This is a genomic window from Methylobacterium sp. 37f (genome assembly GCF_023093475.1).
In the GTDB taxonomy this organism is placed as follows: Bacteria; Pseudomonadota; Alphaproteobacteria; order Rhizobiales; family Beijerinckiaceae; genus Methylobacterium.
Genome location: NZ_JAGHKN010000028.1, coordinates 1 through 57,174 on the forward strand (window position 1 = coordinate 1; position 57,174 = coordinate 57,174).

At 70.4% G+C, this 57,174-nt stretch carries 47 protein-coding genes, 1 tRNA gene and 2 pseudogenes (1 of these 50 only partly in view); 28 read left to right on the plus strand and 22 right to left on the minus strand.

The genetic code is table 11. The features are described 5' to 3' along the window. The 13 genes and pseudogenes from J7U37_RS17375 to bcsN all read left to right on the plus strand — a co-directional run. Positions 1 to 160, plus strand: a pseudogene (locus J7U37_RS17375) (dTDP-glucose 4,6-dehydratase); the annotation flags it as partial. Positions 161 to 199: 39 nt separating this feature from the next. After that, positions 200 to 1,108 (plus strand): dTDP-4-dehydrorhamnose reductase, encoded by a 909-nt coding sequence (gene rfbD, locus J7U37_RS17380; RefSeq protein ID WP_247636536.1) that lies wholly within the window; start codon positions 200 to 202, stop codon positions 1,106 to 1,108. Next, on the plus strand, positions 1,105 to 1,995 hold the full coding sequence (gene rfbA / locus J7U37_RS17385; protein ID WP_247636502.1) for a glucose-1-phosphate thymidylyltransferase RfbA: 891 nt from the start codon (positions 1,105 to 1,107) through the stop codon (positions 1,993 to 1,995). Before rfbD ends, rfbA begins: the two co-directional genes overlap by 4 nt. A gap of 118 nt (positions 1,996 to 2,113) precedes the next feature. Beyond that, entirely contained in the window at positions 2,114 to 2,431 is a 318-nt protein-coding gene (locus J7U37_RS17390; protein ID WP_056190599.1) for a hypothetical protein, read from the plus strand. Positions 2,432 to 2,614: 183 nt separating this feature from the next. Further along, a tRNA-Gln gene (locus J7U37_RS17395) sits at positions 2,615 to 2,688 on the plus strand. Between the two features lie 113 nt (positions 2,689 to 2,801). Continuing rightward, complete coding sequence (locus J7U37_RS25305; RefSeq protein ID WP_348773002.1) at positions 2,802 to 2,999, plus strand: DUF6538 domain-containing protein; 198 nt, start codon at positions 2,802 to 2,804, stop codon at positions 2,997 to 2,999. Between the two features lie 781 nt (positions 3,000 to 3,780). Beyond that, positions 3,781 to 5,244, plus strand: a complete 1,464-nt coding sequence (locus J7U37_RS17400; protein ID WP_247636503.1) for a hypothetical protein — start codon at positions 3,781 to 3,783, stop codon at positions 5,242 to 5,244. Positions 5,245 to 5,611: 367 nt separating this feature from the next. Further along, positions 5,612 to 6,421 carry a cellulose biosynthesis protein BcsS gene (bcsS, locus tag J7U37_RS17405; RefSeq protein WP_244476838.1) on the plus strand — a complete coding sequence of 270 codons (810 nt, stop codon included), beginning with the start codon at positions 5,612 to 5,614 and terminating at the stop codon, positions 6,419 to 6,421. 95 nt (positions 6,422 to 6,516) lie between these two features. Next, positions 6,517 to 8,910, plus strand: coding sequence for a UDP-forming cellulose synthase catalytic subunit (gene bcsA / locus J7U37_RS17410; protein WP_056190607.1), 2,394 nt, complete (start codon positions 6,517 to 6,519; stop codon positions 8,908 to 8,910). A gap of 64 nt (positions 8,911 to 8,974) precedes the next feature. Then, the gene (locus J7U37_RS17415; protein ID WP_247636504.1) at positions 8,975 to 11,497 is read left to right on the plus strand and encodes a cellulose biosynthesis cyclic di-GMP-binding regulatory protein BcsB; all 2,523 of its coding nucleotides are present in this window, start codon (positions 8,975 to 8,977) and stop codon (positions 11,495 to 11,497) included. Positions 11,498 to 11,787: 290 nt separating this feature from the next. Next, positions 11,788 to 12,789 (plus strand): annotated as a pseudogene (locus J7U37_RS17420) (glycosyl hydrolase family 8); the annotation flags it as partial. After that, a complete protein-coding gene (locus tag J7U37_RS17425; RefSeq protein ID WP_247636505.1) occupies positions 12,774 to 14,729 on the plus strand; it encodes a hypothetical protein in 1,956 nt (651 codons plus the stop codon). The pseudogene J7U37_RS17420 and the gene J7U37_RS17425, both read left to right, overlap by 16 nt. After that, complete coding sequence (gene bcsN, locus J7U37_RS17430) at positions 14,726 to 15,703, plus strand: cellulose biosynthesis protein BcsN (RefSeq protein ID WP_247636506.1); 978 nt, start codon at positions 14,726 to 14,728, stop codon at positions 15,701 to 15,703. Before J7U37_RS17425 ends, bcsN begins: the two co-directional genes overlap by 4 nt. A 358-nt stretch (positions 15,704 to 16,061) precedes the next feature. Here the strand turns inward: bcsN and J7U37_RS17435 are convergent, their stop codons facing one another. From J7U37_RS17435 to ptsP, 4 genes are all read right to left on the minus strand, one after another. Beyond that, a complete protein-coding gene (locus tag J7U37_RS17435) occupies positions 16,062 to 17,504 on the minus strand; it encodes a carbohydrate porin (RefSeq protein WP_247636507.1) in 1,443 nt (480 codons plus the stop codon). 137 nt (positions 17,505 to 17,641) lie between these two features. After that, a complete protein-coding gene (locus tag J7U37_RS17440) occupies positions 17,642 to 19,369 on the minus strand; it encodes a PTS fructose transporter subunit EIIBC (RefSeq protein ID WP_247636508.1) in 1,728 nt (575 codons plus the stop codon). Between the two features lie 68 nt (positions 19,370 to 19,437). Beyond that, positions 19,438 to 20,397 carry a 1-phosphofructokinase gene (pfkB, locus tag J7U37_RS17445; RefSeq protein WP_247636509.1) on the minus strand — a complete coding sequence of 320 codons (960 nt, stop codon included), beginning with the start codon at positions 20,395 to 20,397 and terminating at the stop codon, positions 19,438 to 19,440. Continuing rightward, positions 20,394 to 22,946, minus strand: coding sequence for a phosphoenolpyruvate--protein phosphotransferase (ptsP, locus tag J7U37_RS17450; RefSeq protein ID WP_247636510.1), 2,553 nt, complete (start codon positions 22,944 to 22,946; stop codon positions 20,394 to 20,396). The genes pfkB and ptsP overlap by 4 nt, the downstream gene beginning before the upstream one ends. Positions 22,947 to 23,114: 168 nt before the next feature. Here ptsP and J7U37_RS17455 point away from each other — a divergent pair, with 168 nt between their 5' ends. After that, positions 23,115 to 24,098 carry a LacI family DNA-binding transcriptional regulator gene (locus J7U37_RS17455; protein WP_247636511.1) on the plus strand — a complete coding sequence of 328 codons (984 nt, stop codon included), beginning with the start codon at positions 23,115 to 23,117 and terminating at the stop codon, positions 24,096 to 24,098. 324 nt (positions 24,099 to 24,422) lie between these two features. After that, positions 24,423 to 26,753: an EAL domain-containing protein gene (locus tag J7U37_RS17460; RefSeq protein ID WP_247636512.1), complete on the plus strand. Its 2,331-nt coding sequence runs from the start codon at positions 24,423 to 24,425 to the stop codon at positions 26,751 to 26,753. A gap of 7 nt (positions 26,754 to 26,760) precedes the next feature. On the opposite strand, the gene J7U37_RS17465 is transcribed toward J7U37_RS17460, so the two are convergent. The 4 genes from J7U37_RS17465 to J7U37_RS17480 all read right to left on the minus strand — a co-directional run bounded on the left by J7U37_RS17465 (position 26,761) and on the right by J7U37_RS17480 (position 31,465). Next, entirely contained in the window at positions 26,761 to 28,416 is a 1,656-nt protein-coding gene (locus tag J7U37_RS17465) for a thioesterase family protein (protein WP_247636513.1), read from the minus strand. Positions 28,417 to 28,849: 433 nt separating this feature from the next. Then, positions 28,850 to 29,644, minus strand: coding sequence for an ABC transporter ATP-binding protein (locus J7U37_RS17470; protein ID WP_247636514.1), 795 nt, complete (start codon positions 29,642 to 29,644; stop codon positions 28,850 to 28,852). Positions 29,645 to 29,660: 16 nt separating this feature from the next. Continuing rightward, complete coding sequence (locus J7U37_RS17475) at positions 29,661 to 30,464, minus strand: ABC transporter permease (protein ID WP_056190629.1); 804 nt, start codon at positions 30,462 to 30,464, stop codon at positions 29,661 to 29,663. An 8-nt stretch (positions 30,465 to 30,472) separates the two neighbouring features. After that, on the minus strand, positions 30,473 to 31,465 hold the full coding sequence (locus tag J7U37_RS17480) for an ABC transporter substrate-binding protein (RefSeq protein WP_082503726.1): 993 nt from the start codon (positions 31,463 to 31,465) through the stop codon (positions 30,473 to 30,475). Between the two features lie 115 nt (positions 31,466 to 31,580). Here J7U37_RS17480 and J7U37_RS17485 point away from each other — a divergent pair, with 115 nt between their 5' ends. From J7U37_RS17485 to J7U37_RS17500, 4 genes are all read left to right on the plus strand, one after another. Next, entirely contained in the window at positions 31,581 to 32,519 is a 939-nt protein-coding gene (locus J7U37_RS17485) for a 3-hydroxyacyl-CoA dehydrogenase NAD-binding domain-containing protein (RefSeq protein WP_247636515.1), read from the plus strand. Positions 32,520 to 32,662: 143 nt separating this feature from the next. Then, positions 32,663 to 33,598: a dihydrodipicolinate synthase family protein gene (locus tag J7U37_RS17490; protein WP_056190633.1), complete on the plus strand. Its 936-nt coding sequence runs from the start codon at positions 32,663 to 32,665 to the stop codon at positions 33,596 to 33,598. Positions 33,599 to 33,620: 22 nt separating this feature from the next. Next, positions 33,621 to 35,339: an IlvD/Edd family dehydratase gene (locus J7U37_RS17495; RefSeq protein WP_247636516.1), complete on the plus strand. Its 1,719-nt coding sequence runs from the start codon at positions 33,621 to 33,623 to the stop codon at positions 35,337 to 35,339. A gap of 89 nt (positions 35,340 to 35,428) precedes the next feature. Further along, entirely contained in the window at positions 35,429 to 36,220 is a 792-nt protein-coding gene (locus J7U37_RS17500) for a fumarylacetoacetate hydrolase family protein (protein ID WP_247636517.1), read from the plus strand. 39 nt (positions 36,221 to 36,259) lie between these two features. Here J7U37_RS17500 and J7U37_RS17505 read toward each other — a convergent pair whose 3' ends face one another. After that, positions 36,260 to 37,498, minus strand: coding sequence for a CaiB/BaiF CoA-transferase family protein (locus J7U37_RS17505; RefSeq protein WP_247636518.1), 1,239 nt, complete (start codon positions 37,496 to 37,498; stop codon positions 36,260 to 36,262). A 154-nt stretch (positions 37,499 to 37,652) separates the two neighbouring features. On the opposite strand from J7U37_RS17505, the gene J7U37_RS17510 reads away from it, so the two are divergent. Beyond that, positions 37,653 to 38,882: an acyl-CoA dehydrogenase gene (locus tag J7U37_RS17510; protein WP_056190642.1), complete on the plus strand. Its 1,230-nt coding sequence runs from the start codon at positions 37,653 to 37,655 to the stop codon at positions 38,880 to 38,882. 121 nt (positions 38,883 to 39,003) lie between these two features. Beyond that, on the plus strand, positions 39,004 to 39,657 hold the full coding sequence (locus J7U37_RS17515; protein ID WP_247636519.1) for a TetR/AcrR family transcriptional regulator: 654 nt from the start codon (positions 39,004 to 39,006) through the stop codon (positions 39,655 to 39,657). Positions 39,658 to 39,685: 28 nt separating this feature from the next. Here the strand turns inward: J7U37_RS17515 and J7U37_RS17520 are convergent, their stop codons facing one another. The 3 genes from J7U37_RS17520 to J7U37_RS17525 form a co-directional block, all read right to left on the minus strand. After that, on the minus strand, positions 39,686 to 39,898 hold the full coding sequence (locus J7U37_RS17520) for a hypothetical protein (RefSeq protein ID WP_056481036.1): 213 nt from the start codon (positions 39,896 to 39,898) through the stop codon (positions 39,686 to 39,688). Next, complete coding sequence (locus J7U37_RS25145; protein WP_282103945.1) at positions 39,898 to 40,029, minus strand: hypothetical protein; 132 nt, start codon at positions 40,027 to 40,029, stop codon at positions 39,898 to 39,900. The genes J7U37_RS17520 and J7U37_RS25145 overlap by 1 nt, the downstream gene beginning before the upstream one ends. Before the next feature lie 123 nt (positions 40,030 to 40,152). Continuing rightward, a complete protein-coding gene (locus tag J7U37_RS17525; RefSeq protein ID WP_056481038.1) occupies positions 40,153 to 40,527 on the minus strand; it encodes a hypothetical protein in 375 nt (124 codons plus the stop codon). A 144-nt stretch (positions 40,528 to 40,671) separates the two neighbouring features. Between J7U37_RS17525 and J7U37_RS17530 the strand changes: the two genes are divergently transcribed. Then, a complete protein-coding gene (locus J7U37_RS17530) occupies positions 40,672 to 41,751 on the plus strand; it encodes a UV damage endonuclease UvsE (protein ID WP_247636520.1) in 1,080 nt (359 codons plus the stop codon). A 19-nt stretch (positions 41,752 to 41,770) separates the two neighbouring features. Here the strand turns inward: J7U37_RS17530 and J7U37_RS17535 are convergent, their stop codons facing one another. Both J7U37_RS17535 and J7U37_RS17540 read right to left on the minus strand, forming a co-directional pair. After that, entirely contained in the window at positions 41,771 to 42,487 is a 717-nt protein-coding gene (locus tag J7U37_RS17535; protein ID WP_056190650.1) for an aldolase, read from the minus strand. Positions 42,488 to 42,514: 27 nt separating this feature from the next. Beyond that, entirely contained in the window at positions 42,515 to 43,525 is a 1,011-nt protein-coding gene (locus tag J7U37_RS17540; protein WP_200935825.1) for a LacI family DNA-binding transcriptional regulator, read from the minus strand. Between the two features lie 231 nt (positions 43,526 to 43,756). Here J7U37_RS17540 and J7U37_RS17545 point away from each other — a divergent pair, with 231 nt between their 5' ends. The 5 genes from J7U37_RS17545 (at position 43,757) to denD (ending at position 49,211) form a co-directional block, all read left to right on the plus strand. Then, positions 43,757 to 45,067 (plus strand): MFS transporter, encoded by a 1,311-nt coding sequence (locus tag J7U37_RS17545; RefSeq protein WP_056190729.1) that lies wholly within the window; start codon positions 43,757 to 43,759, stop codon positions 45,065 to 45,067. 133 nt (positions 45,068 to 45,200) lie between these two features. Then, positions 45,201 to 46,118 (plus strand): L-threonate dehydrogenase, encoded by a 918-nt coding sequence (ltnD, locus tag J7U37_RS17550; protein ID WP_056481044.1) that lies wholly within the window; start codon positions 45,201 to 45,203, stop codon positions 46,116 to 46,118. A 14-nt stretch (positions 46,119 to 46,132) separates the two neighbouring features. Beyond that, complete coding sequence (gene otnI / locus J7U37_RS17555) at positions 46,133 to 46,945, plus strand: 2-oxo-tetronate isomerase (RefSeq protein WP_056190656.1); 813 nt, start codon at positions 46,133 to 46,135, stop codon at positions 46,943 to 46,945. Continuing rightward, complete coding sequence (gene otnK / locus J7U37_RS17560) at positions 46,942 to 48,234, plus strand: 3-oxo-tetronate kinase (protein ID WP_247636521.1); 1,293 nt, start codon at positions 46,942 to 46,944, stop codon at positions 48,232 to 48,234. The genes otnI and otnK overlap by 4 nt, the downstream gene beginning before the upstream one ends. A 17-nt stretch (positions 48,235 to 48,251) precedes the next feature. Beyond that, positions 48,252 to 49,211: a D-erythronate dehydrogenase gene (denD, locus tag J7U37_RS17565; RefSeq protein ID WP_056190660.1), complete on the plus strand. Its 960-nt coding sequence runs from the start codon at positions 48,252 to 48,254 to the stop codon at positions 49,209 to 49,211. 39 nt (positions 49,212 to 49,250) lie between these two features. On the opposite strand, the gene J7U37_RS17570 is transcribed toward denD, so the two are convergent. From J7U37_RS17570 to mdcA, 8 genes are read right to left on the minus strand one after another with little or no spacing between them, the layout of a single operon-like run. After that, positions 49,251 to 50,255: an aldo/keto reductase gene (locus J7U37_RS17570; RefSeq protein ID WP_247636522.1), complete on the minus strand. Its 1,005-nt coding sequence runs from the start codon at positions 50,253 to 50,255 to the stop codon at positions 49,251 to 49,253. Between the two features lie 25 nt (positions 50,256 to 50,280). Further along, on the minus strand, positions 50,281 to 51,240 hold the full coding sequence (locus J7U37_RS17575; RefSeq protein WP_247636523.1) for an acyltransferase domain-containing protein: 960 nt from the start codon (positions 51,238 to 51,240) through the stop codon (positions 50,281 to 50,283). A gap of 13 nt (positions 51,241 to 51,253) precedes the next feature. Beyond that, positions 51,254 to 52,138: a triphosphoribosyl-dephospho-CoA synthase MdcB gene (mdcB, locus tag J7U37_RS17580; RefSeq protein WP_247636524.1), complete on the minus strand. Its 885-nt coding sequence runs from the start codon at positions 52,136 to 52,138 to the stop codon at positions 51,254 to 51,256. Between the two features lie 3 nt (positions 52,139 to 52,141). Beyond that, positions 52,142 to 52,849: a malonate decarboxylase holo-[acyl-carrier-protein] synthase gene (gene mdcG, locus J7U37_RS17585; protein WP_247636525.1), complete on the minus strand. Its 708-nt coding sequence runs from the start codon at positions 52,847 to 52,849 to the stop codon at positions 52,142 to 52,144. Further along, positions 52,842 to 53,567: a biotin-independent malonate decarboxylase subunit gamma gene (mdcE, locus tag J7U37_RS17590; RefSeq protein WP_247636537.1), complete on the minus strand. Its 726-nt coding sequence runs from the start codon at positions 53,565 to 53,567 to the stop codon at positions 52,842 to 52,844. Before mdcE ends, mdcG begins: the two co-directional genes overlap by 8 nt. A gap of 1 nt (position 53,568) precedes the next feature. Beyond that, a complete protein-coding gene (locus J7U37_RS17595) occupies positions 53,569 to 54,501 on the minus strand; it encodes a biotin-independent malonate decarboxylase subunit beta (protein ID WP_247636526.1) in 933 nt (310 codons plus the stop codon). Continuing rightward, the gene (gene mdcC, locus J7U37_RS17600; RefSeq protein WP_056481057.1) at positions 54,501 to 54,812 is read right to left on the minus strand and encodes a malonate decarboxylase acyl carrier protein; all 312 of its coding nucleotides are present in this window, start codon (positions 54,810 to 54,812) and stop codon (positions 54,501 to 54,503) included. Before mdcC ends, J7U37_RS17595 begins: the two co-directional genes overlap by 1 nt. A 13-nt stretch (positions 54,813 to 54,825) precedes the next feature. Next, on the minus strand, positions 54,826 to 56,472 hold the full coding sequence (gene mdcA, locus J7U37_RS17605) for a malonate decarboxylase subunit alpha (RefSeq protein ID WP_056190673.1): 1,647 nt from the start codon (positions 56,470 to 56,472) through the stop codon (positions 54,826 to 54,828). Positions 56,473 to 56,638: 166 nt separating this feature from the next. Between mdcA and J7U37_RS17610 the strand changes: the two genes are divergently transcribed. Beyond that, a protein-coding gene (locus J7U37_RS17610; protein WP_247636527.1) for a GntR family transcriptional regulator crosses the window boundary here: on the plus strand, positions 56,639 to 57,174 show its 5' portion. Its footprint extends 145 nt past the window's final position; only the first 536 of its 681 coding nucleotides appear in the window; its start codon is at positions 56,639 to 56,641; the stop codon falls past the right edge of the window.

The window sequence follows — 57,174 nt, forward strand, 5'->3', positions numbered from 1 at the left end:
GGTGGGGTGGCACCCGACCAAGGACTTCGAGCAGGCGCTGGAGGAGACCGTGCGCTGGTATCTGGCCAACGAGTCCTGGTGGCGCCCGATCCGCGCGGGGCGCTACACCGGCGAGCGCCTCGGCCTCGGCGCGAGCGCATCGCCCGCCGGGCACGGGTGAGCCCGGCAGATGCCTGACCCGGTGAACATGCCTGAATCCATGAACATCCTGATCCTCGGCGGCGGCGGCCAGGTCGGCACCGAACTGCAGGCGCCCGGCCTCTGGGACCCGAGCGTGCGCCTGTACGCCCCGAGCCGCACCGAACTCGACGTCACCGACGCGGCTGCGATCGAGGCCGCCCTGGCGCAGCGCCCCTACGCGGCGGTGGTCAACACGGCCGCCTACACCGCCGTCGACCGGGCCGAGAGCGAGATCGCCGCGGCCTGGGCCCTGAACGCGGTGGCGCCGGCGCTCCTGGCCGCCGCCACCGCCCAGGCCGGCATCCCGCTCGTCCACGTCTCCACCGACTACGTCTTCGACGGCTCCGGCACCGGCGCCTATCCCTCGGACGCGACCGTGAACCCGCAGAGCGTCTACGGAGCCAGCAAGGCGGCCGGCGAGATCGCCGTGCGGGCGGCCAATCCGCACCACGCCATCATCCGCACCGCCTGGGTGGTGAGCCCGCACCGGGGCAACTTCGTCAAGACGATGCTGCGCCTCGCCGCCGAGCGCGAGCGCCTGAGCGTAGTCGACGACCAGCACGGCTGCCCGACCAGCGCGGGCGACCTCGCCGCGGGGCTCGCGGTGGTCGCCCAGGCGCTGGCCACCGATCCGGCCACACCCACGGGCACGCATCACTACGTCAATGCCGGGGCCACGACCTGGTGTGACTTTGCCCGCGCCATCATCGCCGGCAACGCCCGGCGCGGCGGGCGCTCCGTGCCGGTGGATGCGATCCCGACCTCCGCCTTCCCGACCCCGGCGCGGCGCCCGGCCAACTCGGTGCTCTCGACGGCGAGCCTGACGGCCGCCTACGGCCTGACGCCGCGACCCTGGGCCGAGGCCGTCGACGCCATCCTCGACCGACTGGTCGGCCCTGAACGGACACACACGGAGACGCGGGCATGAAGGGGATCGTTCTGGCCGGCGGCACGGGCACGCGCCTGCACCCGGCCACCCTGTCGATCAACAAGCAGCTGCTGCCGGTCTACGACAAGCCGATGATCTACTATCCGGTCTCCGTGCTGATGCTGGCCGGCATCCGCGAGATCCTGATCATCTCCTCGCCCGAGCATCTCGACAACTACAAGCGCCTGTTCGGCACCGGCGAGCAGTTCGGCCTGTCCTTCAGCTACGCGGTCCAGCCCCGGCCGGAAGGACTGGCCCAGGCCTTCCTCATCGGGCGCGCGTTCGTCGGCGACGACAGCGTCGCCCTGGTGCTGGGCGACAACCTGTTCTTCGGCTCGGGCATGACCGAGTTGCTGCGCAGCGCCCGCGCCCGGACGACCGGCGCCACGGTGTTCGCCTACCATGTCGACAATCCGGCGGCCTACGGCGTCGTCACCCTCGACCCGGAGGGGCGTCCCCTGCGGCTCGTGGAGAAGCCGACGGAGCCCGAGAGCCCCTGGGCGGTGACGGGGCTGTACTTCTACGACAACCAGGTGCTCGACATCGCCGCCGCCGTGAAGCCCTCGGCGCGCGGCGAACTCGAGATCACCAGCATCAACGAGGCCTATCTCGAGCGGGGCCAGCTCCACGTGGAGCGGATGAGCCGCGGCTATGCCTGGCTCGATACCGGCACGCATGACAGCCTGCTGGAAGCGGCCGAGTTCGTGCGCACCCTGCAGCACCGCCAGGGCCTCCAGGTGGCCTGCCTGGAGGAGATCGCCTACCTGCAGGGCTTCATCGGCAAGGACCAGCTCATCGCCCGCGGCAACCTGTTCTCCAAGACCGCCTACGGCCAGAACCTGCTCAAGCTCGCCAAGGAAGATCAGGCCACCCTCCTGGCACGGTGAGCAGCGCTTTTGCCGACCCGGTGAACGGACGGGATCCGCAGCGGAGAGGCGGATGTCCTGCGCCGCGGCGGACAGGGGGGTCTCCCCGAATCCGAGGGGGTCGGGTATAGGGACGGGCATGGACAACATCATCCGCCCCACCTTCGGCGCCCCGCGCCGCACGGAACAGACCGATCCGCGCCGCGTCCAGGTGCTGACGCAGCGGGTCTACGGCGAGGCTCACGGCTGCCGGGTCTGCCTCGTGCATGACGAGGCCGCCCCGGAGGGTGACGTCTACAAGGTGGTGGTCGGCTTCCTGACCGACGACGAGGTCAGCACGGTGGCGATCCTCCCGGCCACGCCGGAAGGCGAGACCGATTGCGAGATCGTCGCGCTGGCCATCCTGCGCACCCTCGGCATGATCGAGGCCCGCACCGAGCCACCCGGCATCGCCTGAGACCCGGGCCGGTGCCCCATGTCAGCGGAACGGACCCTATCACGGACCGTCAGAAGCGGGGTTGCATCGGTCCGGAAAGCCATGCTATCGCCCCTGCACCGGAACGGACCGGGTCGAAACCGCCGGGTATCGCATCGGCGCAGACGCAAAAACCGGATCCATCCTCGTGCCACGCGGGGATTTTGGGGGATAGTTTAACGGTAGAACAGTGGACTCTGACTCCTCTAGTCCAGGTTCGAATCCTGGTCCCCCAGCCACTGTCAGAACTCAGTCACTCTCGGCATTCGATACTTCGCTGAGCCGCCCTGCGGTCTGAGCCCTTTGCGACACTGGCTGTCCGCACGGACGGCGGGAGCGCGGTCTGGGCTCGATCGCCAACGTCGTCCAGCGCGGACGCACTTCCCATTTCAGACGCCGGGTTCCAGCCGACCTGCGGCGGCGCCTCGGCCGCCATGAACTCGTGTGCAGTTCGGCACGAACGACCTCCGCACTGCCAAGCTTGGGGCCTGGCGGCTATACGTGGCCGCGGAAGAGCTGTTCTCGACTCTACGCGCCCTGCCGATGCTGACCGACGACCAACTCGCCCACCTCGTCCGCGACTTCTACGACACCATGCTGTCGGACGAGAACGCCGGCCGGCTTACCCGCGGACCGCTGCCTGAGTGCGGACGCGAAGCCCGCGTTAGGCAATACGCGACGATGGCCGCTCAAGGGTCGCGAGGCGCTGCCCGGCAACCGTCTCGACGAGGCGGCCTTCGCGGAGATGATGTTGAAGTGTCAGGGAATCGCAGTCTGGGATCTGACGCCCACAGAAGCCGCCAAAGCTTGCCCCTGACCCAGCAAACCGGTCCGCGCTGAGCGCAAGCTTTTCGGGTATCCTGAACCCTGAAGGAGGGTGGATGCCATGCTTCGCAAACGCTTCACGAATGAACAGGTCGCCTTCGCCCCGCATCAATTGAAGCTCCTCCCGATCATCGACGCCGGCGCGGGCAACGACGCCGCTCCAGTCGAACGCGCTTGGGCGACCTCGTCGACGCGCTCGCCGCGCGCAACCGGTTGGAGAGCGAGGTCCTGGCCGTGCTCTCCAACCGGCGCGTGCCGCTGCTGGCGGCCGCGGACGGGGGCGGGCTCGCCTGCGCCGCTGCCCCGAAGACGATGGAGCGTTGGACGAGCATGCCGAGGATGGCTGCACAGACCCCACACCGGAGGACTGAATTTCCCCCCGAGGGATACAAGTCTAAACCGGCGCACCCAACAGTAAGGTTTCGTTTACCATTTCCGATAATGACTCGTTAACCCATCTTCGACCCGCCGGTCGAATGCGGCACCTCCGCTCGTTTGGCAGGCCTATGCGTACCGGACTGTTTTCCTCCCTCCGCAGCCTGCTGGCCTTCCTGCTCCTCCTAGCCACGGTGTTCGGCGGGCTCGCCGTCCTGAGCACGAGCGATCGGGTGACCGGCAACACCCGGCGCATTGAGGCCGAGTGGCGCGTCCAGGCGGACTTCGTTGCCGAACGCCTGGAAGGGGGCCTTCTAGCGGTCGAACGGGAACTGCTCTTCGCTGCACAGAGTCTGGCGATCCAGGCGCCCGGCGGTGATCCGGACGCGCCGGCGCGCCTGCTCGCGGCCTGGCAGCGGCTCCATCCCGAACTGGCCGACGCGCTCTTCGCCGACCGGGCTGGTGTGGTTCTGGCCGCCTCGCGTCGGAGCATCCAGGGGGCAGACGTCTCCAGCAGTCCTTGGTTCGCCAAGGCGCTCTCGGACTTGGTCGTCGGGGAGGCCGCGCAGGGAAGCCGGGCCGGAATCGGAGTCACCCGCAACCTCATCGTGGCGGCCCCCGTGGGCGAAGCCGGCGCTCCCCTCGGCATCGTCGCCGTCCAGCTCCCGCCCGAATGGACCGATGGAATCGTTGCCGGCGCCCGGCGCATGCTTCCGAACGGGGGGCGGGGCCTGTCGATCCGCGTCATGAACGGATCGGGGCGCAGCCTCCACGACTCCGGTCCAGACGCGCAGGGCCCCGAAGTTCGGGCGACCGTCGGCGACGTCGAGCGGGGCGGCGTGGGATGGCTCGTGACCCTGCGCCCTCCCGAGACCGCGGCCCCGGCGCTTCCCCTTCTGGTCCTGCTCGGCGCCGGCCTGTTCGCGGCCGTGGTCGGCTGGCTCCTCGGCGGATGGGCGACATGCAGCCTCGACCTCGCCGAGGCGCTCTGCCATCAGGAGGGCCAGAATCGGACGGTCGCGTTCCCCCTGACCCGCGACTTGAACCGCCTCACCGGATCGATTCGCGCGGCCATCGAGCGGAGCATGGTGCGCGAGCGCCTGCTCCAAGAGAAACGCGCGGCCCTCGCGCGCAGCCGTGATCGGATCCGGGCCATCCGGTCCCTGTCGGGCTCGACCTGCTGGGAAATCGATCTCGCGACCGGGAAAGTCGTCTGGACGGACCGCGAGGATGAGCAGGGCGGGACCACGCCGGAGCGGGTCTGCAACCTTGAAGATGTACTCGCGCATGTCGAGCCCGAGGATCGCGCGATCATGAGCGACGCCCTCGGCACGGTTCAGGCCAAGCACGGGGCCGTCCGCGAAGTGATCGTACGGACCCGGTCGGGCGCGGAACGGATCTCCGGCCGCCGGCTCGCCTTCCGCCTCTCGGCGGTGGGGGGAGCCGGCACGGGCCGCATCTACGCCCTGAGCCGCGAGTACTTCGAGCCACTCCTGATCGCCCCGAGCGTCGAGTGCAGCGCGGTAAGCGTCGAGCGCCGCAGCCCGGGCCTGGCGCGGCCACGCCACGAAAGCGCGATTCGCCGCCTTGGCTGACCCTGCGGGATAGGGGACGCAAGGCCGGGGACGGCACCGAGCGGCTGGCGCGGCACGCGGCGCGCACGCGACCTCACGTCGAGCTTTGAGCCCGAAACTCTGCAGAAAGCTTCTAGATTTCGTCCGAACGTCATCGGCGTCGCGAAAACACCGTCCCGCGCTCCGAAATCAGTCCTCATGAAATGGGACGTGAAACGCTAAGCTTCGATATTGAATCGCTAGCAACGTCGCTTTTCCATTCAATGCTCTCGAGTGTTACGAGCACGGACTTCACGCACGGCGATGCTGCCGAAAACAGTCTTCGCACGCGCCGGCGGCGCAAGCCGAGGAATCTCGATTAACCAGCAATTAACTATACAAGCGCTTAATGATGCAGCGCGAAAAGAGGCGCAAATTTGCCACCTCTCGGGGTTCAGCACAAGTGTTCCACCGTCTCAGAAACGTGTCGTTCCTGCTCAGTGCACTGGCCGTGGCGCCGACCTCTCCCCGCGCGGCCGACTGGTATACGGGTGCCGCTCAGCCAGAAGTCGCGGGTGACGAATGGATCGTGGCCGTCGATGCCAGTGCGACCGTTACAACCAACAGCTCCGCTTTTGGAACGATCACGGCGACGATCGCGCCCGTCGGCAACCTCCTCAACGACGGTCTCCGCGTACGCCTGCAGGGCGTAGCCGGCACCTATTCCTATCCGGGCGCGGCAGTCCGTCAAACCGTCAATGGCGTTCAGCAGGAAGGCACGGTCCTGCTCGGCTACGAGTGGATCTGGCAGCAGGCGGCGCTGGCCGGCTACATCGGCATGAACGTGCGCAGCAACGAGCTCTCCATCCTGGACCCCGGCAATCCCGTGGTCGGCACGGGCCTGGGCGTGAAAGTGGCGGCGGACCTTTATGTGAACCCCACCGAGAACACACTGTTCTCGGCCAATGCCTCCTACTCGACGCTGTTCAACGCCTATTACGCGCGCTTCCGCACCGGCGTTGCGGTGGTGCCGGGCGTCTTCGTCGGCCCCGAGGCCACACTCCTGGGCGACGAATTCTTCAACGGCTGGCGAGCCGGCGGCCACATCACCGGGTTCGCCATCGGTCCGATGAAGTTTTCGCTCGGGGCTGGCTACGCATTCGACCGTATTCGCAAGGGTGGATACTACACCAGCGTCGATGGTCGCATCGCATTCTGAGATCACGCTGGAGGTATGCCGCGCGGGCGGCATCCCATCATCCCATCCTTCCTTCGCCTAACCCATCCTTCCTTCGCCTAACCCGGAGTGGCCCCATGCCACCCTTTCTCGTCCGAACCATCTGGCTCGCCAGCGCCGCGGTGACCCTGCTGTTGCTGTCGCAACCTCTGGGAACGGACGTTCAGCTTGAGATGAGCCTCGGCGCCATTGCGGTCATGATCCTCCTGTGGCTGTTCGCCAAGGGGCGCACCGGGCGTCTGACCTTCCTTGCCATCGGCAGCCTCGTGGTGCTGCGCTACATCTATTGGCGCCTGTCGAGCACGCTGCCGCCTGTCAGCGATCTTCCGGGTTTCACGGCCGGCGTGATCCTGATCGCAGCGGAGCTCTACTGCTTCTACATCCTGGCGGTCAGCCTCGTGATCAACGCCGATCCCCTGCGGCGTCCCCCGCCCCCGCAGGACGCGGAAGACGACCTGCCGACCGTCGACATCTTCGTCCCGACCTACAACGAGGACCGGCACATCCTCGCGACGACACTCGCGGCCGCAAAATCCCTCGACTACCCGGCGCACAAGTTCACCGTCTGGCTCCTCGACGACGGCGGGACGGACCAGAAATGCGCGGATAGCGATCCCCGCAAGGCCGAGGAGGCGCGTGCGCGCCGCAAGGTCCTGCAGGCCCTCTGCGCGGATCTCGGGGTGTCCTACCTGACTCGACGGCGCAACCTCCACGCCAAGGCCGGAAACCTCAACAACGGCCTCCAGAACTCGATCAGCGAGATCGTCGTGGTCCTGGATGCGGACCACGTGCCCTTCCGCTCGTTCCTGCGCGACACGATCGGCCATTTCGGCGTGGATCCGAAGCTGTTCCTCGTGCAGACGCCGCACGCCTTCCTGAATCCCGACCCGATCGAGCGGAACTTGAAGACCTTCGAGCGGATGCCCTCCGAGAACGAGATGTTCTACGCGGTGGGGCAGTGCGGGCTCGACAAGTGGAACGGCTCGTTCTTCTGCGGCTCGGCCGCGCTGCTCCGGCGCAGCGCGCTGGACGAGGCGGGCGGTTTCTCCGGCATCACCATCACGGAGGATTGCGAGACCGCCTTCGAGCTGCATTCGCGGGGCTGGACCAGCCTCTACGTCGACAAGCCCCTGATCGCCGGCCTCCAGCCGGAGACCCTCTCGGCCTTCATCGGGCAGCGTTCGCGCTGGTGCCAGGGCATGCTGCAGATCATGCTTCTCAAGAACCCGCTCTTCAAGAGTGGGCTGAGGCCGATCCAGAGGCTCTGCTACCTGTCGAGCATGACGTTCTGGTTCTTCCCGCTCCCGCGCCTGATCTTCATGGCGGCTCCACTGCTGTACATCTTCTTCGACATGAAGATCGTCGTCGCCAACGTCGACGAGGCCATCGCCTACACAGCCACCTATATCGTCGTAAACCTGATGATGCAGAACTACCTCTACGGACGGGTACGCTGGCCCTTCGTCTCCGAACTGTACGAGTACGTGCAGGGCCTGTTCCTCATCAAGGCGACCGCCGCCGTCATCCTGTCGCCGCGCAAGCCGACCTTCAACGTAACGGCCAAGAACGTCAGCCTGGACCACGACCAGCTCTCCCCCCTGGCGCTGCCCTACTTCATCGTCTTCGCGGTCCTCTTCCTCGCTCAAGCCTTCGCTACCTACCGCTACAGCTTCGAGCCCGGCGTCACGAACCTGATGCTCGTGGTCGGCCTCTGGAACCTGTTCAATCTCATCACGGCCGGCGCCGCTCTGGGCGTCGCTACCGAGCGGCGTCAGACGGAGACGGCCCCCTCGCTGCCGGTCGACCGGCCTGCGGTGCTGAACCTCAACGGCACGACCATCGACGTCACCGTGGAGCGCATCTCCAGCGCCCGATGCCGGATCCGGATAGATGCGGTGGTTCCGATGCGCCGTAGCGACGACGGTTCGGTCGGCACCCTCGCGGCGACCCACCAGGGACACATGCCGCTCCTGAGTCATGCCCGGACGATCCCGGTGCGGGTGGCAGGAATCACCGCCGCCGGCGAGGAATCGATCTGCGACCTTGTCTTCGAGACCCTGACGCCCGGCAGCTACTTCGCCCTCGCGGACATCATGTACGGCGATGCCGACGCGATGGTCCGCTTCCAGCAACGCCGCCGCACCCACAAGGACATCCTGTCGGGGACCGGGCAGTTCATCGGCTGGGGTCTGTACGGACCGATCCGGGCCCTGGCCTGCCTGATGACGGGAACGGCACAGCGCCCTGTCGAGGAGGAGGCCCCGAAGGCCGCCGCCGCAGGCCCGCGCCGCCGCGCCGCCGATTCGGACACGCAGACGGCCCCCAGGCCGGCGGCCGCCGCGCCACCGGCCGACGGATCGCCGAGCTGGCTCCAGCTGATGGTCGAGACCGAGACCGGGCAGGACGAGGCGGAGCGCGGACGTCGGACCTCAGACCGGATGGTCGCTGCCCCGACGGGGCTGCGCAGCTAAGATGGCGCGACCGCAAGCCCACCCACGGACAGTCCATTCCTCGGACACGAGCGCGAACCCGGCCATGCCCGTCACATCCCAGCGTCGCCCCAGATCGCACGCGGCCTCAGCGCTGACGCTGGCCGGCCTGCTCCTCGCAGTGTCCCACCCGGCCCTGGCGCAGAGCTTCATCGGTCGCGGCGCACCGCGGGTCCTCGCCGTTCCCGATGCCGAGCGCGCCGGCCGGCCGTCCGCCGCCGTCCGGGCGGAGGCGGAGCCCGCGTCTCCTCCCGCTGCGCCGCCGCTGCCGCAGCGCCCGTTCCCGGCCCTGTCCAGCAGCCTGCGACTCAGCGGCGAGGAGAGCGGTCTGCAATGGCCGGTCTACCTCACGGAGGCGCAGTCTCGGGAGCACCTGCGCCTGCGCATCGGCTACCTCGCCGCGATCTCGGTGGTGCCCGACGCCTCGTTCCTCACCGCGAAGGTCAACGGCGTGGCCGTGGGCCGCAGCGAGATCAAGGCACCGGGCGCGATCCGGATCATCGAATTCGACATCCCCGGCGACCTCCTGAAGCCGGGCTACAACGCCCTGGAAGTCGCCGGTGTCCAGCGGCATCGGGTCGACTGCTCCCTCGATGCGACCTACGAGCTCTGGACCCAGATCGACCCGGCCTGGACGGGTCTCGTCTCGGTCTCCGGCGCCGCGATGGCCAACTCCCTGCGCGATCTGCCCGCCATCGCGCCGGATGCGCGCGGCATCGTCCCGATCCGGATCGTCCTGCGCAACCGGCCGGGCTTCGCCACCTTCGAGCGTCTGATCGGCCTCGTCCAGCGCTTGGCGCTCGCCGGCAGGTTCAGTCAGGTGTCGGTCGAGTTCGCCGGCGAAACTCAGGGATCGGCCGGCCTCGAGATCCACGTGGCGGATGACGGTGGCCCGGGCGGTCTCAGCCGCCAGCCCCTGACCTTCGAGCCGCCGCAGGGTGACCGGGCCGCTCGCATCACCCTCGCGGGCGACACGCCCGCCGAGATCGAGGCGGCCAGCAGCATCGTCAGTGGCCTCGCCACACGCGAACCGATGGGTAGCCCGCAGGGCCTCAAGGCCCTCGCCCTGGCGCGCGGCGTGCCGGCCCAGGGCCGGGAGACGTTGCCGTTCTCCGCGTTCGGCATCGAGAACCGGGAATTCAGTGGCCGCCTGTTCCGGACCGGCTTCGATCTGACCCTGCCGACGGATTTCGTGCCGGCGGATTACGACAAGGTCGCTCTCACCCTCGCGGGTGGCTATGCGGCGGGGCTGGAGCTCGGCGCCCAGATCATCGTGGACGTCAACGGGCGCAACGTGGCCAGCGTGCCCCTGGCGAATGCGGGCGGCGAACTCTTCCGGGACGAGACGATCGCCCTGCCGCTCAGCCGCTGGCGGCCTGGACGGAACAAGGTCGAGGTGAAGGCCCTGCTGCCGGCCCCCTCGGACCGCGCCTGCGAGGGAGGCAGCACGAAGAGCCGCTTCCTGCTCCTCAACCGGTCGACCCTGGCGGTTCCCCAACTCGCCCGGGCGATCCGCCTGCCGGACCTCGCCGCGACGCTCGGTGGCGGCCTGCCGAAGGTCGCGCCCGGCCAGCGCCCGCGCCTCGTCGTGCCGGCGCCCGACCGGGAATCCATGGCCGCCGCCGCGACCCTCGCGGTCCAGATGGCGCTCTCGGCCGAGAAGCCCATCGACTTCGAACTGACCAACGATCGCGCCCTCGAAGGGCGGACGCCGACCGTGGTCGTCGGGCCGGCCCGCGCCCTCGATCCCGCCATCCTGCGCACCACCGGCCTCGATCCGGACCAGATCCGCCAGATCTGGCAGGGACGGGCGGCCACGACACACCTGAGCGAGCCCGGCCGTCGCTTCGCCGTGATGGACGGCGCGAGTCTCGATCGCCTGCGCAACGACCGCCCCCCGGCCTGCGCGCTTCCGGCCGCGGGTCCCCGTCCGGCCGGCGCGGTCGGCCGGTCGCGTCCCGATTCCACCACGGACCGGCGCGAGCGCGATGTCATCGCCGAATGGAACGGCGCCACCGCTTCGCAGGACCGCCTCTCCGACCAGGTCGCCACGATGTCGGCGAGACTCGGCGCCGCGGCGCGCGAGAGCTGGGCCGCCACCAAGGCCTGGGCCGAGGACCAGGTTCGCGAGCCCGAGATCGAGATCGGATCGCAGGCCTCCCTGATCGTCAGCCAGGGCCTGCCCGGACGCGATCCGAATGGACTCCTGACCGTGTTCACGGCCCCGAGCGCGGCCACCCTCCAGGCCTCGGCCATCTGCCTCACGACGCCCTCGATCTGGAACCGGATCGAGGGTCGCGTCGCCACCCTCGACGCCAATGACGGCGCGCTCACCAATCACGCGGCCAAGCAGGCCCGATTCGTGGAGAGCGGGCCGGCCTCCCTGGAGAACCTGCGCCTCGTGGTTGCGGGCTGGTTCTCCACCAATCCGAGCATGTTCACGCTCATCATGTTCGCCGCCGCGATCAGCCTCGGCCTGAGCACCTCGGCGATGCTACGCGGCCTGGGCCGGGCCAATCCGGGCACCGCCGCACCGGCCCGATCCGACGATGAGGGAGTTCCGCGATGAAGCGGTATCGGGCGCAAGCGTATGCGGCTTCGCTCTGTCTGCCGCTGCTGGCCATGGTGCCGGCGGCCGCGCAGGGCCCTGCCATCCCTTTCGGGACGAAGACGGGCGAAGCCGGACCGGGTGACGCCAAACCCATCGAAACGAGGCCCTACGAAGCGCGGCCCGGTGAGATCCAGACCACCGATGCCAAGCCCGTCGGGCAAGGCAGTCCCCAGCAAAGCGGTCCCCAGCAAGGCGGGGCTCGGCAAAAGGGGCCTCAACAAAGCGGGGCTTGGCCGGCCGAGGTGCTTCCGATGCTGAACAGCCTCGGGAACACGCCGGGCTGGCGCAGCTACAAGGCCCGCTTCGTCACGGACCAGGGCCGGGTCGTCGACACGGGCAACGGCCGCATCAGTCACAGCGAAGGGCAGGGCTACGGCATGCTGCTCGCGGTGGCGGCGGGCGACCGCGACGCCTTCCAGCGGATCTGGAACTGGACCCGCGCGAACCTGATGGTCCGCGACGACGCCCTGCTGGCCTGGCGCTGGGAGCCGGACAAGCGGCCCGCTGTCGCCGACATGAACGACGCCACGGACGGCGACATCCTCGTGGCCTGGGCCCTCGCCGAGGCCGCCGAAGGCTGGTCGGACGAGGGCTATCGCCTCGCCAGCCGGCGCATCGCCGTGGACATCGCCCGGCGAACGGTCCTGTTCCGTAACGAGGGCTTGCCCCTGCTGCTGCCCGCCATGAGCGGCTTCTCGGCCGAGGACCGGAACGACGGTCCGGTGATCAACCTGTCCTACTGGGTCTTCCCGGCCTTCCCACGGCTCGCCGGCGTCGCGCCGGAGTTCGAGTGGAGCCGCCTCAGCGCCGTGGGCCAGGAACTCACCCTGCGCGCCCGCTTTGGTGCGGCCCAGCTGCCGACCGAATGGATCTCGATGCGTGGGGGCCAGCCTCAACCGGCCGCCGGCTTCCCGCCGCACTTCTCCTACAACGCGGTGCGGCTCCCCCTCTACCTTGCCATGGCGGGCATTACGGAGCGGAACTACTACGAGCCCCTGTTGAAGCTCTGGGCCGAGCCGGATCCCGCCGGGCTGCCGATCATCGACACCGCGAGCGACACCGTCGCGGGACGCATGGCGGAGCCCGGCTACGCGGCGATCCCGGCCTTGGCCGCCTGCGCCGTCTCCGGCACGCCGCTGCCTGGCGGGCTGGCGGACCCGGCCCCGAACGAGAACTACTATCCCGCCACGCTCCACCTTCTGGCCCTGACGGCCACCAACATGAGGTACCGCTCATGCCTCGGCCGCTGAACCTGCGACCCGGCGCGGCGCCGCTCCTCCTCGCCCTCGCGGGCGGTCTCGCCTGGGTCGGCCCCAGTTTAGCGCAGCAGGCCCCCGTCCGCACGGGGGTGCTCCAACTCAACGAACGGCGCGCGCCGGTCATCCTCGACACGCCGCAGAACGCGGGCGGCGCCGAGATCATCGACGAGAGCGCCCTGCGCTACTACGCCGCCCAGCGCCAGGGCGAGCGCGTCCAGGCCGAGATCGCGCGGCTGCGGCGGCGCCATCCGAACTGGACCGTCCCGGCCGATCTCGACACCCTGAAGCCGAGCCCACCCGAGGAGGCCCCGATGTGGGACCTCTTCACGGCCGGCCGCTTCGATGAGCTGCGCACGGCGATCAGCGTCCGCCAATCGGTGGATCCCGGCTGGCAGCCGTCGGAGGATCTCGCGCGCAAGCTCAACCGCGGCACCCTGCGCAGCGCCGCGCGGGCGGCCGCCCGGGACGGATCCTGGGACGACCTCATCGCCCGGGTGAAGGCCACCCAGGAGGGTATCCAGAACCTCGACATCGACATCGCCTGGACGCTGGCCGAAGCCTATGCGCGGACCGGCGACATCGCTTCGGCCTCCGCCCTGTACGGTACCCTGTTGAAGGAGCAGGCCGATCCCGGCCTGCGCCTCGCCACGGTGCAGAAGGCCATGGCGGCGATGCCGATGGCCGCCGTCGAGCCACTCCTGGCCATGCGGAGCCCCGGCACCGAGGGCACGGACGAGTTCCGGTCCATCCATCAGGACGTGACCCGGGCCCGCATCGCGGCGGTCCTGCACGGGCAGCCGGCCGGACGCATCGAGCCGGCCGATCTGGCCGCCCTCGGCGAACAAGCCCGCCGCGTGGGCGAGCCCGCGCAGATCGCGCTGCTCGGCTGGTACGCTTACCACCGACGCCAGTTCCGCGAGGCCCTCGACTGGTTCAAGACGGCCCTGGCCCGCGGCGGCGATGCCGCGGTGGCGACGGGCCTTGCCCTGTCGCTGCGCGAGATGGGACAGGATCGCGAGGCGGAGGAGGTCGCCTTCGCCTGGCGCACCGCCTCGGTGACGAACCTCTCCCTCTACGTCGACATGATGGAGCGGCGCCTGGGCGAAGGCCCCGCCTCGCCGGTCGAGACCGAGCGCCTCGACCGGTTTGCCAAGGTCGTCCTTGCCACGAGCGCTCCCGAAGGCGCGCAGGCGCTCGGCTGGTACGCCTACAATGCCTGCCAGTTCGACGCCGCCGCGGACTGGTTCCAGAGGGCCGTCAGCTGGCGGCCGCGCGAATCCGCCGTGCTCGGCTACGCCCTCAGCCTGTCGCGCCTCAAGCGCACGCGGGACTACCTGGAAACCGTGAACCGGTACGACGGCCTGTTCCCGAAGGTGGTCGGACTCGTCTTCGCCGAGCCCGATCCGCAGGCGCGCGACACCGGCCCGTGCGGCCCGGCCCCGGCCGTTCCGCAGCAGGCGGCGCCCCCCGCCCCGTCGCGCGTGATGGTGCCGAAGCCGGCCGTCGCCACCGCGCCGGTCCGACCCCTGGCCGTCCAGCGTGGGGAATTTCCGATTACGGTCGCGGCTGAGAACCCCCTGCGCTTCGGCGAGGGCGCCTCTCTCACGCCGCGTGCGCGGGACTCGGAATACTTGCGTGAGGTGCGCGGGCCGCAGCCCCTGATCGCCCGCCGCGTCGTGGGCGTCGGGGCCATGCCCTACGAGCGCTACGGCTTCACCCTACTGCCGGGATGGAACGGCCTCGCTCGGGCGAGCCTTCAGGCAGGACCGCCGGCCCCGCCTGTGGGCACCCTCGCGCAAGCTGAGGGTGGCATTCTTGCGCAGACCGGCTCGCCCCGGTCGGTGCAGCCCCGGGACGGCGACCGCTTCGGTCCGTTCGATACCGCCAGCACCGAACGGAGCGGCCAGCGAAATCCAGGACTGGATCGATGAACGGACCGAAGTTCTCCTCCGGCCGGCCGCAGGTGCCCTTCCGGAACACGCTGCTCCGGATGACCGGCCTCGCCCTCGGCCTGAGCCTGCTCGGGGCTTGCCAGACCGCGAAGACGAGCCGTACCGCCCCCCGATTCGAGACGGCCTTCGCCTCCACGGGGTCCGCCGGCAACCAGCCCCTGGTCTTCGTTCCGAACAGCGGCGCCATCGAGTCCGTCGAGGAGACGCGCTCGAGCGCGAGCCTGCGGCAGCGCATCGTGTACGGACAATCCCGCGGCCGGGTGGATCTCACCATCGCGTCGGGCCGGGTGTGGGACGATCCGGCCATGGCCAAGCCAAGCCGCGCCGGAATCGCGGCCGAACTCGGAAGTCTGGAAGACGGGTCCTCCTACCGCATCGTCCGCCAGCCCATGCGCAACGCCTACGGACCCATCGGGGTCGCCGTGAGCCAACGCTGCGCCTATGCTTGGCAGTGGATCGACGACCTTCAGCGGGTAGAACTCGGCCGTGCCGCCCTGCGCGGGCCGGTCGCGGTCTCGCTCCGCGTGCAGCATTGCGGCCGCAGGCCGATGGCCGCCGAGACGCTCCTGGCCGACCTCACGCGCATCCGCCTTGGGGTGTCCACCGAAGCTGTGGCCCGTGCCACGCGTCCCCGGATCGTACGGCCGAGACCGGCCGCCGAGCCCTTGGCCGCCGAGCCCGTGGCCACCCTGGCCCCGGTCGCCCCTGCCATCGCTGCGCCGACCCCAGTTCCGGGCCCGCCCTCGGTTGCAGTCAACAGCAGTCGCACTCTGGTGACGCTGCCACCGGCCCCGGCAGGCCAGTCCTACCTCGCGCAGCCCGCTCCGGCTCCGGCCGCGCAGACCGTATCCGTGGTTCCCCGGCCGACGGCCTCGGGGGGCTCGGATCGCGCGCGCTTCCTGACCGACGCGCTGCCGGCCTCCGGCCGTACGCCGCCGCCAGCTGGCTGGTAGGGGTCCCGGACGGCGAGGATGCCCATCGCGTCGTGGCGGACGATGCAGGATTGTCCGACTCACGCTCGCTGCGCTGATCATTGCAGGCGAGCCCAGCCCAGACCACACGACCTCGTTCCAGCGGTGACGGCAGGTGCTCGCCGACGAGAACAACGCTTTTTCGTTCGAACCGAAACGTCGAGCCTGAGCGTGGGAAGGGTCTGCGGAGTGAGCCTGTCGCGGCGATCCGCGGCCACAACGCGCGTTCGAAGCTGCCGCGCGGCCTCGGACATCGCCGGTCTCATTATCGCACCCGGACCGGGTGTGGGTGAAACCGGCAGCCGATCGATCCTCGCGGCGAGGCCGGAGGCAGGCGCCCTCAGTTCGACACCGGTCCCGGCGCCAGCCCCGCGAGGGTGAAGAGATCGACCGACAGCTTGGCGCCGACCACGAGGGCGTCGGGGATGTTCCGGGTGTAGGCCGGGAAGCGGGTCTGGTCCGGGTTGATGATGTACTGAAGGTTCGGGGTCAGGCGGATCGCCGGGGTGACCTGGATGCCGTAGTTGAGCTCCATCATGATCTGCTGTCGGGGAATCGACCGGTCGAGGCCGAGGGCGTTCTGCGCGGCCGTGATGTTGGAGAGGGCCAGGGGCGAGAAGCGCTGGGTGTTGATGACGAAGCCCAGGGTATCCAAGGGGCGGCCCGCGAAGGTGCCGGTCTGGAGAGCGCCGATCTCCAGGAAGTAATCCTCGACGAGGCGTCCGGAGGTGCCCGCCATGGCGACGCCGAACAGGGTCAAGCCCTGGATGGCGCTGGGATCGGGACGCCAGACCATCTGGTCGAAGCGGGCATAGACGCCCGAGCGCCCGAAGCGGCTGGCCGGGGCGAGCCCCGTCAGGACCGCGCGCTGGCCGGTGATGTCGCGCACCGGGTCGGCATAGTCGGAGGCGTCGTACCAGCCGCCGATGCCGTAGTTGCGCGGCAGGGGGTCGTTGGCGAAGGTGGTGGAATAGCCGAGCTCGACCGGCAGGATCGCCCCGGTGGCGCCGCGGGTCGAGAGGTCGAGGCCATTGTCGCCGGGCTGCTGATGGCGGGGATTGACCTCGTAGACGCCGGCATGGACGAAGACCCGGTCGGTGAGCCAAGCCTTGGCGTGGGCGCCCCAGCTGGAGACCGGCCAGAAGGTGAAGTTCGAGGTCTTGAACACGAAGGTCGGGTTACCGCAGGCGGAATTCGACTGGAAGTTGCAGTAGATCGGTGAGTTCAGGAAGGCGATGTTGGCCACCAGGCGGCCGAACTCGATCACGAGCCGATCGTCGAAGAGCTTCTGCTCGTAGCTGAGCAGGGTGAGCCGGGTGGTCTGGCCGCCACCGTAGATCTCCTGCACCGAGGTGTTGTTGCCGATGAAGTCGCCGGCGAGATTGTCGCCGTGGCGGTTGGTGACGGCGATGTGGAAGGCGCCGCCACGGATGCCGGCGAGGCGGTTCAGGTCGGCGTCGATGCCGAAGAACAGCTGCCCGGCATAGGCACCGCCCTGGCGGATGCCGCCGATCGGGTTGGCGGCGGCCTGACCGGTGTAGTTGGCGCTGAGCGTCAGGCCGTGGCCGAGGTCGAACACGCCCGTGGGCAGGGTGGGGGGCGTCGCGCTCTGGCCCAGGGCGTCCGCTGCAGCGGCCGCGCTCTGGGCCCCCGCGATGCCCTGGCCGCCCGGACGGGGCGGCAGGCGCCGCGGGCGGCGCAGGACCTGCCGCCGGACCGTCTCCGCCACGCCGATCCCGACAGCTTCCACCGTCTGCGCCCGCGCCTCCGATCCCAGCGTCATCAAGCCCAGGCTTACGACAGCAGCCCTCAATCCCTTGCTCATCCAGTGTCCCCTTCGATCGCGTGGTGTTTGCGTGGCCGGTCTTGATGCCGGGTAGGGTGCTGGCCGCCGGTCCCCGTGCGGGGCCGCCGGCGGCCTCAGGCGGCGCGCTTCTTGAGCAGGCCGACGAGCAGACCGGTGACGAGGGTTCCGACCACCAGGGCGATCAGCGCGCCGGGGACGTTGGTCACCGCGTTGGGAATCGGCAGGACGAAGAGGCCGCCATGCGGCACCTTCAGCTCGACCCCGAGGCTCATCGCGATGGCACCGGCGAGCGCCGATCCCACCACCATGGAGGGAATCACCCGAAGGGGGTCCGCCGCGGCGAATGGGATCGCGCCCTCGGTGATGAAGGCCGCTCCGAGCACAGCCGCCGCGCCGCCGGCTTCGCGCTCGGCCTTGGTGAAGCGGCCGGGGAACAGCCGGGTGGCGAGCGCGATTCCGAGCGGGGGCGTCATGCCGCCGATCATCACGGCGGCCATGGGCGCGGTGATGCCCGATGCGATCAGGGCGGCGGCCGAGGCATAGGCGGCCTTGTTGACCGGGCCGCCCATATCCACCGCCATCATCCCGCCGAGCACCAGGCCGAGCACCAGGGCGCTCGCCCCCTGCATGCTTCTCAGCCAGTCGGTGAGGGCCGCCAGGATCGCCGCCACCGGTACGCCGACGACGTAGATCATCAGCAGGCCGGTGACGGTGGTGGCCAGCAGCGGCAGGATCAGGACGGGCTTCAGGCCCTCCAGGTTCCTGTGCAGGCGGATGTGCCGGTTGAGGAAGGCGGTGGTGGTCCCGGCGATGAAGCCCGCCGCGATGCCGCCGAGGAAGCCGGCCTGCAGGTTGGCGGCGAGCATGCCGCCGATCATGCCCGGCGCGATGCCGGGCCGGTCCGCGATGGAGAACGCGATGTAGCCGGCCAGCACCGGCACGATCAGCGCGAAGGCCGCCTTGGCGCCGATATCGCCCAGGGCGAAGCCGAGGCTGCCGGCGTGGTCGGGTTTCATCGCGTCGATGCCGCCGAAGGCGAAGGCCAGGGCGATCAGCAGGCCGCCCGCCACCACGAAGGGCAGCATGAACGAGACACCGGTCATCAGGTGCTTGTAGGCCCCGGCCTTCTTCTCCTCCGGTTCCGGCCGGGCCGACCCGCCGGCCTCGGCAGCGGTTCCGGCATCGGGCTGGCGCTGCGCCTCGGCGAGCGCCGTCGCGAGCAGTCCCTTGCCGTCGCGGATCGCCGCCTTGGTGTTGGTGGCGTAGAGCCTCTTGCCGGCGAACCGACTCCGGTCGACACCGGTGTCGGCGGCGATCAGAACGATATCGGCCGCGGCGATCTCGGCAGCCGTGAGGGCGTCGCGAGCGCCGACCGACCCTTGCGTCTCGACCCGAACGTTGTGGCCGAGCGCCTGAGCCGCCGCCTGGATGCCCTCTGCGGCCATGAAGGTATGGGCGATGCCGGTGGGGCAGGAGGTGATGGCGACGATCCGCCGGCGCCCCTTCGGCGCCACGTCCTTCGGCGGACCCGCCTCGCCCGACCCGGCGAGGAAGCGGTCGAGCACCGCATGGGCGTCGGTGAGCACGTCCTCGATGCGAATCCGGGCGCGGCGCATGGCGCCGAAGCGGCCTTCGTCGAGGTCGCCGTCGCCCACCAGCAGGACGGCGTCGGCGCCCGCGATCGCGTCGGCGCTCAGGGCGTTGCCGGAGACGCCCTTGCCGCGCAACTCGAGGTCGAGGGGCTGGTTGCGCCGGCCGGCCGCCTTGCGCAGGGCCTCTCCGGCCAGCACCGCGTGCAGGCCGAGATCCCCACCTCCCACCACTGCGAGCACCTGCGTCATGGCTTCCTCCCGTTGCGTCGCGCGCCGCTGTGCGGGTGCGTCGGTGTCATGGTCCGGAGTCCGAGGTTTCAGACCGGGACGTCGAGCGATTCGACCCGCACCGTCCTGGCGATCGCCAGGACGGTCTCGCGGGCGGGCAGGTTGGCGCCGGCCAGGCCGAGCTTGCCGGCCGCGAAGGCCATGGCGAGGCGCGCGGTCGCGACCCGGTCGAGGCCCGCATGGAGGCCGGCGACGAGGCCGGCCACGAGGGCGTCGCCCGCCCCCACCGTGCTGGTCACCCGGGTCGGCGGGGGATGGGCGTGGACCATGCCGTCGGCCGCCGCGAACAGCGCGCCCTCGGCCCCCAACGAGACCACCACCAGGGGGATGCCGCGCGCCACCAGATCGCGGGCCGCCCCGACCACATCGGCCAGGGTCGGTAGCGGCCGCCCGACCCAATCCTCGAGTTCGTGCCGGTTGGGCTTGACCGCGAAAGGCAGGGCTTCGGCCGGGGCCGCCAGGGCCGCCGCCAGGGCGGGGCCGGACGCGTCGAGGACGAGGCGGGCGCCGCGCGGCCGCAGCTCGGCGGCGATCTCCGCGTAGATCCCGGGCACGACGCCGCCCGGCAGGCTGCCGGCCAGCACCACCAGGGCATCGGATGTCACATCCCGGCGCAGCAGCGCCCGGACGAGGTCGAGGGTGGCGGAATCGACGGCGAGCCCCGGCAGGTTGAGGTCCGTGGTGTCGCCGGTCTCCGCGTCGAACAGCTTCAGGTTGGTCCGGGTCTCGCCCGGGATGCGCACGAAGCGATCCTCGATGCCCTTGGCCGCCAGCAGGGCCTGGAACGGCGCGGCGTTGTCCTGGCCGAGGATTCCGGCGGCGGCCACCGGCACGCCCCAATCGGCGAGGCAGGCGGCGACGTTGACGCCCTTTCCGCCCGCATCCGAGCGCGTGCCGCGCGCCCGATGGACGTGCCCGGGCCGCAGGGCGTCGAGGGTCACGGACCTGTCGAGGGCCGGGTTGAGGGTGAGGGTGACGACGCGGCTCATGCGGGCTCTCCCTCGTCGGGCGCAGCCAGGGCTCGGACCGCGGCCGCGTCCTCCTGGGCGCAGGCCCGGGCGGCCAGCGCCCGCAGGGCGCCGATCTCGCTCACCCGCAGCCGGGCCTTCACGGCGGCCACGTCGCGCGGGGTCATCGACAGCTCGTGGACGCCGAGGCCGGCGAGCAGGCCGGCGCCGAACGGATCGCCGGCGATGCCCCCGCAGACGCCGACCCAGCGCCCGTGCCGGGCCGCGCCCGCGCAGGTCATGTGGATCAGGCGCAGCACCGCCGGATGCAGGGAATCGGCCTCCGGCGCGAGCTCGGTGTTCTGGCGGTCGATGGCCAGGGCGTACTGCGTCAGGTCGTTGGTGCCGATCGAGAAGAAGTCGCAGTGCCGTGCGAGGGCGTCGGCCTGGATCGCGGCGGCCGGCACCTCGATCATGATGCCGAGCGGCAAGGCCGGCGCCTCGAGTTCGGCCCGGATGCGCGCGCAGTGGGCGCGGAGCGCGAGCACCTCCGGCACCGAGGTGATCATCGGGAACATGATGGAGAGCGGGGCCTCCCTGCCGGTGGGCGCACCGGCCAGAATGCCGTCTCGGGCCGCCCGGTACAGGGCGCGCAGCTGCGGCTCCATCAGGTCGGGCCGGCGCAGGAGCAGCCGGGCGCCGCGCACGCCGAGAAACGGGTTCTCCTCCCGCGGCAGGTGCAGGTGAGCCACCTGCTTGTCGCCGCCGATATCGAGGGTGCGCACGATCAGCGGCCGGCCGGCGAGGGCGTCCAGCATCGCCCGATAGGTGGCGTACTGATCGTCCTCGGTCGGCGTGTCGCCGCGCTCCAAAAACAGGAACTCGGTGCGCATCAGGCCCACGCCCTCGGCGCCCTGGTCGAGGGCGAGGGGCACCTGTTCGGGATTGTTGACGTTGGCCCCGATGGCGACCGTGTGCCCGTCGCGGGTGCGCGCGGGCAGGGACCGCTCGCGGGCCTCCGCCTCGGCCCTGGCGCGCTGGCGCGCACCCCAGGCCCGGGCCGAGGCGAGGTCGGCCGCGCTCGGGTCGAGGTAGAGCCGGCCGGTGCCGCCGTCGAGGATCGCGGGGGTGTGGTTCTTCAGGGCGAGCAGGGTGGGGCCGCCCGCCACCATGGCGGGAATCCCCAGGGTGCGGGCCAGGATCGCGGTGTGCGAGGTCGGGCCGCCCTGGGCGGTGGCGAGGCCGATGACCCGGGACGGGTCGAGCCCGGCGGTGTCGGACGGGGCGAGATCGGGGGCGATGAGGATGCAGGGCGCGTCCGGCAGGTCGTGGCGGCTCCTGAGCGACGGATCGATCTGCGCCAGCACCCGCCGGCCGACGTCGCGCAGGTCCGCCGCACGGGCGGCGAGCACGGGATTGCCCAGGGCCGAGAGCCGGCCGGCCATCCGCTCCACCGCCTGGTTCCAGGCGAACGCGACCCCGTGGCCCTCCACCATCAGCTGGCAGGCCAGGGTGATCAGGTCCGTGTCGGCGATGAGCTCGCCTTGCGCCCGAAAGATGCCGGCATCGGCCTTGCCGAGGCGGCGCTCGGTGTCGTCGGCCAGTGCCCGGAGCTGACCCTCGGTGGCGGCGAGGGCCGCGTGCAGGCGGTCGCCGCCGGAGGTCAGGGGCTCGGGCACGTCCGGGACCGTGACCTCCGCCTGGCTCAGCACATGGATGGGCGCGATGGTGAGACCGGGGCTCGCGCCGATGCCGGCCAGCACGCGCGGCGCGTCGGCGGGGTTCCAGCCGGCCACCGGGCCGGCCGCACGAGCGGCGGCTTCCGCGGCGGCCCGCGCGGCGGCCTTTTCCCCGGCGCTCAGGCCCGTCACCGCCGCGCAGATCCGGGCGAGGGCGCCGGCTTCGTCGTCCCCCTCCGACGAGATCGTCACCGCGTCGCCGCAGCGCAGGCCGAGCTGGAGCAGGGCGATCAGGTTCTTGGCGTCGGCGACTTCGGCGCCGTGGCGCACCTGGATCCGGGCGGGGCAGGCGCGGGCCGTCTCGACCCAATGGGCGGCCGGGCGGGCATGGAGCCCGGTGGGATAATCGACGGTCCAGTCGAAGCGCTGCCTGAGGTCGCCCGCCGGGCCGGCCGCACCGGGCGCAGGCGCATCTTCGGTGAGGGCCGCGACGATCTCCTCCTTGCGGGTGGTGGTGCGCAGGGCGGCGAGGCGCGCCTCGTCCTGGATCAGCCGGGTCAGGCGACGCAGGATGGTGATGTGGGTGTCCGACTGGGCCGCGATGGCGACCACGAGGTGGGCGACCTGGCCGCCGTGCCACGCGATGCCGCCCGGAACCTGCAGGACCGCCAGCCCGCTGTCGCGGACGTGGTGACGGTCGTCGACCATGCCGTGCGGGATGACCACGCCGTGGCCCAGATAGGTGTTCGCCACGCCCTCGCGCCGCAGCATGCTGGCTTCGTAGGGCGCCTCGATGCAGCCGGATGCGATGAGGAGCTGGGCCGCAGCCCGGATCGCCGCTTCCTTGGTGGCCGGCGCGGCACCCAGCTGAATCAGCAGGCGCGGAGAAAGGGTCGGCGTCGGCGCGAGCATGGCGTGCTCCTCCCGTGAACATCGTTGCCGGTGCAGTTGTTGGCTGTATGAAAACGTTTTCACAAATTCTGTCAACGGAATTCGGCGCAATAATGCAAACCGGACCCTTGTCGATCACGGATCTCGGTGCCAGAACGGCGCTATGACGCTGAAAACGTTCTCTTCCCGATGAGTGCCAGTATTCGCGACGTGGCGCGCGCGGCCGGCGTCTCGACGGCGACGGTCTCCCGGGCTCTGGGGCGGGGACCGGTCAGCGACGTCCTGCGCCAGCAAGTCGAAGCCGCGGTTCGAGCCACCGGATACCGCCCGAACCTCTCGGCCCGGCGCCTGCGCTCACAATCAACGCAGACCATCGGGTTGATTGTCGCCGACATCCGCAATCCCTTCTTCACGGCCGTGAGCCGTGCGGTCGAGGATGCCGCCTACGCCGCCGGCATGCGGGTGATCCTGTGCAACACCGACGAGGACCCCGAGCGCGAGCGTCTGTACCTGCGCCTGATGGAGGAGGAGCGGGTCACCGGCGTGATCTTCGCGCCCACCCGCGTCACCGCCGAGTCGCTCAAGGCCGACAGCCTGGACGTGCCGGTGGTGTTCATCGACCGGACCGGCCCCGCGGGCACCTATGACAGCGTGGTGCTCGACAACGCGGCCGCGACCGGCACCCTGGTCGATCATCTTCGAGCCCGGGGCTATCGCCGGATCGGCGGCCTGTTCGGCTCGACGAGCTCCACGGCGCAGGAGCGGCAGGCCGGCTACGAGGTGGCGATCCGGCGCCTCGGCGCCGAGCCCCTGACCCGCGTCGCGCCGCCCACGGCGGAGGCGGCCGAAGCCACGCTGACCCGCTGGCTGACCGAGCCGGACCGCCCCGATGCGCTGATCCTGTCGAACGGCCTGATGCTGATGGGAGCAGTGCGGGCCGCGCGCGCGCTCGCCCTGGCGGTGCCGGACCGGCTCGGCCTCGCCGGCTTCGACAACGACCCCTGGACCGACCTCGTGGAGCCCGGACTCACGGTGATCGAGCAGCCCGTCGCGCAGATCGGCGCCCAGGCGATGGCGCTGCTGTTCGACCGGCTGAAGGCGCCGGCGGAAGCGGTGCGCAAGGTCACCCTGAGCGGCCGCCTCGTCGTGCGGGGATCGTCGGGGCGCATCTAGACCCGTTCCGGAGCGCGGGATCACGGAGGGGCGACCAAGGAGGATCGGAGACATGACGGGTCGGGCGATCCGTATCCCGACGGCCGGATGGTCCGGCCCGCCCGGAGCCAACGATCATGCGGGAAGATCACGCCATTTGCGTCGATTTCCGATATTCAAAATACACTTGAGGATCATAGCATGGTTCACCGAAGGATATTATTTTTATGTTAACCTTCTGTTTCGCCCATCGTCGAAGAATCCCGGCTACAGGGCATATTAAGAGTTTCCACCTTTAGTTCCAGGTCTACAGACGCTCAGCAAGGGACGTCGGTGTCGTTCGAGATGTTGATTTCATTCCTGGTCGACACGGATCGGCGGGGCGGACCCCTGGATTCCAGTCTGCGCGATCGCGTTCGTCTCGAGCAGATCGATGTGGCCCTGCGCCTCGTGCCCTTCACGGTGCTGGTCAGCCTCAGCGTCGTGCAGGTCATCGTGTACCTTTACTGGAACTCGCCTGAGCGGACCTATCTGGCCCTGCTCGAAGCCTTCATCCTCCCGCTGGCCGTCGGCGCGCTGGAGCAGTGCTGGCGCTGGCGCTCGCGCGCCAAGCCGACCGAGGTGAATCTGCGCTTCGTCCGCCGGGTGACGCTCGCGGCCTTTCTCTACGGGTGCCTCCTGGCTTCGATCCCCGTCATGCTGTTCGGCAAGGCCGACGCGGATGGCCGTCTGCTGATCGCGGCGAGCTGCGCCGGCCTCATCGCCACCGGCATGAGCGCGGCGGTCCTGCCCCGCGCCGCCATCGCGTATTCCGGCCCGATCATCGTCGGTTCGTTCGTCGCCCTCGTGATGACGGGCGAGCAGTTCTACATCTATGTCGGCCTTCTCCTCACCTTCTATGCCGCGTTCGTCTGCCTGACGATCATCCACCTGAGCCGTCTCGTGACGATGCGGGTGATCGCGCAGGCCGATCTCGAACGGCAGCAGGAATTCACCCACCTGCTGCTCAACGAGTTCGAGGAAAGCGCCAGCGACTGGCTCTGGGAGACCAATTCCGACCTGCGCCTGCAATACGTGTCCCCGCGCCTGATCGAGGTCGCGGGCTCCTCCGAGCGCCAGCTCCAGGGCCTTCCGCTCGAACGGCTGCTCCTGCCCTCGCTTGCCGCGCCGTTCGGGCATCCGAGCGCGAGCCTGTGGAAGCATATCGAGGAGCGCCGCGCGTTCCGGAACATCCTGCTCCCCATCGACATCGCCGGCGAGGCGCGCACCTGGTCCTTGAGCGGCAAGCCGACCTTCAGCCGGAAGGGCGAGTTCGCGGGCTTCCGCGGCGTCGGCTCAGACGTCACCGAGAAGCGGCGCTCCGAGGAGCGGCTGTCGTACCTGGCTCTGCACGATTCCCTCACCGACCTCCCCAACCGCGTCCTGTTCCAGCAGCAGCTCGACAGCCTTCTCGCGGACCTCGGGGAGGCCGACCGGTTCGCCGTGCTGGCCCTCGATCTCGACGAGTTCAAGAGCGTGAACGATACCTTCGGCCACGCCACCGGAGACGCGCTGCTGCGCGCCATGGCCGAGCGGCTGCGCCGGGCCGCGCCCGACGTGCTCCTCGCGCGCCTGGCCGGAGACGAGTTCGCGATCCTGGCGACGGGGTCGCACCTGCGCGACGACTACGCCCTCGAGGCCCTGGCGAGCGGGATCGTCGAGGCCATCGCCCTGCCGTTCCACATCGAGGGCATCTGCGTCAGCGTGGGCATCAGCATCGGCATCGCGGTCGCCCCGAAGGATGGGCGCCGCGAGATCATGCACCGCGCCGACCTGGCGCTCTACCGGATGAAGAACGAGGGCCGCAACGGCTACCGCTTCTACGAAGCCGAGATGGACGAGCGCATCGAGGCCCGGCGCGCCCTGACGGCGGATCTGCGCGGCGCGCTCGATCGCGACGAGTTCGTCCTCTATTTCCAGCCCATCGTCAGTGCGGCGGACGGCCGGATCCACGGCTTCGAGGCGCTGCTGCGCTGGAAGCACCAGGTCCGCGGCTTCGTCTCCCCGGCCGAGTTCATCCCCCTGGCGGAGGAGACCGGCATGATCATCCCGATCGGGGAATGGATCATCCGGGAGGCCTGCCGGATCGCCGCGAGCTGGCCGCGGGGCCTCCACATCGCCGTCAACCTGTCGCCGATCCAGTTCCGCCACTCCGACCTGACCCTGATCGTGCGCTCGGCCCTGCGGGATAGCGGCCTTCCGGCCGGCTGCCTCGAACTCGAGGTGACGGAATCGGTGTTCCTCGAGGCGACGCCGGCCGTCCACACCACCTTGATCAAGCTGCGCGAGATGAACGTCCGGCTCTCGCTGGATGATTTCGGGACGGGCTATTCGAGCCTGAGCTACCTGCGCCGCATCGCCTTCGACAAGATCAAGATCGACCAAAGCTTCGTGCGCGACCTGCCGCACGAGAAGAGCGGCGCCGCGATCGTGCGGGCCATCGTCGACCTGGCGATGAGCCTCGACATGACGATCACCGCCGAGGGCGTGGAGACCGAGGCGCAGCGCCTGTGCCTGGCCCAGCAGGGCTGCCACGAACTCCAGGGCTACCTGTTCAGCAAGCCCCTGCCCCTGAAGGAGGCCGCGGCACTGGCGGCGCTGCGGGTGATCCGCCCGAGGCAGCCTCACGCGGCCTGATCCCGGCTCAGCGTCCCCCGATCGCCGCACTCTCCGCGGCCTGCTGCGGCTGGACCGTGTGGGGCGAGGATTTCGGCCAGTAGGGCAGGAAGCCCTCGACGATCGAGCGGGGGATATCCAGGGGCCGGAACAGCTGCGTGTCCACGAACATCAGCGACTGCTCGCCCCGGCCGAGAAGGCCGTGCCGCTCGCTGTGGATCTCGTGGGCGAGAGTGACGAACTTGCGATTGTGGTTGGCGATCCGCAGCCGGACGACGATGGGCTCGAACTCCGCGGCCTCGCGCCGGAAATCGTGGGTGAAGGACTTGGTCAGGACGTAGAAGCTCGTCGTCTTCAGATCGAACCGCGGCATGCAGATGTTGAAGAACAGCTCGCGCGTCTTGCCGACCCAGCGGACGTAGTTGGCGAAATAGACGTTCCCGACCGAATTGGTGTCGTCGTAGGTTGGGATCATCCGCATCACGAACCATTGCCCGTCGAACCCGTGCGACATGACCGCGTCCTCGCGCGCCATCGTCACCACGGGGGCGGCGATCGGGGCGGGCGCCTGCGGGACGGCGTTCGGGTCGGTCGCCGAGGCGACGGGCTGGGGCGCGGTCCAGCCGAAGAGATCCAGGATTGCCGGCAGCGCGCCGATCAGGCCGATCAGCGGCGCGATCGCCAGGAAGGCCGGAACGGGCGTGACGTAGCCCGCGAGGAAGATCAGCGCCGCGGTCAGGCCGATCATGTAGCTCAGCACCGGATCGTAGGGCCGTCTGGCACCGAGGGTCTCGCCGACGAGGCTGCCCGCAGCGCCGACCAAGAGCGTAGCGAAGGGGAGCATCAGGTACATCATCGACAGGTTGGCGGCGATCATCGCGAAGGCGAGCGCCAGCGCGGCGAACACGATCCAGACCGGGGAGGCGATGAGGCCCGCCGGGATGAAGGCGAGCAGCGGGGAGGAACTCCGCGCCGTGACCGCCGTCATGAACCAGCGCGTCGCGCCGTAGAAGCTGTCGAAGGTCGAGGCCGCCGCGATGACGGTCCACACCACGAAGGGCAGGACCACTCCGTCGAGGTGGCCGCGAGCGATCGCGAGGGCGACCGCCGGCTGCAATCCGGTGATCCCGTCGGCCGACACGATGCTGCCGGCCGACCCCGCCGCCGCCGCCAGCAGGGCGTTCATCGACAGAAGACCGAAGAACAGGATCGCGCCGACGCCGTAGGCCAGCCGGATCGACGCGCCTTCGCGCCGGATCTCCACCGCCCGCTGCCAGTGCTGCACGTCCATCCACGGTCCGAGCAGGAAACCCACGAGGGTCGGGATGACGAGACCGGTGAAGCGATCGTCGAGGGCGAACAGCGGGAGGCTGGCGGCCTGCGAGGCCGGCCAGAAGCGCACGAGGGCTACGCCGGCGGCGATCAGCCCGATGACCAGATAAGCCGCGTGGAGTGTCTTGAGCCTCCGCAACGGAAGCGCGTGTCCGATCGAGCAGGCGGCCAGGATCAGAACGGAGAGTCCGAGTTCGGCCTGCGTGCCGAACAGCGGAATCCACGCGTAATACGCGAAACCGAACACTGTGATGGCGAAGGCAAACAGTTGGCACAATTGGAACAGGAGCGCGTATCGCGACCCGACATCGGCCAGGATCTTGGCGGGATTTCTCTGAGGCGCTCCGAGCATCCACCCGAATAGGCAAAGCCCTCCCGCATTAGGCAGTGCAAACGCAAGGAACCCAAGCCATCCATTGGTCAGGGTCACATGAATAGTATAGAAGAACCCCAATCCCCAGAACCATGACAAGGCGATGGTGGGCGACCACATCAGGGATCGAGAAAAACTAGACTGCATTTTAATCACTTGGCAGAGGATTACCTCGCGGTTTTTATCTGATCAGATCTCCAAGTGAAATACGATTATCATAAGAAAGGACGGGACGCTGAGGGTCGGCCGACAGACATTCGAAAGGTCGCGGTGCGCCGAGGCGCCGGGCCCATCGGGCGCGCGGATGAGGTGCGGATCACACGCGGATCGAAACGTCAGGATCCCGCCCTGATCAGGCCGGGGCGACGACCGGGCGAGCCCGGTTCCGGGTCCCACCGGCGGGGGTTGCGGTTCAGTCCACCGCGGCCCCGTGCAGCTCCGCGCTGGTGAAGCGCTGCTGCTCGGCCATCACCAGGCCGGCGAGTTCCCGCTTGAGGGCGTTGAACTCGCCCGAGGCGGTGTCGCGCGGGCGTGGGATCTCGACCGTGAGGTCGCGCTTGATGCGGCCCGGCCGGTAGGTCATCACCAGGATGCGATCGGCGAGATAGATCGCCTCCTCGATCGAGTGGGTGACGAAGATCACCGTCTTGCGGGACTCGGCCCAGATCCGTAGCAGCTCGTCCTGCAGGGTGCGGCGGGTCAGGGCGTCCAGCGCCCCGAACGGCTCGTCCATCAGCATCACGGGCGGGTCCAGCGCCAGGATGCGGGCGATGGCCACGCGCTGGCGCATGCCGCCGGACAGGTCCTTCGGGTAGCGCTTGCGGAAATCCGACAGGCCGAGGGTGGCGACGATGCGGTCCACCGTCACCGTGGCGTCGGCGCGCGGCACGCCCTGGATGTCGAGGCCGAAGCGGACATTGTCCTCCACGTTCATCCAGGGAAACAGGGCATATTCCTGGAAGACCATGCCCCGGTCCGGGCCCGGCTCCGTCACCGGGCGCCCGCCCATGCGGATCTGCCCGGCGCTGAGGGGCATGAAGCCCGCCACCGCGTTGAGCAGGGTGGACTTGCCGCAGCCGGACGGCCCGAGCAGGCAGAGGAACTGCCCCTCCGGCACCGTCGCGGTGATGTCGTCCAGCGCCGGCACGGCGCCGGCGCCCGTCCCGAACACCTTGCTGGCGTGGGCGATCTCGATCTGCGCCGACATGATCAGCCGTCCCGGTTCAGCGTTCAAGGCCGCGATGCCAGCGCAGGAGGTGGTCGTTGAGGCGCGACATCGCCCCGTCGATGATGAGGCCGAGGATGCCGATGGTGAGCATGCCGCCGATGATCTTGTCCGACCACATGTACTCGCGCGCCTCGAGGATGCGGTAGCCGAGGCCGTCCGAGACCGCGATCATCTCGGCCACGATGACCACGATGAAGGCGGTGCCGATGCCGATACGCATGCCTGCGAGCACGTAGGGGCTCGCCGCCGGCAGGATCACCCGGCGGAACATCGTCCAGGGCTTCGCCCCGAGATTGCGGGCGGCGCGGATGTAGATCGAATCCACTTGCCGCACGCCCGCGATGGTGTTGACCAGCACGGGGAAGAAGGTCCCGAGCGCGATCAGGAACAGAGCCGGCGGGTTGCCGAGGCCGAACCACACGATGGCCAGCGGGATGTAGGCGATGGGTGGAATCGGCCGCAGGATCTGGAGAAGCGGGTTGAACAGCCCATAGAGCCGGTCGCTGGTGCCGAGGATGAGCCCGACCGGCACCGCGAGCCCGGCGCCGACGCAGAAGCCCATGAGGACGCGCGCGAGGCTCGCCACCGCGTCGTGCGGCATCTCGCCGGAGACCAGCCACTGCCCGTAGCTCTCCGTCGCCGGATCGTAGGGCAGGCCGGGCAGGAGGCCCTGGTACCACTTCACCGCCACCGCGCTCGGCGGCGGCAAGACGATCGGGGAGAACACGCCGGCCCGGCTGAGGATCTCCCACAGGACGAGGAGGACGAGGGGGACGAGAGCGCCGCGAAACCGGTTCATGGTCGCGCTCAGTTCGTCTTGAGCTCGGCCTTGGCCTTGTCGAGGAGGTCGGTCTTCACCCACTCGGCGTCGGATTTCGGCGGGTTCACCATCTTCCCGAGGCCGTACTTCATCATGTAGTCGGTCGTGGTCTGCATGTGCCCGGCCGGCACGTCGTAGGTGTACTTCGCGTTGGCCATGCCATCGCGAAAATCCTGGCTCGAGAGCTGGCCCTTGAACACCGTTTCACGGACGTACTTCTCGGCGAGCGCCGGATCGTCGATGAAGGCCTTGGTGGCGGCCACGAATAGCTTGAGGACCCTGGCGGCGACCTCGGGCCGCTCGTTGTACATCTTCTCGGTCATCACCAGCGGGCGCACCGGCACGCCGATGGGGGTGTCGTAGGGCTTGACCACCTCGGTGGCGTAGCCCGCGCTGATGGCCTGGGTCGATTGCGGCTCGCTCTGGCAGATCACGTCGACGTATTTCTGCGCGAGCGCCTGGTTCAGGTCGGCGTAGTTGTTGAAATAGATCAGCTGCACGTCCTTGCCGGCCCGCTCGGACCAGGTCATCCCGTGCTTGTCGAGCTCGGCCAGCAGCATCAGGTCCTGGGTGCCGCCCCGCACGGTGGCGACCTTGAGGCCCTTCACGTCCTTCAGGGTCTTGACCGTGTCGAGGTCGGGCCGGCGCAGGATGCGGACGCCGCCATTGGCGAAACCCGCCACCACGTAGAGCTTCACGCCGTTGCCGCGCGCCGCCACCGCGCCGTCGGCGCCCGAGGCCGAGATGTCGATCTGATCCACCGCCATGGCGGGGTAGATGTCGGCTCCCTTGGCGAAGACCTTCTCGTCGATCTTCAGGCCGTATTTCGGAGCGATCTCCTTCATGTAGGAGATCGCCCCGTAATGGGCGAACTTCAGGTTGCCGAGGCGCACCACGTCGTCGGCCCGGGCGCTGCCGAGAGCCCCCAGGGTCGCGAGAACGAACAGGGCTGCGCGCGTCGTCGCGTGGCGCTTGAACATCGGTGTCCTCCGGTCGCGGGTCGTGGCGCCCGCTTTGTCCGCCGAGAAAACGGTCGGTACAGTCTTGAGTTAAGCGTATTCTGGATTCGAATGTAAAGCGCCGGGAGGGAGAGTTTTGGCGGGCCTTGAAACGGATGAAATCGGCCGGGTCACCGTGCTGGGCTGCGGCACCCTGGGTGCCAGCTGGGCCGCCCTGTTCCTGGCTCACGGCCTCGATGTGGCGGCCTGCGATCCCGCGCCCGGATTCGAGGCGAGCGCCGGCCGGGCGATCGAGGCGGCGCGCGCGCAGCTGGCCGAGCTGGGCTTGCGCGGGCAGGGCGCGCTGCAATTCTACGGCCGCCCGGAGGACGCCCTCGCCGGCACGGACTACGTGCAGGAGAACGCGCCGGAGAACGAGGCGGTGAAGCGCACCCTGCTGGCGGAGGTCGATCGCCTGCTGCCGCCCTCGATCCTCGTGGCGTCGAGCACCTCGGCGATGCTGCGCAGCGCCCTCGTGGCCGATTGCGTCCGGCCGGAGCGGATCCTGGTGGCGCATCCGTTCCACCCGCCCCACCTCGTGCCGCTGGTGGAGATCGTCGCCGGCACGCCCGCGGTGGCGGCGCGGGCCGCGGCCTTCTATGCCCGCCTCGGGCGCCGGCCCGTGATCCTCGACCGCGAGATGCCGGGCCACATCGCCAACCGCCTCGCCTCGGCCCTGTACCGGGAGGCGGTGAACCTCGTGGCCGAGGGCGTGGCGAGCGTCGCCGACATCGATGCCGCCCTGTGCAACGGTCCCGGCCTGCGCTGGGCCGCGATGGGCCCGCACATGACCTATCACCTGGGCGGCGGGGCGGGCGGCATCCGCCACTATCTCGACCATCTCGGCCCGAGCCAGGAGCGGCGCTGGGCCAGCCTCGGCACCCCGAGCCTGACGGAGGCGGTCAAGAACCGGATCGTGGACGGGATCGAGACCGAGGCCGCCGGCCGCTCGCTCGAGGCTCTGGCCGAGCGCCGCGACCGGTCGCTCATCGAGATCCTCAAGGCCCGCATCGAGGTGGCGGGGGAGGGCTCCTGAAGCCTCGCGCGGACCGCCCGATCCGCGGCCGGCCGCGGTCCGACCTCGTCACCCCGGCAGCGCCGACGATCCCCCGACGATCCCCTGCCACTTCCTCGTCACTTGCCCGTTCCTCGGCCCCGCCGACCCCCAAGGAGGACACCATGGCTCTGACCAGCGCGATCAAGGGGGTGATCCCCATCGCCCCGACCCCCTTCCATCCCGACGGCCGGGTCGACGAGGCCTCCCTCGACCGGATGTGCGGGGTCTTCTCGGGCGCGGGCGTCGATGGCGTCACCATCCTGGGCCAGCTCGGCGAAGCGCCGAAGCTCGACCATGCCGAGGCGGTCGCCATCGCCAAGCGGGTCGTCGGGCGCCTGGATATCCCCGTCCTCGTCGGTGTTTCGGCACCCGGTTTCGCCGCCATGCGGTCGCTCGCCCGCGAGGTGATGGATCTGGGTGCGGCCGGCGTCATGATCGGGCCGCCCAACACCCTGCGCACCGACGATCAGGTGGTGGCCTATTACCGCAACGCCGCCGAGGCGATCGGCGCCGACGTGCCCTTCGTGATCCAGGATTACCCGCTGACCTTCTCGGTGGTGATGACCCCCGCGGTCATCCGCCGGATCGTCACCGAGAATCCGTCCTGCGTCATGCTCAAGCACGAGGATTGGCCGGGGCTCGACAAGATCACGGCGCTGCGCGCCTTCGAGCAGGACGGTTCGATGCGCCACATCGCGATCCTCACCGGCAATGGCGGCCTGTTCCTCGACTTCGAGATGGAGCGCGGCGCGGACGGCGCCAACACCGGCTACGCCTTCCCGGAGATGCTGGTCGACGTCGTGCGGCTGTCGAAGGCCGGCGCGCGCGATGCGGCGCACGACCTCTTCGACGCACACCTGCCGTATCTGCGATACGAACAGCAGCAGGGTCCCCTGGGCCTCGCGGTGCGCAAGTACGTTTTCCAGAAGCGCGGCATCTTCGCCTCGGACGCCCAGCGCAAGCCGGCCGCGAGCCTGTCGGCGCAGGGTAGGGCGGAGGTCGACTACCTTCTGTCGCGCATCGCCCGCGTCGACCCGCGCGCCCGCGTGGCGCCCTGACATCCGGAACGGGACACGCATCATGAGCAAAGGTCTGCGCAAGGGCCTCACCAGCTACGGCGACGCGGGCTTCTCCCTGTTCCTGCGCAAGGCCTTCATCAAGGCGGCGGGCTACTCGGACGATGCCCTCGACCGGCCCATCGTCGGCATCACCAACACGGCGAGCGACTACAACCCCTGCCACGGCAACGCCCCCGCCCTGATCGAGGCGGCCAAGCGCGGGGTGATGCTGGCCGGCGGCCTGCCGATGGTGTTCCCGACGATCTCGATCCACGAGAGCTTCGCCCACCCGACCTCGATGGTCCTGCGCAACCTGATGGCCATGGACACCGAGGAGATGCTGCAGGCCCAGCCGATGGACGCGGTCCTCGTCATCGGCGGCTGCGACAAGACTCTGCCGGCGCAGATCATGGCGGCGGCGAGCGTCGACCTGCCCACCGTGGTCATCCCGGTCGGCCCGATGGTGGTGGGCCACCACAAGGGCGAGGTGCTGGGCGCCTGCACCGATTGCCGCCGGCTCTGGAGCGCTCATCGGGCCGGCGCGATCGACGCCGAGGAGATCGAGCGGGTCAACAGCCGCCTCGCCCCCTCCGTCGGCACCTGCATGGTGATGGGCACGGCCAGCACCATGGCCTGCGTCACGGAAGCGCTCGGCCTGTCGCTGCCGATGAGCGCCACCGTGCCGGCGCCCCATGCCGAGCGCATCCGCATCGCCGAGGCGAGCGGTCGCCGCGCCGCCGAGATGGCGGTCTCGGGCGGCCCGCGGCCGAGCGAACTCCTGACACCGGCCGCCTTCCGCAACGCCCAGGTGGTGATGCAGGCGATCGGCGGGTCGACCAACGGCCTGATCCACCTGACCGCCATCGCCAATCGGACGCCGCACGGCATCGATCTCGACGCCTTCGACGCAATCGGCCGGGCCGTGCCCGTGCTGGTCGACCTCAAGCCCTCGGGCCAGCACTACATGGAGCATTTCCACCATGCGGGCGGCCTGCCGACCCTGCTCCGGAACCTGGGATCGCTGATCGATCGCGACGCCCGCACCGTGGCGGGCGGCACCTTGCGGGACGTGGTGGCGCAGGCCGAGGACGTGCCGGGCCAGACCGTGATCCGCTCCGCCGGAGACCCGATCAAGCCGGTCGGCGCCATGGCGGTCCTGCGCGGCAATCTCGCCCCACGCGGCGCCCTGATCAAGCACAGCGCCGCAAGCCCCGCCCTGCTTCAGCACACCGGCCGGGCGGTGGTGTTCACCTCGATCGCCGACATGACCATCCGGATCGACGATCCCGACCTCGACGTCGGACCGGACGACGTTCTCGTCCTCCAGAACGGCGGACCGAAGGGCGCCCCCGGCATGCCCGAGGCGGGCTACCTGCCGATTCCGAAACAGATCCTGGCGCGCGGGATCAAGGACATGGTGCGGATCTCCGATGCGCGCATGAGCGGAACCGCCTTCGGCACCATCGTCCTCCACATCACGCCGGAATCGGCCGTTGGCGGCCCCCTCGGCCTCGTCCGGACCGGCGACCTCATCCGCCTCGACACCGCGGGCCGGCGCATCGACGTGCTGGTCGACGATGCGGAGCTGGAGCGGCGGCGGATCGCACTCGGACCGCCCGTCAGACCGGATTGGGCCAGGCGCGGCTACTTGCACCTGTTCTACGAGACGGTGCTGCAGGCGGACGAAGGCTGCGACTTCGATTTCCTGCGGGCCGAGCCTTCTCCGGACAGGGCGCGCTGAGGAAACAGGCGCATCCGGGCGCAGGAATCCGGTAGAGGATCCGGGAGGGGATCGGTCGCGCTCCGCTCCGCCCGACAGCAAGGTCCACCATGTCCGATACGTTCGATTCCGATACCTTCGATCCCCGGCCCGCCGCAGAGCTGCTGCGGGATGCCTATCGCGACGGGCGGCCCTTCGCCGAATTGCCGGAGGCCGTCCGCCCGCGCACGATGGCGGAGGGCTACGACGTCCAGGATCGGCTCCTGGCCGCCCTCGGCGCGGAATCCGTCGGCTGGAAGCTCGCCATCGGCAGTCACAAGGGCAAGCGCAGTTCCGGCGTCGGCCGCTCCATCGCGGGTCGGGTGCTGAAGGATCACCTTCACGCCGACGGCGCCGCGCTCCGGATGCCGCATGCCGGCGCGGTCACGATCGAGTTCGAGATCGCGTACCGGATCGCCCGCGATGTCGCCCCGGACGCTCCCGTGGTCCCGGCGGCCGACATCGTCGGCGAGACCTGCGCGGCGTTCGAACTCGTGCTGTCCCGGTTCTTCGATCGCCGCGCCGTCGGCTGGCCGAGCTTCGCCGCCGACAATTCCGCCTTCCAGGCCCTGGTGCTCGGCCCGGCGATTCCGGCGGCCGACCTCGCCGAGGTGGCGCGCAGCCTCGTGGTCGAGGTCGACGGGACCGAGCGGGTCCGCGCCGTCACGGGCGACGACGTGACCGACCCGCTCGCCGCGCTCACCGACCTGATGGCCGTGGCGCGCGAGCGCGGCATGACTCTTCCCGCCGGCAGCATCGTCTCCACCGGCACGCTCTCGGTGCCGTTCGACCTGGCGGGGCCGGGCCGGATCACGGCGCGCTTCGCGGGCCGGAGCCTCGGGTTCACGCTGCTGCCGGTTTGAAGACGCCTGCGGGTTCGAGGGATTCGTCCTCGGGTCGTCCTACGGTTTTCCGTCCACCGGCTCCGCCCGGATCTCTCCCGCGCGCCGCGCGTCGGATTCCGCCCGGATCTCGGCGCTCGACGCCCCGAGGGCCGGCGGCATCAGGCGGACGGGCAGGCGCTCCCCGTCGAGGCGATAGGGCGGGGCGAGGACGTGGGCGCCCGGATGGGCGTCGCCGCCCTGGGGCAGCACGAGGGTGCCGGCCCGCGCCCGGTCGGAGGTCAGGGCCTCGTGCAGACCCAGCACCTCGCCGCAGGGGATGCCCGCCGCGTCCAGCCGGGCGACGAGATCGGCCCGGGTCCAGCGGGCGAGTTCGGCCTCGAGCGCCGGCAGGAACTGCGACCGGTTGCGCGAGCGCTCCAGGTTGGTGGAAAAGCGCGGATCGGAGGCGAGGTCGGGACGCTCCAGCACCTGCTCGCACAGGCGGCGGTACTGGCCGTTGTTGCCCACCGCCAGGACGATCGGGCCGTCCCCGGTCTCGAACACGCCGTAGGGCGCGATCGACGGATGGGCGTTGCCGGCACGGACGGGATCGTGCCCCCGCACCATCGCCTCCAGGCCGCAATAGGCGGTGAGCGCCACGCCGCAATCGAACAGGGCCAGTTCGACGTGGCGCCCGAGCCCGGTGCGCTCGCGCTCGAACAGGGCGGCGAGCACCCCCTGGGTCGCGTATTGCCCGGTGAAGAGGTCGACCGCCGCGAGGCCGAACTTCAGGGGGGGCCGGTCGGCCTCGCCGTTCAGCGCCATCAGGCCGGCCTCGCCCTGCACCACGATGTCGTAGCCCGGCCGCATCGCCTCGGGGCCGTCCGAGGCGTAGCCGGAGATCGAGCAGTAGATCAGGCGCGGGTTCTCGGCGCTGAGGTCCGCGTAGCCGAGGCCGAGGCGATCGGCGCCGCCGGTCTTGAAATTCTGCACCACCACGTCGCTGGACCGGGCGAGATCGCGCGCGATCGCCAGCCCCTCCGGGGTGGCGAGGTCGAGGGTGATCGAGCGCTTGTTGCGGTTGGCGCTGTCGAAATACGAGGTGTTGGTGGCGCCCGTGCGCAGGCCCCAGTCGCGGGTGTCGTCGCCCCGCTCCGGGTGCTCGACCTTGATCACTTCGGCCCCGAGATCGCCCAGGCACATGGCGCACCAGGGGCCGGCGAGCACGCGCGAGAGATCGAGCACGCGGATGCCGGTCAGCGGCAGGGCCGGCGATGGGGGCTGTGGGCCGCCGTCCTGCGCCGTCGTCTCGCCCATACGTGTTCTCCCATCCCTGCGCCGCCCGGCACGACGCCCTCCGGCGCGGTGCCTGTCTACCAGGAATTCGCCCCGTTCCACTCCGGCGCCGCGCGGGTGGCCTCTCCGGCGCGGCCTGATAGGATCGCCGGAACAGACAATTCGAGGAACGCCGATGAACGCTCCGACGCGCCCGCCCGGCTCAGCCGCGCCGACAGCCCCCGCTTCCGCCGGCTTCGCCTGGGACGATCCCTTCCTGATGGACGACCAGCTCACCGAAGACGAGCGCGCCATCCACGAGGCGGCCCGGTCCTTCGCGCAGGAGGAACTCCTGCCCGGCATCGTCGAGGCCTACGCCCACGAGACCCCCAACCCTGAACTCTTCGCCAAGATGGGCGCGCGCGGGCTGCTGGGCGTGACCCTGCCGGAGGAATACGGCGGCGCCGGCGCCACGTACGTCGCCTACGGCCTCGTCGCTCGCGCCGTCGAGGCGGTGGATTCCGGCTACCGCTCGATGATGAGCGTGCAATCCTCGCTGGTGATGTACCCGATCCACGCCTACGGCTCGGACGACCAGCGCCGCAAGTTCCTGCCAAAGCTCGCTGCCGGCGAGTGGATCGGCTGCTTCGGCCTGACCGAGCCCGATGCCGGCTCGGACCCGGCCGGCATGAAGACGAAGGCCGTGAAGACCGACGGGGGCTATCGCCTGTCGGGAGCCAAGATGTGGATCTCGAACGCGCCCTTCGCCGACGTGTTCGTGGTCTGGGCCAAGTCCGAGGCGCATGAGGGCGCGATCCGGGGCTTCATCCTGGAGAAGGGCATGCCGGGTCTCTCGGCCCCGACCCTGAAGGGCAAGCTTTCGCTCCGCGCCTCCACCACGGGGGAGATCGTGATGGCGGATGTCGAGGTGGGGGAGGACGCGCTTCTGCCCAACGTCTCGGGCCTGAAGGGGCCGTTCGGCTGCCTCAACCGGGCACGCTACGGCATCGCCTGGGGCGCCATGGGGGCGGCGGAGGATTGCTGGCACCGGGCGCGGTCCTACACCCTGGAGCGCCAGCAATTCGGCCGGCCGCTCGCCCAGACCCAGCTCGTTCAGAAGAAGCTCGCCGACATGCAGACCGAGATCGCCCTCGGCCTCCAGGCCGCACTGCGGGTCGGGCGCCTGTTCGACGCGGGGCGGATGGCGCCCGAGATGATCTCGCTGATCAAGCGCAACAATTGCGGCAAGGCCCTCGACATCGCCCGGGTCGCCCGCGACATGCACGGCGGCAACGGCATCATGGGCGCGTACCATGTGATGCGCCACGCCCAGAACCTCGAGACGGTGAACACCTACGAAGGCACGCACGACGTCCACGCGCTCATCCTCGGCCGGGCGCAGACGGGGCTGCAGGCGTTCTTCTGAAACGGCAGGAGGGGCGAGCCGGATCAACATGGCGGAACCGGGTCCACATGGCTTTGGTGCCGCCGCCCTGGTGTTCGCCGGGCAGGGCTGGCATCGTTTCCCCGGGGGAGGACACCGCGCCGTGACTCAGAGGGACGTGACGCCGTCGCCGGTCCGGCGCCTCGGCCGCCCGCCGCGCGGGACCGAGGGCGACGTCCTGCTGCGCGTCCTGGCCGCGGCCAAGGTGGTGTTCCTCACCGAGGGCTTCGAAGCGGCGAGCATCGACGCGATCGCGGGTTCCGCCGGTCTGTCGAAGAAGACGATCTACACGCGCTTTACCTCCAAGGTCGATCTTTTCGAAGCCGTCTGCGTGCGCTTCATCGAGGAGAACGTGCCCTCCATCGAGCGGGTGGCGGCCGAGGCCGGCTCCCTGGAGGAGCGGCTCCACCGCATTGCCCTCGCCATCCTCGAGACGGTCCTGACCCCCGACTGCATCGCGTTCCGGCGGGTGATGGTGGCCGAGGCCGCGCGCTTCCCGGAATTCGCCCGCGCGCTCCATGATTTCGGATTGGCACGCGTGGTGCCCCTGGTCGAGCGCTGCCTGGAGGAGGGCGTCCGGTCCGGCGAGATCGCCGTGGAAGATGTCCGGCACGCGGCGGACGCCTTCCTGGGGCTGACCATCCGGGGGTTCGTCGACCGGACGGAACTCGGGCTGGAGCGGCCGGGCATGACCCACGTCAAGCGCGAGACGTTGAAGCGTTCGCTGGATTTCTTCCTGCGGGCCTGCCGGCCCTGAACGCGGTCCCCGCCGTGCGACGCGGGTCCTACGGCGCCTTGGCGGGCGGGAAGGCGGTTCCCGGGCAATTGGCGGCGAGCCCCGTATCGCCGACCCGGTCGGGTGCGCAGGCGGGAATGGCCGGGCGGCCGCCATTCTCGATGCGCGCCTCCTGCAACCGCTCGAACTTCCACAGGCCGAGGCCGATCACCACCAGGATGGCGAGCAATGCGGCGCCCGCGAGCGGCAGCCAGCGCGGCATCAGCGGGCGCTCGCGCCGGCTTCCGGCACCGACTGGGTGTGGGCGGTGTCGCCGTGCTTGACGAAGGTGAACAGGATCACCCCTGCCAGGAGAGCGACGGCGGCGATGAAGACGGGAAACAGGCGACGCATCGGAAGAAGACCACGCTGATCGAACGGAGCGCCGGGTATGCGCCGGCGGAGGTGTGTAACGCGCGGACCGGCGCCTGGGTCGCAGGATCCGTCATCACGAATTGGGCGGCGGGGAAGATGGCGTCAGCCGCCCGCCGTGAGCCGCTGACCGGCCTCGCCGTAGCCGAGCCGCGCGCCCTCGCGATTGACGATCCCGAAGCGCAGGGTCGCCTGTTCGAGGTAGTCGATCGCCGCGACGAGGGCGCGGCGCGCCGGCTCGACGGCCTCGGGCTCGTCGTCGGGCGGCGTCTCGGCGAAGTTGACGGCGGCGATGAGCACCCGGTCGCGCTCGTCCTCGATCCGGCGATCGCGTTCGACGCGCCCGCGGATGTCGGCGTCGAAGGCGGCCACGACCGCGAAGGGAAAGTCGTCGCGGCGCGACCCCTTCGGGTAGGCCAGGGTCAGCCTGCGGGCGAGGTCGGCCGCGTGCCGGACCTGATCAGCGAGTTTGGCGTCCATCGGGGCTCCGGGGCCGGCGTGGGAGCCGGCACGTTACACTTGCACCAGACCACCCTGCACAAGGGTTCGGCGCCGGGGCAACGCGCCTGGGCCGGCCGGGGGTTCCGGCCGTGCACCAATGGCGTTCCGCCGCGTTATCGCCCCATGACCGATTCAACACCCCGCCTCGGCTTCTGCTGCAAGTTCATCCTCGAGGCCCCGCCCGAGAGCTTCAAGACCCTGAAGGCCGCCCGCGAGGCGACCCTGCAGATGAATCTCACCCACGCCACCATGGCGCATCTGAAGACGCTGGCGCCCGCCGCGCGGCGGGCGAAGCTCGAGGGTCTGGTGCGCCACAACCTCGGCGCCCTGGAGCGGCAGGTGGCCTGGGTCGCCGCCCGGCCCGTGATCGAGCGCCTGCTGCGGATCGCCAGCAACGTCCTGCCCGGCTACACCCACGCGGTGGCGCAGGACATCTACGCCGAACCCGAGATGCGCCGCCTCGTCGAGGACGGCCTCGCCCGGATCGGCGCCATCGCGCGGGACGGGGCGGTGCGCCTGAGTTTCCATCCGGGGCCGTTCTGCGTCATCGCCTCGCAGAACCCGAATGCCGAGCGCAACGGCATCGAGGAACTCGAGCACCACGCCGAACTCATGGCGATGCTCGGCTACGGCCAGGGCTGGCATCCGCAGGGGGCCCACATCAACATCCATGTGGGCGCCCGCGACCCCGGCATCGCCGGCTTCCGGGCCAGCCTGCCCAAGCTCTCGCAGACGGCGCGCGACCTCCTTACGGTCGAGAACGACGAGAACGTCTTCGGGCTCGACACGGTGCTGGGCCTCGCCGACGTCGTTCCGGTGGTGCTCGACCTGCACCATCACTGGGTCGAGAGCCGGGGCGCGTATATCGAGCCCGACGACCCGCGCGTGATGCGCGTGCGCGAATCCTGGCGCGGGGTGCGCCCCGTGGCGCATATCAGCGTCTCGCGCGAGAGCCTGCTGGAGGGCCACGCGGCCGACGCCCTGCCGGATTTCGCCGCGCTGACGGAGGCCGGCCACAACTGGCGCGACCTCGCCGCCCATTCGGACATGATGTGGAACCGGGCCGTCAACGCCCTGGTGGCCCGCCACATGGCCTGGGCGGATTTCGAGATCGAGGCGAAATCCAAGAACATCGCCTCGGTCGGCATCGCCGCCGAGATCGCGGCCGCGCTGCCGGGAGCGCAGATCGAGGTGGCAGCCTGAATCGACGCCGGTCGCGGGCTCAATGCCCGTGGTCGTGCCCGTCCGGCTCCGGCAGGGTCAGGCCGAAATGGCTGACGAGATCCTGGACCTGCCCTGGGCTGAGGTGGCGCGGATTGAGGTTGCGCAGGAGGAGGTAGAGCTTGGCCGTCTCCTCCAGCTCCTCGGTGGCGAAGACCGCGTTCTCCAGGGTGGTGCCGGCCACCACCGGGCCGTGATTGGCCAGCAGCACCGAGGCGTAGCGGCCGGCGAGCCCCCGGATCGCGTCCGCCACCGCCGGGTCGCCGGGTCGGTAATACGGCACCAGGGCCGTGGCGCCGGCCCGCATCAGGTAATAGGGCGTCAGCGGGGGCAGCACCGCCTTCGGGTCGATCTCCGGCAGCATCGAAACCGCGACCGCGTGGGTCGAGTGCAGGTGGACGATGGCGCGCGCCTCCGTGCGGCTGTCGTAGAGCGCCGCGTGAAGCGGAATCTCCTTCGTGGGCGCGTGGCCCGAGACCAGGGCGCCCGTCGCGTCCAGGCGCGAGATCGTGGCCGGATCGAGGAAGCCCAGCGAGGCGTTGGTGGGCGTCACCAGCCAGCCGCCGTCGTCGAGGCGGAGCGAGATGTTGCCCGACGAGCCCGGCGTCAGGCCGCGCTCGAACAGCGAGCGGCCGAACCGGCAGATCTGTTCGCGAAGCCGGGACTCGCTCGGTGTAGTCTCGCTCGATGTTCTCTCGCTCGATGTTCTCTCGCTCATGGCGTTCCTTGATCGTGAGGGGCGATCTCAGGCGGTGGCGCCGGGGATCAGTTCATAGCCGAGATCGATCACCTCCGGCGGGCCGTCCGCTCCGAGGCGCTCGGCCGCCATCGCGCCGATCTCCAGGCGCGGGGTGCGGATGGTGGCGAGGGGCCGGGGCATCGCCGCGGCGATGTCGAGGGCGTTGAAACCGAACAGGGCGAGGCGCCCCGGCACCGCGATGCCTTCGGCGAGGCAGTGGAAGTAGCCGCCGAGCGCCATGTCGTCGTTGGAGAAGTAGACCGCGTCGAGGTCGGGCCGGCGGGCGAGGAGTTGCCCCAGGGCCTCCCGCCCGGCCGCCGCCGAGGAGGGGCCCGACGCGATCGCGCGCTCCACCAGGGGATGGCCGGCCTGGACCAGCGTCTCGCAGAACCCCGCCAACCGCTTGGCCGCGCGCAGGTCCCGCGTGATGTCGTGCCCGACATAGCCGATGCGGCGGTAGCCCCGGTCGAGCAGGTGCCGGGCGCTGTCGCAACCCACCGCCCGGTTCGAGAACCCCACCACGATGTCGAGGCCGGTGCCGTCGGTATCGATCATCTCGACGACACGGATGCCGCTCGCCCGCAGGCGCGCGACCGCACCGGGCGTGTGCTCCAGGCCGGTGACGATGAGACCGGCCGGGCGCCAGGAGAGCAGGGCGCCGATCAGCGCCTCCTCGCGGCTCGGGTCGTAGTCCGAGACCCCGATCACGCTCTGGAAACCGTCGCGGTCGAGGGCGGCGTTGGCGCCGCGCAGGAGATCCGGGAACACGATGTTGGTGAGCGACGGGATGATGATGCCGACCAGCTTGGCGCCCGCCGTGGTACCGGAGCCCGCCAGCATGCCGGCCAGGCGGTTCGGCACGTAGCCGAGGCGCGCCACCGCCTCCGCGACCCGATCCTGGGTGCGCTTCGAGAACGAGCCCTGGTTGCGCAGGACACGGGAGACCGTGCTCTCGCCGACCCCGGCCGCGCGGGCGACGTCGGCCAGGGTCACGAGCCGGCGCTCGGGCTCATGCACGTTCATCGGCGACCTTCATCCTCGGGGCAGGGACGGCAGAGCCATAGCAAGGTTAGCGACCCGCAACAATCAGATTGGCAGCGCTGCCAATCACTGTTATCCAAGATGCAAGCGCTGCCAACAGGAGTCGCGCACCGATAAAATTCTGCAACGCCAGAACGGTGATCCGCAAAGCGGGCGCCCGCAGGAGGAAACATGACCGTGCAAGCTTCAACGGCGAAGGCTTCGACCATGCCGGGCGCATCCGCGCGCGGCGCCGGCGCGCCCTCGTCGGATTTCGTCGAGCAGACCTACACGAAGGTATTCTGGCGGCTCGTGCCGTTCCTGATGCTCTGCTACGTGGTCGCCTATCTCGATCGCGTGAACGTGGGCTTCGCCAAGTTGCAGATGTCCCAGGAGCTGGGCTTCAGCGAGACAGTCTACGGCCTCGGCGCCGGCCTGTTCTTCATCGGCTACTTCCTGTTCGAGGTGCCCTCGAACGTCATCCTACACCGGGTCGGCGCCCGGGTCTGGATCGCCCGCATCATGATCACCTGGGGCATCATCTCGGCCGGGTTCATGTTCGTGAACTCCGCGACCTCGTTCTACCTCATGCGCTTCCTGCTCGGCCTCGCGGAGGCCGGCTTCTATCCGGGGGTGATCCTCTACACGACGACCTGGTTCCCGGCCCATCGCCGCGCCCGGGTGATCGCGGTGTTCATGTCGGCGATCCCGGTCTCGGGCATCTTCGGCAACCCGCTTTCCGGCTGGATCATGGACACGTTCAACGGCACGCACGGCCTGTCCGGCTGGCAGTGGATGTTCCTGATCGAGGCGGTGCCGGCGGTGCTGGTGGGTCTCGCCGTGTTCTTCTATCTCGACAACCGCCCCTCGGAAGCCAAGTGGCTGAACGCCGCCGAGAAGCAGGTCATCGAGCGCGACATCGCCGCCGACGGCGCCGGCAAGGAACAGAGCCCGCATTCGATCGCCACCGTGTTCCGCAACGGCCGGATCTGGTTCATGAGCCTGATCTACTTCGCCTTCGTCACCGGTCAATACGGCCTGACCTTCTGGATGCCCACCATCGTCAAGGCGTCCGGCATCCAGGGCAACCTCAACATCGGTCTCGTCAGCGCGATCCCGTTCCTGTTCGCGGTCTTCGTCATGATCCTGCTCGGCCGCAGCGCCGACCGGATGCGCGAGCGGCGCTGGCACCTCATCGTCCCGGCCCTCTGCGGCGCGGTCGGCTTCGTGGTCGCGGCCAGCACCGGCAGCACGGTCGTGGCCATCGCGGCGCTGGCCGTGGCGGCCGGCGGCGTGCTCACCTGCGCGCCGCTGTTCTGGTCCCTGCCCACCGCCTTTCTCAGCGGCGCGGGTGCGGCGGCCGGCATCGCGCTGATCAACTCGGTGGGCAACCTCGCGGGCTTCGCCAGCCCCTACGTGATCGGGGCCCTGCGCGATTCCACCGGCAGCACCGCCGCCGGCATGTACGCGCTCGCCGTGATGCTGGTGATCGGCGCGGTCTGCGTGTTCGTCACCCCGAAGCACGTGGTCAATCGCTGAGCCGGACGGATCCGAAACCCACACCGTGATTCCGGGGCTGCGCAGCAGAACCCGGGATGACGGGGTGAGTGGCAGGAGCATCCGTTCGATCCGCCTTCCCCTGATTTCGAAATTCCATCCGACAGGTCCCTCCATGAGCACGAACACCCAGAACCGCTGCGTAGCCGTGATCGGCCTCGGCTCCATGGGCGCCGGCATGGCCGGTTCGCTCCTCCGGGCCGGCTTCCAGGTCACCGCCTGCGACGTGAACGCGGAAGCGGTCGCGCGCTTCGCCGAGAGCGGGGGACAGGCGGCGGCGAACCCGGCGGCGGCGGCGGCGGGGGCCGACGTGGTGGTCTGCGTCGTGGTCAACGCCGCCCAGACCGAAGCGGTGCTGTTCGGGCCGGACGGGGCTGCCGAGACCATGCCCGAGGGCGCCGTGTTCGTCTCCTCCGCCACCATGGACCCGGCCATCGCCCGTCGCCTCGCGGCCCGGCTGGAGGAGACCAGACGGCACTATCTCGACGCCCCGATGAGCGGCGGCGCGGTCCGGGCGGCGGACGGCGAACTCACCTTCCTGGCCTCCGGCAGCACAGCGGCCTTCGATGCCGCCCGACCGGCCCTGGAGGCGATGGCCGGCAAGCTCTACGCGCTCGGCGACGCGGCCGGGCAGGGGGCCGCCTTCAAGATGATCAACCAGCTGCTCGCGGGCGTGCACATCGCGGCCGCCAGCGAGGCCATGAGCTTTGCCGCCAAGCAGGGGCTCGACCTGCGCAAGGTCTACGAGGTGATCACGGCATCCGCCGGCAATTCCTGGATGTTCGAGAACCGCATGCCGCACGTGCTCGACGGCGATTACAGCCCGAGAAGCGCGGTCGACATCTTCGTCAAGGATCTGGGCATCGTGCAGGACATGGCGCGGGCAGAAAAGTACCCCGTGCCGGTGGCGGCCGCCGCCCTGCAGATGTTCCTGATGGCGTCGGGCTCCGGCATGGGCCGGGACGACGACGCCTCGGTGGCCCGCCTCTACGCCCAGGTGGCCGGCGTCACCCTGCCGTCGCCCAAGGCCTGAAGGGAGAACAGCCGATGCCGCGTTTTGCCGCCAACCTCACCCTGATGTTCACCGAACGCCCCTTCCTCGACCGCTTCGCGGCAGCCCGGGAAGCGGGCTTCACCGCCGTCGAATTCCTGTTCCCCTACGACCATCCGCCCGAGGCCATCGCCGAGCGCCTGGCGCAGTACGGCCTCACCCAGGCCCTGTTCAACCTGCCGCCGGGCGATTGGGCGGCGGGCGAGCGCGGCCTCGCCGCCCTGCCGGACCGGTTCGCGGAGGTGCAGGCGGGCGTCGAGACCGGCCTGACTTACGCGAAGGCCACCGGCGTGGCCCGGCTCCACCTCATGGCCGGCATGGCGGATGCGCAGGATCCGGCGGCGCAGGCGGCCTATCGCCGGGCCGTGGCCTGGACCGCCGAGCGGGTGGGTCGCGAAGGGCTCGACCTCGTGCTCGAGCCGATCAACGCCCGCAACATGCCGGGCTACTTCCTCAACGACTTCGCCATGGCCGCCCGCCTGATCGAGGACCTCGCCCTGCCGAACCTGAAGCTGCAGTTCGACCTCTACCATTGCCAGATCCTGCACGGGGACGTGACCACCCGCCTGCGGACCCTGATGCCGATGGTCGGGCACGTCCAGACCGCGAGCGTGCCCACCCGGCACGAGCCCGGCACCGGCGAGATGAACGACGCCTTCCTCTTCGCCGAGCTCGACCGCCTCGGCTATGCGGGCTTCGTCGGCTGCGAGTACAACCCGGCCGGCGGCACGGGGGAGGGCCTCGGCTGGTTCGAGCCCTACCGCGCGTCGCAGGGACAGCAGGCGCAAATCCGGGAGGCCACCCGATGAGCCTCGCCCTCGGATCGGTGGCCGACGACTATACCGGCGCCTCGGACCTCGCCAACACGCTGACCCAGGCCGGCCTGCGCACCGTGCAGACCATCGGCATCCCGGCCGACGACCTCGATCTGGCCGGGGTCGATGCCGTGGTGGTGGCCCTCAAGAGCCGCTCCATCCCGGCTGCGGACGCGGTGGCGCGCTCCCGCGCGGCCGAGGCCTGGCTGCGCGGCCGCGGCGCCGCCCACGTCCTGTTCAAAATCTGCTCGACCTTCGATTCGACCGACCAGGGCAATATCGGCCCCGTCCTGGACGCCCTGCGGGGCGATGCGGGCGAGGCCATCGCCCTCGTCACGCCCGCCTTCCCGGAGACCGGGCGCACCGTCTACCAGGGCAACCTCTTTGTCGGCGCCGTGCCGCTGAACGAGAGCCCGCTCAAGGACCATCCCCTCAACCCGATGCGCGACGCCAACCTCGTGCGGGTGCTGGCCCGCCAGAGCGCGGCGCCCGTGGGCCTCGTGGATTTCGCCACTGTGGCGAAGGGGCCGGACGCCGTCGCCGCGCGCCTCGACGCGCTCGCCGCCGACGGCGTGGGCGCGGCCATCGCGGACGCCGTGAGGGAGACCGATCTCGAAACCCTCGGGGTGGCGGCGCTCGGCCATCGCATCTCGGTGGGCGCCTCGGGCCTCGGCCTCGGCCTCGCCCGCGCGCTCGTGGCGGCCGGCCGGGCTGCGGCGCCGGACAGCGCCTCGGATCTCGGCGCGCCCGTTGGGGGCCTGGCCGCCTGCCTCGCCGGAAGCTGCTCGCAGGCGACGCTCGGACAGATCGCGGCGGCGCAAGCCGTGATGCCGGTGCGGCGCCTCGACCCCGAGCGCCTGCTCGCCGCGGGTGAGGCCGAGATCGAGGCCGCCGTGGCCTGGGCCGGCGATCATGTCGGCGCCGGCCCCGTTCTCATCGCCAGCAGCGCCGAGCCCGAGACCGTGCGCGCCCTCCAGGCCCGCCACGGTGGCGACCGGGTCGGCCATGCCATCGAGGCCGCTTTGGCCCGCATCGCCGGCGACCTGGTGGCGCGCGGTGTGCGCCGCCTCGTGGTGGCGGGCGGCGAGACCTCCGGCGCGGTCGTCGATACGCTCGGGCTGAAGGCCTTCCGCCTCGGTCCCGAGATCGCCGCCGGGGTGCCGGTGCTCAGGACGATGGGGCAAGGGGCAGTCGGCCTCGGCGATCCCATGCTGCTCGCTCTCAAGTCCGGCAATTTCGGCGGCCGCGACTTCTTCTCCCGCGCCCTCGACCTGATGCGCTGAGCCCGAAAGGACGCCCCATGCACGCTCTGATCCTCGGCGCCGCCGGCATGATCGGCCGACGCCTCACCGACGCCCTCGCCGCGCAGGGCGATGCCCGCGCCCTCACCCTGGTGGACGTGGTGGAGCCGACGCCGCCGACGGGCTTCACCGGCCCTGTCGCCACGGCCGCCGCCGACCTCGCGATCCCGGGCGCGGCGGAGGCCGCCATCGCGGGCCGGCCGGACGTGATCTTCCACCTCGCGGCGATCGTGTCGGGCGAGGCGGAGGCCGACCTGGAGAAGGGCTACCGGGTCAATCTCGACGCCACGCGCCTGCTTCTCGACGCGATCCGGCAGGCCCACGGGGCGGAGGGCTACCGGCCCCGCGTGGTCTTCACCTCATCGCTGGCGGTGTTCGGGCCGCCGCTTCCGGGCGTGATCCCGGACGACATGATCCTGACACCGGCCACCTCCTACGGCACCCAGAAGGCGATGGGCGAGTTGCTGCTCGCCGATTACACCCGGCGCGGCTTCCTCGACGGCATCGGCTTGCGCCTGCCCACCATCTGCGTACGGCCGGGCAAGCCGAACAAGGCGGCCTCCGGGTTCTTCTCCGGGATCATCCGCGAGCCGCTGGCAGGCCAGGAGGCGATCCTGCCGGTGCCCGACAGCGTGCGCCACTGGTTCGCCAGTCCACGCTCGGCCACCGAATACCTTCTGCACGCCGCCCGCATCGACCTTGGTCCCCTCGGCCTGCGCCGCAGCCTGACCATGCCGGGGATCTCGGCGACGGTGGCCGACGAGATCGAGGCCCTGCGCCGCGTGGGTGGTGATCCGGCGGTGGCGCTGATCCGGCGTGAACCGAATCCGGCCATCCAGGCGATCGTGGAGACCTGGCCGGAGGCCTTCGATACCCGCCGCGCCCTGGAACTGGGCTTCAAGGGTGACGCCAGCTTCGACGCGCTGGTGGAGTTGCACCTGGCCGAGACGCGGGGGTAAACAGGCTGAACGCGCCTCCCTCCCCCGCACAATGGCGTTTTACCCCCGCACGCGCCCCTCGATCGGATAGGCCGGATCGTTGTAGCCCGGGGTCGAGGGGTGGCCGGTGACGACGTGGGCGTCGACCAGCGCCTCGTCCTCGTCCGTGAAGGTGTAGCCGAGAGCGCCCAGATACTCGTCCCACTGCGCCTCGGTGCGCGGCCCGGCGATGACCGAGGTGACGGTGCGGTTGGCCAGCACCCAGTTCACCGCGAACTGCCCCGCCGTCAGCCCGCGCGCGGCCGCGTGGGCCTGGAACGTGCGGGCGATCACCAGGGATTCCGGGCGCCACTCCGTCTGCATCATGCGGGTGTCCTGGCGCCCCGCGCGGGTGCCTTCGGGGGGCGGCGCATCGGGATCATACTTCGCGGTCAGCACGCCGCGGGCGAGCGGCGAGTACGGCACCACGCCGAGGCCGTAATGGGCGCAGGCCGGCAGGTGCTCGGTCTCCGGCATCCGGTTCAGGGCGTTGTAGTAGGGCTGGCTCACCACCGGACGGTCGATGCCGAGATCGTCGCACAGGCGGCAGATCTCGGCGACGCGCCAAGCCCGGTAGTTCGAGACGCCGAAGTAGCGGATCTTGCCCTGGCGCACGAGCTGCGCGATGGCGCCGATGGTCTCAGCCAACGGCGTCGTGTGGTCCTCCTTGTGGAGGTAGTAGATGTCGATGACGTCGGTGCCGAGCCGCCGGAGGCTGGCCTCGGCGGCGCGCAGCACGTGAGCGCGGGACAGGCCCCGGTCGTTGACGCCCGGCCCCATCGGGTTGGCGACCTTGGTGGCCAGCACCCAGGCCTCGCGGTCCCGGGCGATCGCCCGGCCCACCACCTCCTCGGAGCGGCCCTCGTTGTAGACGTCAGCCGTGTCGAGAAAGTTGATCCCGGCGCCCCGGGCGCTGTCGATGATGCGGCCGGCGGTGGCCTCGTCGGTGGGGCCGCCGAACATCATGGTGCCGAGACAGAGCGGCGAGACCTTGAGGCCCGAACGGCCGAGATTGCGATACTGCATCGTGTGCGTTTCACTCCGTCGGGGTTCAGGCCCCGTCCTCGATCCATTGAATCACACCGGCGGACATCCGAAAATCCTCCAGTGCATGAACCCGCGCGTCGGGCAGGGCCGCCCGCGCCATGGTGGCGAGGGCGTGGCCGGGACCGAGCTCGAGAACGTGGTCCGCGCCGAACTCGCCGATGCCCTCCAGGCAGGCGGCCCAGTCCAGGGTCTGCGAGAGCTGCGCGGCGAGCTTGGCCAAGCCCACCTCCGGCCGGAACACCGCCGCCCCGTCGAGGCCGCTGAGGAGGCGCGGGGCCGGACGCGGCGGCGTCGCCAGGGGCGCCTCGGCCAGCCGTTCGGCGAAGCGGGCCGAGGCCTCGGCCAGGAGCGGCGTGTGGGAGGGGATTTGGACGGGCAGGCGCACCGCCCGCGCGGCGCCGGCTGCGAGCGCCGCCGCGCAGAGCCTGTCGAGGGCCTCGACGGGACCGCCCACCACCACGCTGTCGACGGCGTTGCGGATCGCCGGGTGGCACCCATGCTCCCCCGCCATCGCGAAACACCGCTCTGCGGGCAGGCCGCGCAGGCCCGCGAGGCCGTAAGGGATGCCGCGGCCGGAATCCGGACCCGCCACCGCATCCATCGCCTCGGCGCGAACGGCGGCGAGGTCCAGCACCGTCTCGGGCGCGAACAGGCCGGCGCAGCCGAAGGCCGCGAGATCGCCGATGCTGTAGCCGACCACCACGACGCGCGCGGGTCTCGCGGCTTGCGAGGCTTGGGCGGCCTGCACCAGGGTCCAGGCGGCGAGGCCGGCGACGCAGCACAGGATCTGCCCGGTGCGGTTGGCGTGGAGGTCCGCGCCCGTGCGTACGAGGTCGCGCGGGTCCTGGCCGAGGAGCGGGGTCGCCGCCGCGAAGATGCCCTGCGCCTCCGGCCGATCGGCGGTGAGGTCGAACATTCCCGAATGCTGGCCGCCCTGGCCGGACAGCAGGATCGCGAGGGTCATGACGGCGCGACGATCATGGTCGCTCCCAGGCGTCGACGAACAGGGTCATGGCGAGAAGGTCGGCGGCCCCGCCGGGGCTGAGGCGGCGGGCGACGAAGGCCCGGTGCAGCGCCTCCGCCCGCGAAAACCAGTCGTCCGGCGCGATACCGCCCGCGGCGATGAAGCGGGCGGCTTCCGCCCGCGCGAAGGCATACCCTTCGGGGCCGCCGCGATGCAGCAGGTTGGTGTCCTCCAGGCAGGCGACGAGGGCGAGGCAGGCCTCCACCCGCGCGGCCTCGGGCGCATCGGGGCGAAGAGCGCGGGCCCGGCGCAGGGCCGGCAGTCCGGTGCCGTAGAGGCTCGGGAACCCGGCCGCCGCCTCGGCCGGCGCGCCCCCGACGCCGTGTCGGCGCCGCGCTCGCGCGCCCGGCGCGTGCAGCAGCTCGGGGCCGTCGAGGATCGCGTCCGCATGGCGCGCGCGGACATGGGCGCCGAGGCTCCCGGCCGCCGGGCGCATCCCTGAGGCGCCGGCCGCGGCACTGAGGAGGCCGAGGCCGAAAATGGCGCCCCGGTGGGTGTTCACGCCCCCGGTGGCCGCCCGCATCGCCGCCTCCGCCGCGAGGCCGATCCGGCGCAGATGCGCCATCTCGGCCCCCGCCGCGCCGGCCTCGGCGAGCTCCGCGAAGAAGGGCTCCAGGGCATCGGCACTCGCCCGGAAGCGGCCCGCGTCCATGTCGGAATGGCTACCGCTGTCCACGTGGCTGACGAGACCGGGCTTGGGATAGGTGGCGAGCTCGCGGTGCAGGCATGCGGTGGCGAGGCGGGCGATCCGCCGCGACAGGCCGCGGGGTCGCGCCGGGTCGGGCGTCGCGGACGGGATGGCAGCTCCCTGGACCGCAGGTGCGGAGGCGGACGGCATCGCTCAAGCTGCCGGGGACAGGGCGGCGCGGAGTGCCGCGACGGGCCGAAGCTCCAGGCGCAGCAGGCCCTTGACGAGGACCGCCTCGTCGGGTCCGGCCGCGTGCAGTTCGCGCCAGTTCACGGCGAAACCGTCCGGTAGACAGATCTCGCCGTCGAGGCGCATCGGCGCCGGTCCCGCGATGCGCGCCAGACCGTCGAGGAAGGCGCGATCGAGGGAGGCGTGGGCGAGGAAGGCACGGTCGAGGGAGACGGGCCAGAGCAGGTCGAGGTCCGAGGTGTCCGAGAGATAGGGCAGGCCGGTCAGCGCCTGCCAGAGCAGGCCGCCGAACACGCGCGGCACGCAGCCATGGGCCGCCCCGTGCGCGACGAGGGCCGCGATGGTCGGGTGCCAGGCGGCGGGGGCCGCCCCGCCGGCCTCGGCCAGGGTCAGGCTTGGGCGGGGCGTGACGGAGCCCGGATCGAGGGCGAGGCCGATGCGGCGCTTGCCGAGGGCGGGCGGCAGCGGCAGGCCGGCGGCGACGAGGCCGGCATCCTCGCCGGGCCCGCGGCGCCGGGCGATGACGGGCCAGCCGCGTTCCGCCCAGCCGGCGAGATGGGGAATCCCCGCGAGGTCCGGCCGTCCCGCCAGCACTCGGCTCCAGGCGCCGGGCGTCACGGTGAGAAGGTCGTGGCGCGCGAGGGGCGACAGAGGCGACACAGGATCACGCACCCTGCGCCTCGCGCACCACCCGGGCGGCGATGTCGTGGGCCAGCGGACGGCCGCCCCGCTCACGACCGAGGGCGTCGCGGGTATCGCGGATGTCGGCTGCAGCCCCCTGCGCGATCAGCGCGGCGACCTGGGGACCGAGGGGCTGTGTGGGATCGAGAACCGCCTGCACGGCACCGGTCTGGACCATGTTGTCGAGGCCGGGGGCGAAGACCGGCGTGGCGCGAGCCATCTCTTCCAGCTTCTCCAGGGGCAGCTTGGTGACGCGGGCCACCGAGGGCAGATCCATCACGCTCGGATGGGCGCCGGGCAGGGCCACGAGCACGCGGGTGGCGAGCGCGGTGGCGATGAAGGCGCCGGCCGCGCTGTGGCCGTAGAGCAGGCCGATGGTCGGATGGCCTTGCGCGTCGGCCAGCAGCAGCGCCTTGGCCAGATGGGCGAGATACTCGTTGAGGCCGAGCAGTTCGTCGCGCCGGCTCATGCGCTGGCTGTCGGAATCGATCAGGACGAGGATCGGCGTCTCGCCGCCGGCCCGCACCACGTCGAGGACGCGCCCCGCCAGGTGGCAGGCGCCCTCGATCCCGAGGGCCGTGTTCCCGTCGATGCCGACCACGGCGATCCGCCCGGCCCCGAGAGGACCATCCCCGGTGATCAGACCGTCCGACACCGTGACGGCGTGGCCCGCGGGAAAGAGCGCGGCGAGGATCGCCTCGAGGGCCATCTTATCGGGCATGGTGCGGCTCCTCCGGCAGGCGGGCGAGCAGGGCGTCGAAGCCCTCGGTGGTCAGGCCCGGCACGGCGGCGGGGTCGGCGATGCCGAGGCCGCCCCAGATCTCGGTGGCGTCCCGGGCATCGCCGAAGCGGTCGAGGCGGGCTTCCAGGCGGGCCTGCTCGGCTTCGAGCGTGGCGAGGTCGAAGGAGGGGGCTGCCGGGATCGCCGCCAGGACGGCCTTGCGGAACGCCCCGATAGTGTCGTCGACGAAGGCGTCGGCGGCGCCGATGAGGCGCCGGTGCTTGCCGCCCATGGTGCGCCACACCAGCGCCCGGTCGCGGGAATCGAATTCCTCCGCCCCCCGGTTGGTCTCGATCACCTCGGGACCGGAGACGCTGAGGCGCCCGCCCTCGGAGATGACGAGGCGCGCGCAGGTGCCGGCGATGAGCCCGCCGCCACCGTAGCAGCCGGCCCGGCCGCCGATCAGCCCGATCACCGGGATGCCGGCGGTGCGGACCTGCGTGATCGCCCGCATGATCTCCGCGATGGCGGTCTCGCCGGCATTGGCTTCCTGCAGGCGCACGCCGCCGGTGTCGAACAGGATCAGCACGGCGGCCGGCTTCACGGCCAGCGCCGCCCGCAGCAGGCCGACGAGCTTGGCGCCGTGGATCTCGCCGAAGGCGCCTCCCATGAAGCGGCCCTCCTGGGCGGCGACCAGCACGGGTCGCTCTTCAAGCAGGCCGCGCCCGACGATCATCCCGTCGTCGAAGGCGCGCGGCAGGTCGAACAGCGGCAGGTGCGGGCTCATCATCCGCTGCTCGGGGCCGATGAATTCCTGGAACGTGTCCGCGTCGAGGAGACCCGCGAGGCGGGCGCGGGCGCTGGCCTCGTACCAGCTCTGGTCGAGCGGAGAGGTGGAGAGAGAGACGGGTTTGAAATCCATCACGGCATCTCCATCAGGCGCGCGCCCTGGGCGAGGCGCAGGGACACGGTGTCGGGGCGCGCGCCCCCGTCGTTGATGGTGATGGTGAGCCCGCCGGGCTGCCGGCGCGCCACGAAATCCGCCACCACGGCGGCCCAGACCGCCCCGTAACCGGCGATCGCGGTGTCGATCTCGACGCGGCAGGCATCGGGCGCGAGATTGCGCTCCAGCAGCACTTCGAGGTTGCCGGAGGCGACGACCCCGGTGATCGCGCTGGCCCGGGTGCCGGGGAGCGCCGTACGGGTGGCGTGGCGGAAGCTCAGTTTCTCCATCGGCGAACCCTCCTCACCAGTTCCGGAACTTGGCCGGGGGCTCGTAGAGCCCGCCCGACCAGTGCACGAGGTCCTTGATCGAGCGCGCCGCGAGCAGCGAGCGGTCGGCGTCGAGGGGCTCGATGCCGAGGTCTTCCGGCCGCTGGATGATCTTTCGCGCGCGCAACGCCTCGACCATCGCGTGATCGCGGCCCCGGCCCACATCGGTGTAGCCGGCGACCCCGCGGATCGCCTGCTCGCGCTCGTCGAGGGTCCGGCACAGCAGCAGGTTGGCGATGCCCTCCTCGGTGACGATGTGGGTGACATCGTCGGCGTAGACCATCACGGGGGCGAGTTCGAGGTTGAGCTTTCTGGCCAGTTCCAGGGCGTCGAGACGCTCCACGAAGGCCGGCACCAGCTTGTCGCCGAAGGTTTCGACGAGTTGCACCACGAGCTTGCGTCCGCGCCGCAGGGCCGGATCACCGGTGCCGCCGGCCTCGCGGCCCGCCTTCATCCAGGTGTCGGAGGGATGGCGCCGGCCGTGCGGGTCCGAGCCCATGTTCGGCGCACCGCCGAAGCCCGCCACCCGGTTGGTGGTCACGGTGGAGGAATGGCCCTGGAGATCGATCTGCAGGGTCGAGCCGATGAAGAGGTCGCAGGCATAGAGCCCCGCCGTCTGGCAGAAGGCGCGGTTCGACCGGAGGGAGCCGTCGGAGCCGGTGAAGAACACGTCCGGCCGGGCGCGGATGTAATTGTCCATGCCCACTTCGGACCCGAAGCAGTGGATCTGCTTCACCCAGCCGGATTCGATGGCCGGGATCAGGCTCGGATGCGGGTTGAGCGCCCAGTGGGTCGCGATCCGACCCTTCAGGCCGAGGCGTTCGCCGTAGGTGGGCAGCAGCAATTCGATGGCCGCCGTGCCGAAGCCGATGCCGTGGTTGAGGCGGCGGATGCCGTACGCGGCATAGATGCCCTTGATCGCCATCATGGCCATCAGGATCTGCGTCTCGGTCACCGCCGCCGGGTCGCGGGTGAAGAGCGGCTCGACGTAGAACGGCGTGTCGGCCTCCACCACGAAGTCGACCCGATCACCCGGGATGTCGACGCGCGGCACCCGGTCGACGATGTCGTTCACCTGCGCCACCACCACGCCGTTCTTGAAGGCGGTCGCCTCCACCACGGTGGGCGTGTCCTCGGTGTTGGGGCCGGTATAGAGGTTGCCGTCCCGGTCGGCCGAAACGCCCGCGATCAGGGCCACGTTCGGCGTGAGGTCGACGAAGTAGCGCGCGAACAGTTCGAGGTAGGTGTGCACCGCCCCGAGTTCGATCTGGCCGCCATACAGCATCTTGGCGATGCGGGCGCCCTGGGGGCCGGAATACGAATAGTCGAGCCGCTTCGCGATCCCCTGTTCGAAAACATCGAGATGCTCGGGCAGCACGATGCCGGACTGCACCATGTGCAGGTCGTGGACGCGGGCCGGATCGCAGGCGGACAGGCCGCGGGCGAGGCAATCGGCCTGCTTCTGGTTGTCGCCCTCCAGGCAGACCCGGTCGCCCGGCTGGAGGATCGCCTCGAGGAGGTCGACGACCCGGGACGCCGGCACGACCTTGCCATCCGCGTGCGGCCGCGCCCGTTCCAGGCGCGCCTCGCGGATGTCGCGCTCCTTCTGCCACTGGCTCATCGGATCGGCTCCCGGACTCTGACCCGCTTCGTATACATGATAACGCGAATTCCGGCCATCGATATCCCGAACCAGGGGAAAACGACTCCGTGACGTCATCTGACGTGCTATAGCGGCTCCTCCGTATACGCAGCCGGGCACCGCCCGGCCTCCGCGAGGCGACCCGATGGACGAACACGGAACGGAACGCGGGCTCCTGTCGGACCAGATCCGCAACGCGCTCACCGACGAGATCGCGGCCGGTCGTCTGGCTGCCGGCACCGCCCTCGACGAGCAGGATCTCGCCGACCGCTTCGGCGCTTCGCGCACCCCCGTGCGAGAGGCGCTTCGGCAGCTCGCGTTCAACGGGCTGGTGGAGCTGCGCCCCCGCCGGGGCGCCGTGGTCACGCGCATGACGCCCGGGCGGATCATGGACATGTTCGAGACCACCGCCGAGTTCGAGGCGATGTGCGTGCGGCTCGCCACCTACCGGATGACGCCGCTGGAGCGGAGCCACCTGATGGACCTGCACGCGCTCTCCGGCGCCATGGTGGCGGCCGGCGATGTCGACGCCTACGACAGCCTGAACCGCAGCTTCCACGAGGCGCTCTACGGCGCGACGCATAACGGCTTCCTGAAGGAGCAGGCGTTGGCGCTCCGCACCCGCCTGTCGGGCTTCCGCCGGACGCAGCTGCGCCACGGCGACCGCATCCGCGGCTCGCG

Coding starts and splice junctions, on each gene's coding strand:
- rfbD (WP_247636536.1), top strand. CDS start 200: ATGAACATCCTGATCCTCGGCGGCGGCGGCCAGGTCGGCACCGAACTG.
- rfbA (WP_247636502.1), top strand. CDS start 1,105: ATGAAGGGGATCGTTCTGGCCGGCGGCACGGGCACGCGCCTGCACCCG.
- J7U37_RS17390 (WP_056190599.1), top strand. CDS start 2,114: ATGGACAACATCATCCGCCCCACCTTCGGCGCCCCGCGCCGCACGGAA.
- J7U37_RS17400 (WP_247636503.1), top strand. CDS start 3,781: ATGCGTACCGGACTGTTTTCCTCCCTCCGCAGCCTGCTGGCCTTCCTG.
- bcsS (WP_244476838.1), top strand. CDS start 5,612: ATGATGCAGCGCGAAAAGAGGCGCAAATTTGCCACCTCTCGGGGTTCA.
- bcsA (WP_056190607.1), top strand. CDS start 6,517: ATGCCACCCTTTCTCGTCCGAACCATCTGGCTCGCCAGCGCCGCGGTG.
- J7U37_RS17415 (WP_247636504.1), top strand. CDS start 8,975: ATGCCCGTCACATCCCAGCGTCGCCCCAGATCGCACGCGGCCTCAGCG.
- J7U37_RS17425 (WP_247636505.1), top strand. CDS start 12,774: ATGCCTCGGCCGCTGAACCTGCGACCCGGCGCGGCGCCGCTCCTCCTC.
- bcsN (WP_247636506.1), top strand. CDS start 14,726: ATGAACGGACCGAAGTTCTCCTCCGGCCGGCCGCAGGTGCCCTTCCGG.
- J7U37_RS17435 (WP_247636507.1), bottom strand. CDS start 17,504: ATGACGCTGGGATCGGAGGCGCGGGCGCAGACGGTGGAAGCTGTCGGG.
- J7U37_RS17440 (WP_247636508.1), bottom strand. CDS start 19,369: ATGACGCAGGTGCTCGCAGTGGTGGGAGGTGGGGATCTCGGCCTGCAC.
- pfkB (WP_247636509.1), bottom strand. CDS start 20,397: ATGAGCCGCGTCGTCACCCTCACCCTCAACCCGGCCCTCGACAGGTCC.
- ptsP (WP_247636510.1), bottom strand. CDS start 22,946: ATGCTCGCGCCGACGCCGACCCTTTCTCCGCGCCTGCTGATTCAGCTG.
- J7U37_RS17455 (WP_247636511.1), top strand. CDS start 23,115: ATGAGTGCCAGTATTCGCGACGTGGCGCGCGCGGCCGGCGTCTCGACG.
- J7U37_RS17460 (WP_247636512.1), top strand. CDS start 24,423: ATGTTGATTTCATTCCTGGTCGACACGGATCGGCGGGGCGGACCCCTG.
- J7U37_RS17465 (WP_247636513.1), bottom strand. CDS start 28,416: ATGCTCGGAGCGCCTCAGAGAAATCCCGCCAAGATCCTGGCCGATGTC.
- J7U37_RS17470 (WP_247636514.1), bottom strand. CDS start 29,644: ATGTCGGCGCAGATCGAGATCGCCCACGCCAGCAAGGTGTTCGGGACG.
- J7U37_RS17475 (WP_056190629.1), bottom strand. CDS start 30,464: ATGAACCGGTTTCGCGGCGCTCTCGTCCCCCTCGTCCTCCTCGTCCTG.
- J7U37_RS17480 (WP_082503726.1), bottom strand. CDS start 31,465: ATGTTCAAGCGCCACGCGACGACGCGCGCAGCCCTGTTCGTTCTCGCG.
- J7U37_RS17490 (WP_056190633.1), top strand. CDS start 32,663: ATGGCTCTGACCAGCGCGATCAAGGGGGTGATCCCCATCGCCCCGACC.
- J7U37_RS17495 (WP_247636516.1), top strand. CDS start 33,621: ATGAGCAAAGGTCTGCGCAAGGGCCTCACCAGCTACGGCGACGCGGGC.
- J7U37_RS17500 (WP_247636517.1), top strand. CDS start 35,429: ATGTCCGATACGTTCGATTCCGATACCTTCGATCCCCGGCCCGCCGCA.
- J7U37_RS17505 (WP_247636518.1), bottom strand. CDS start 37,498: ATGGGCGAGACGACGGCGCAGGACGGCGGCCCACAGCCCCCATCGCCG.
- J7U37_RS17510 (WP_056190642.1), top strand. CDS start 37,653: ATGAACGCTCCGACGCGCCCGCCCGGCTCAGCCGCGCCGACAGCCCCC.
- J7U37_RS17520 (WP_056481036.1), bottom strand. CDS start 39,898: ATGCCGCGCTGGCTGCCGCTCGCGGGCGCCGCATTGCTCGCCATCCTG.
- J7U37_RS25145 (WP_282103945.1), bottom strand. CDS start 40,029: ATGCGTCGCCTGTTTCCCGTCTTCATCGCCGCCGTCGCTCTCCTGGCA.
- J7U37_RS17525 (WP_056481038.1), bottom strand. CDS start 40,527: ATGGACGCCAAACTCGCTGATCAGGTCCGGCACGCGGCCGACCTCGCC.
- J7U37_RS17530 (WP_247636520.1), top strand. CDS start 40,672: ATGACCGATTCAACACCCCGCCTCGGCTTCTGCTGCAAGTTCATCCTC.
- J7U37_RS17535 (WP_056190650.1), bottom strand. CDS start 42,487: ATGAGCGAGAGAACATCGAGCGAGAGAACATCGAGCGAGACTACACCG.
- J7U37_RS17545 (WP_056190729.1), top strand. CDS start 43,757: ATGCCGGGCGCATCCGCGCGCGGCGCCGGCGCGCCCTCGTCGGATTTC.
- ltnD (WP_056481044.1), top strand. CDS start 45,201: ATGAGCACGAACACCCAGAACCGCTGCGTAGCCGTGATCGGCCTCGGC.
- otnI (WP_056190656.1), top strand. CDS start 46,133: ATGCCGCGTTTTGCCGCCAACCTCACCCTGATGTTCACCGAACGCCCC.
- otnK (WP_247636521.1), top strand. CDS start 46,942: ATGAGCCTCGCCCTCGGATCGGTGGCCGACGACTATACCGGCGCCTCG.
- denD (WP_056190660.1), top strand. CDS start 48,252: ATGCACGCTCTGATCCTCGGCGCCGCCGGCATGATCGGCCGACGCCTC.
- J7U37_RS17570 (WP_247636522.1), bottom strand. CDS start 50,255: ATGCAGTATCGCAATCTCGGCCGTTCGGGCCTCAAGGTCTCGCCGCTC.
- J7U37_RS17575 (WP_247636523.1), bottom strand. CDS start 51,240: ATGACCCTCGCGATCCTGCTGTCCGGCCAGGGCGGCCAGCATTCGGGA.
- mdcB (WP_247636524.1), bottom strand. CDS start 52,138: ATGCCGTCCGCCTCCGCACCTGCGGTCCAGGGAGCTGCCATCCCGTCC.
- mdcE (WP_247636537.1), bottom strand. CDS start 53,567: ATGGCCCTCGAGGCGATCCTCGCCGCGCTCTTTCCCGCGGGCCACGCC.
- J7U37_RS17595 (WP_247636526.1), bottom strand. CDS start 54,501: ATGGATTTCAAACCCGTCTCTCTCTCCACCTCTCCGCTCGACCAGAGC.
- mdcC (WP_056481057.1), bottom strand. CDS start 54,812: ATGGAGAAACTGAGCTTCCGCCACGCCACCCGTACGGCGCTCCCCGGC.
- mdcA (WP_056190673.1), bottom strand. CDS start 56,472: ATGAGCCAGTGGCAGAAGGAGCGCGACATCCGCGAGGCGCGCCTGGAA.